This is a genomic window from Endozoicomonas sp. ALD040 (assembly GCF_049275945.1).
In the GTDB taxonomy this organism is placed as follows: Bacteria; Pseudomonadota; Gammaproteobacteria; order Pseudomonadales; family Endozoicomonadaceae; genus Endozoicomonas_A.
Genome location: NZ_CP184829.1, coordinates 6947265 through 7004935 on the forward strand (window position 1 = coordinate 6947265; position 57671 = coordinate 7004935).

Consider the following 57671-nt stretch of genomic DNA (forward strand, 5'->3'; position numbering starts at 1 on the left):
CAAAGTCATGCCTGTAATACTTGAGAAACTGTCAGACGTGGAAAAAGCCCTTGATATGGATGACCTCATTAGTCAGGAAGATGTGTATTACCGTCGTCACGCCATTTCTGAGGCAATTCAGGCACGTCTGGCAAAGGTCAGGCAGCGAGAGGAGGAAGTGGCTCAGAAATTGCTGAAAGCAGTAGAAGAAATGCTCAACATCGAAGTCAATAATGAAGATGACAAAACAGCAAGGCTTGCCAGGGTTCGAACAAAACTTGACAGCGTTGATGTCTCAGAAGCCATGGTGGAAGAGATAGAGCATTCACTCCGCAAAGAAGACATCACATTCCGGAGCAGAACAGGGAACACAAAACTTCAGGATCTTCAAAGGAGCCTTGACTTTTATGTCGAAGCGATGAAGAGCGTGGCCAGAATACGACTGATAAGTACACTCAAAATTGTAGAGGGCAAGCTGCACATCTTCGACTTTGTACGCGAAGAGGCTGATGAAAGAGGCACGGCTTTCGTTACTAAACTGGCCAATGATTTGGGGGTATTACTTAGAAGGAAAGCCTACCTGCCTGAAAACAAGGATGTTCTTGAAAACAAAATTTTGGCATTAATGACGGAAGTAGACCAAGCCTGTGACAATGCGGATGTCAGAAGAAATGAGGATGCCAGAAGAAGCAGAAACAATGAAATCGCTCATCAACTCAGCATTGATTCCTATAAAGATGACGCCGCTATAGACGACCAGAACATTTTAATTAAAGAAAGACTCCAGGAGCTTTATGAAGAAGTTCTCAAGGCAGGTGTTATCACCGATGATGAGCATATCACAGCCATTAATGCTGAGCTTGACAGGCAAATGGCTCGCCTGGGACCTAAACCCCGATATGTTCTTGATCGCGAGTTAACCAGCGCCAGACAAACAATACAAAGAGCTGAAAGTGAACTGGCAGCCGCTCAACGCAGGCTGAATACTATACGTGGCAAACACATATTGTTTGCGGGGCGTCCCGCTGAGCTACAAGATCTCTCGAATGAAGAGAACATGGCCCTCAATCAGGCAATGAAACAAATTCAGATAGAGTTGGATCTGGCTGCTGTTGACGAACAAACCCCTGAGGAGCGACTGAGGGACTTCAGGCACTTCCTGCGGGGATACAATACAGAGAGACGGGGTGAAATCCTTAATGAACTGAAGGCCAAAACAGGTCTGAGCATCCAGATAAAGGGTGACTTCGATTCCGTGGCAGGCGCTGTAGACTTTTTCAGCCTGGCAGCCTTTCCAGATTCTGATGGTCAGGACGAAGACAATGAAGTATCGGGTGAAGTGTTTATAAACAGGAAAAAGTACTGTCAAATCGTGGAATTCCTGAATGAGCACTACAGAAAAAACATTAAACTGGGGGAAGCACGGCTTGAACAGAGGAATGCAAAAGAGAATCTGGATCGTAAAGTAAAGGAGATGATCGATTCTGGCGACATCGATCAGAAAGCTAAAACCCTGCATATGGACGAAATGGAGAGGCTGGGCTTAATATCGAAGCAGGCAAATGATGCCGTATCAAAAGCAGTAAAGGCTCTGTTGGATCATCATAAAGCGAGTCTTGACGCCACTGAAGAAACTGCGGGCCTCAAACCGGACTCTTCTGACACCCGTGAACACCGGATTAATGCTCTGAGAAACAAAAAGCTGCAACTGGGTGGGCGTGATGGTAAAGGTGGCAAGCATCATCAACTGGTTCAGGAATGGATTCACCTGCAAGATGAGATTGGAGCCAGGAAAGCAGACATTGAGAGAATGAAGGAAGTCCTGAGGGCTGCAGAGGAAGCCGTGGAAAATGATGGCGGTCCCTTCCAGTTCTCACCGAAACAGGTCAAGGTTCTGGCCGATATGAACACCTTCACAGAGCAGCACCCTCTCTGGCAACAGGCCCTGGACGCCGCACTGGGCCTGGCAGAATCAGCAGTCAAAAACGGTAAAACAATACCCAGCCTTGCGACGTTCGATTTTAACGATGAATTTGCACCCATTCGCTTGCAGGCACTGGTCGGAGACGATCTGACGTTTAATCAGGCCAGTCGGATTGTAGAAGTCTTCAAAAGCCTGAAGACGAGCTTCCCGCCCTTCCCTTTTGAGCCTGTTGAAGATCAGCCTCAGAATGTCATTGAACAAGTTCAGGCTCTGGCAGACAGGGCCAGGAATGAGATGAAAACCGGGGCTCAGGAATACGACGATGAAATACGCGACATGGGCAAAAGAGCTATTCACTTCGTCGAACATGAATCTGGGGATCTGAAAGGTTTCTCGGAATATTTGGCAACCTATTCTACCAGTGGCAACAAGATCATAGCTCTGCTGCGTGAGGGACTGATCAGCAAGATTGAACTTGAGAACTACATAAAGGCCGTCAGAGGAATTGATGGTTATCAGACAGTGGACGAATTTGAACATTTCCTTGGCTACAAACACGGCATCAATCTGCCTCACTTCAAAGCCGTTATCCAGATGCTTTCCGACAAGGGTGTTGATGAATTCGTGCAAAGTACCTTTACTCCTGTGACTTTGACTGCGACTGGCCCGGCAGCTATGAAAGAGTCGGTTGCCGACATGAAAGAGTACGCCGTTGCGGTCATCGCCAACTATGTTCTTGACGATATTGCCTTTGACAATGGCCGCAGGACAGCAGCGTTTCTGGCCAATGTTCAGGAGACCCTGACACCTTATGCCAATGCTGCCGGACTCTCTGAATCAGAACTGATCAAGGCTATCCATGGCACATTGAAACAGGCTCATGCCGCAGCAGTTGAGCAGCAGCTCAATGAGTACTGGGTCAAACCTTCAACCTCTCTGGTACAGGCTGTCACCTGGTACTTCTCCAGCTACAAACCGCTACTGGCAACCCGTACCGCCTGGCAGGCTGCCGCGCTGTCCCTGGCAAATATGTCGTTCCTCTATCTTCTGGATCTGACCAACCGGGGGGATTACCTGCATCGGGTGCTGACACCTTTCCAGCACTGGCTGGAAGGCTATGGTGTTGATCTTGGCCGAACCGGGCAATATGCCTACCACAGCGACCTTGAACAAGTCACTGAAGTGGGCGGGCTGGCCATGCCATTGGGTAAAGCCGCTTCCTCCGTCATTCTGCTGAGAACCGGCTCTATGCTGTTTGCCCGACAGTACAACGCCAACCCGCAGAGGTATCGCAGCATTTCTCGTCTGGTGCCCGAACTAGTGAAATCCATAGGTTCCGGACAAGGGGTTCAAGTACCCCTGCTGCACAGGGCGACACCACAAAAAGTAAAAACCCTGGCCTCGGCCACCGCCGGTCTGGTGCTGGGCCCGGTAGCCACGGTCGGAGCATACGCTCACGGTCTTATATCAGGGTTTACCTATGCCCAAACCTTCGGGTTCGCGCTGGCGTCGGGTCTCACTTTCGATTTCTTTATGAACGACAACAAGATGCTCACTCAATGGCTGGGTGGACCTCTGGGTCGCAGTCTTGACAAGATTAATCGCTGGCTGGGCGTGGGTGAAAGGCAAGATAACTATGTAAAACGTACGACAGTTTCTACACCTCAACGCTTCAATGAAAACGATGAAGCCTACGCAAACCGTATTAAAGCAAACAGCACCCTGTATGGCTGGACTCGACATGAAAATTACCTGCAGTTCCGTGAACGCCGTGATCGCACCATGAAACTGTTTGAGAATGGCTGGGAGAAATACTTCAGGGAGAATGTGCCTAAATGGTCGTTCTCCCATGCAGAAAGTATTCCTTACTTCTACACTCTTGGAGTCTTTTACGAATGGCAAAAGGGCGATGATCAGAAAGACGGTCATGATAAGAGAAATTACCATCAATCAAGCTTTCCATCTGAAACCTCAAGATCACCATGAGCGATTTTAAAAGTTGCTTCCTCGCCCGGTACGGCAATCACTTTCCAGGGTAATAAAAGTACTCAGCTCTGAGGTAGTGGAATGACAAATGCTCATCCCAAGGTACTAACTCTTACAGTGGCCATTGCAATCAGCTCTTCCATTGTTAGCACACAGGCGCTGGCCGATCGCAGGCTGCAGACAAAATCTGTCAAGATTCTGGTGGATGAACATACCGAATATACACAGAGTGACGTCATGGTTCGACCAACTCCGGGTCTTGACCAGCAGCCAATACCGAAATGCTTTACAACCACCTACCCTTATCAGGTTCGAGACAGAGTGGACCAGCACCTTCCCACTATAAGTTTTACAGAAGTTCTTCATAATATTGATGGTGGCGTTGCCACTGTTGATCTGTTTGAAACAGACGCAAATAACCTTGCTCAGAAATACACCAAAGTCCTGAAAGTGGGTGATGAGAGAGTCTTCAGATTTACCCATAACCTTCAAGAAAAGGAACTGTTCATTGAAGTCAGAGCCGGAATGACCGATCAGGATTCAGTTAAGGCTGTTCAAGCACAACATCCCGGGCTATTTGGCATGGAGCCGTTAACGAAAATCGCCACCCCTCATCAACTGGCTGACTTGCTGATAGCGGCGAATGACATGGCAGGAAACCTCGGCACCAGTGACCACTACGTCGCCCTTGCCACCATTGAAGTAGAAAAAGTTGCAGTAAACGGACGCACCTTCATGCGTCTTATCGCATCAGGCGACCAGCCCCCTGAACTGCATAGCCTGGGTCAATCACTGTTTGTCAATGACGAGGCTCTTCTGGCAGCGGCCACCTCTGCCTATTTCCAGGTTCATGTTTTCGGAAAGGATATACAACAGCAGGCTCTTAATGACCTGTTGGCACACAGCAAGCCCGTCGGCTACGTTGTACACGTCGGGGATGGCGCACAGGTTTCTCCTGTACCTGCGGGTTATCCAAAGCTCGAAGTCGCAGAAGCTTCGGGAGAGGTTATTGTTTTTCGTGGTCAGAAGCTCAATCCCCGTGATAGCGCTTTTGTAGAAAAGCTCCACAACCTCTGGCAAGAAGCTGAGGGCAATAACCTGGCCCCTGCATTGGTAGCAAAGATTAATAGATTTAAGGTCAACAGCTATCAGCACATTATTCGAAGCAGGCAAATGGCCGTGTTAGAGGAGCTTGCCGCACGGCACGCTGCTGAAGTGAGCGAAAGTCAACCGCCGACGCTGACAAACGAAGATAAACGGTCGGCATCTGCGCTTGCATTCTACGAATATCTCCAGCAGGCATTGGCCAGTGCCAGCCAAGATCGGGCAACTACGACAGTAGATTTTGAATTCACACTGGAAAACATCAGAGCCGCCTCGTCTGCCATCACGCCAACCTGGCTGCAGATTCAACTGACAAAACATTTCAGCTTCAAACCCGAACTGAGAGACCTTCTGAGTAATCAGAATGTTGTTGAGGGTATTATGGGTCTTGTACCCGTTGTCGACGAATCACAGCTCGATCTTTCTTACGACAACGACCGCTTTACTTTCAAAGTCCTGAGCGATATGGCCAGGCAGCTGATTGAGAGGGAAAAGAAACTGACAGTCCAGCTGAAAAGAGAATGGAAACTCACCCAGGTAAACAACCACTTAAAGATCATGTTGGGGAAAGCCAGTACCACTGAAAAGCAAAAGCTCATAGTACTTCAGCTTAAGCATCAGGCTGAGCATGATCTTCGAGAGCTTCGTGGCGCAACGGAAAGAGGGCAAAGCCTGTTACGGGAATATCGGCAGAAAGTCGAACGAATCCCGGAGCTGGAAAAACAACTTCGAAATGCCAGAGCGGTAGCCACAAAAGCCCGCAATGCCCGACTGGCAGAAGAGCTTGGCATTGAAAACTGGGATGATAGCCAGCCGCCGGAAAAACAAACCAGGCTCATCAGTATAAAAATTCATGAAATCAACCAGGCATTGGCGGCAAGGGGACCGGCAACAGGACGGCCCGAGGAAGATTCTATAGAAACAACACCGGCGGCTCTTCAGCACCAGAGCACCAGAACAGAGGCTGAAATCAAAGCCAGCTATGCAACCCTTGCCGCACATTTAAACCTTCAGAATTTTGATAGCAATGCAGATATTGATGTTCAACTCGATCACCTGCTTCGGAGAATTGAGGTACTGAACGCTCAATTACAAGGTGAACATATACTGAACCTTCAACAAAAAAGCCTGTTTGACAGATCACTGAATACCCAGGGCAATACCCGCAACGAAGATCAACAACATTTGCTTCAGAAAATCCGGGCACTGAATGCTCAATGCTGTGCGGAAGAACCTGACGTCAAAGTTGAGCAAGATGGTCTGGCACTGATTTTACGTATCAGGCTGGATGACGGCGCGATGGAAGAACACCCGGCCCTGAAAACAGCAATGTATAAGAGGTTCCGCAGTCTTGAATATTTGGATGAAGAACTGAAAGACATCAGAACACCAGGCCACCTCAAAGCCATGCCTGAAGTACTGGAGAAACTGTCTGACGTGGAAAAAGCCCTTGATATGGATGACCTCATTAGTCAGGAAGATGTGTATTACCGTCGTCGCGCCATTTCTGAGGCAATTCAGGCAAGTATGAAAAAAGCCAGGCAGCAGCAGGAGGAAGTGGCTCTGAAGGTGCTGAAAACAGTAGAAGACATGCTCAAAATCGAAGTCAATAATGAAGATGACAAAACAGCAAGGCTTGCCAGGGTTCGAAGAAAACTTGACGGCGGTGATGTCTCAGAAGCCATGGTGGATGAGATAGAGCATTCACTCCGCAAAGAAGACATCACATTCTGGAGCAGAATGGGGAATACAAAACTCCAGGACCTTCAGAGGAGTCTTGACTTTTATGTCGAAAAAGTAGAAAGAGTAACCATAATAGAACAGAAAAAGATACTCAAAATTGTAGAGGACAGACTGCACATCTACGGGTTCGTAGGCGATGAGGCCAATGAAAGAGGCACGGCTTTCGTTGCTAAACTGGCCAATGATCTGGGGGTAATACTTAGAAGAAAAGCCCAGCTGTCTGAAAACAAGTATGTTCTTGAAAACAAAATTTTGGCAATACTGGCAGAAGTAGACGAAGCCTTTGATAATGAGGATGTCAGAAGAAGCAGAAACAATGAAATCGCTCATCAACTCAACATTGAGTCCTATAAAGATGATGCCAGCATAGACGACCAGAATATTTTAATTGAACAAAAACTCCTACAGCTTTGTGAAGAAGTTCTCAAATCAGGTTTTGCCACCATTGATGAGCATATCACAGCCATTAATGCTGAGCTTGACTGGCAAATGGCCCGGCTGGGACCTAAACCCCGATATGTTCTTGATCGCGAGCTGGCCAGTGCCAGACAAACAATACAAAAAGCTGAAAGTGAACTGGCAGCCGCTCAACGCAGGCTGAATACTATACGTGGCAAACACATATTGTTTGCGGGGCGTCCCGCTGAGCTACAAGATCTCTCGAATGAAGAGAACATGGCCCTCAATCAGGCAATGAAACAAATTCAGATAGTGTTGGATCTGGCTGCTGTTGACGAACAAACCCCTGAGGAGCGACTGAGGGACTTCAGGCACTTCCTGCGGGGATACAATACAGAGAGACGGGGTGAAATCCTTAATGAACTGAAGGCCAAAACAGGTCTGAGCATCCAGATAAAGGGTGACTTCGATTCCGTGGCAGGCGCTGTAGACTTTTTCAGCCTGGCAGCCTTTCCAGATTCTGATGGTCAGGACGAAGACAATGAAGTATCGGGTGAAGTGTTTATAAACAGGAAAAAGTACTGTCAAATCGTGGAATTCCTGAATGAGCACTACAGAAAAAACATTAAACTGGGGGAAGCACGGCTTGAACAGAGGAATGCAAAAGAGAATCTGGATCGTAAAGTAAAGGAGATGATCGATTCTGGCGACATCGATCAGAAAGCTAAAACCCTGCATATGGACGAAATGGAGAGGCTGGGCTTAATATCGAAGCAGGCAAATGATGCCGTATCAAAAGCAGTAAAGGCTCTGTTGGATCATCATAAAGCGAGTCTTGACGCCACTGTAGAAACTGCGGGCCTCAAACCGGACTCTTCTGACACCCGTGAACACCGGATTAATGCTCTGAGAAACAAAAAGCTGCAACTGGGTGGGCGTGATGGTAAAGGTGGCAAGCATCATCAACTGGTTCAGGAATGGATTCACCTGCAAGATGAGATTGGAGCCAGGAAAGCAGACATTGAGAGAATGAAGGAAGTCCTGAGGGCTGCAGAGGAAGTGGTCGAAAATGACGACGGCCCCTTCCAGTTCACGCCGAGACAGGTAAAAGTTCTGGCCGATATGAACACCTTCACAGAGCAGCACCCTCTCAGGCAACAGGCTCTGGATGCTGCACTGGGCCTGGCAGAATCAGCAGTCAAAAGCGGTAAAACAGTACCATGCCTTGCGACGTTCGATTTTAACGATGAATTTGCAGCAATTCGCTTGCAGGCTCTGATCGGAGACGATCTGACGTTTAACCAGGCCAGTCGGATTGTAGAAGTCTTCAAAAGCCTGAAAACGAGCATCCCACCCTTCCCTTTTGAGCCTGGAGAAGATCAGCCTCAGAATGTCATTGAACAAGTCCAGGCTCTGGCAGACAGGGTCAGAAATGAGATGAAAACCGGGGCTCAACAATACGACGATGAAATACGCGGCATGGGCAAAAGAGCCATTCACTTCGTCGAATATGAACCCGGGGATCTGAAAGGCTTCTCGAAATACTTCGCAACCCATTCTGCCAGTGGCAACAAGATCATAGCTCTGCTGCGTGAAGGACTGATCAGCAAGATTGAACTTGGGAATTACATAAACGCCGTCAGAGGAATTGATGGTTATCAGACAGTGGACGAATTTGAGCATTTCCTTGGCGACAAACACGGCGTCAATCTGCCTCACTTCAAAGCCGTTATCCAGCTGCTGTCCGACAAAGGTGTTGATGAATTCGTGCAAAGTGCCTTTATTCCTGTGACTTTGACTGCAACTGGCCCGGCAGCTATGAAAGAGTCGGTTGTCGGCATGAAAGAGTATGCAGCAGCGGTCATCGCCAACTATGTTCTTGACGATATTGCCTTTGACAATGGCCGCAGGACAGCAGCGTTTCTGGTCAATGTTCAGGATACCCTGACACCTTATGCCAATGCTGCCGGGCTCTCTGAATCAGAACTGATCAAGGCTATCCATGGCACCTTGATGCAGGCTCATGCCGCAGCGGTTGAGCAGCAGCTGAATGAGTACTGGGTCAAACCTTCAGCCTCTCTGGTACAGGCTGTCACCTGGTACTACTCCAGCTACAAACCGCTACTGGCAACCCATACCGTCCGGCAGGCTAAGGCGCTGTCCCTCGCAAATATGTCGTTCCTCTATCTTCTGGATCTGACCAACCGGGGGGATTACCTGCACCGGGTGCTCATACCTTTTCAGCACTGGCTGGAAGGCTATGGTGTTGATCCGGACCGAACCGGGCAATATGCCTACCATAGCGGAATTGAAAGAGTTTCTGAAGTGGGCGGGCTGGCCATGCCATTGGGCAAGGCCGCTTCTTCAGTCATTCTGCTGAGAACCGGCGCCATGCTCTTTGCCAGACAACACAACGCCAACCCGCAGATGTATCGCAGCATTTCCCGTCTGGTGCCAGAAATAGTGAAATCCATGGGTTCCGGACAAGGGGTTCAGGTACCGCTGCTACACAGAGTGACACCACAAAAAGTAAAAACTCTGGCCTCGGCCACAGCAGGTCTGGTGCTGGGTCCGGTAACCACGGTCGGAGCATACGCCCACGGTCTTATATCAGGATTCACTTATGCCCAAACCTTCGGATTCGCGCTGGCGTCGAGTCTCGCTTTCGACTTTTTTATGAACGACAACAAGATACTCACTCAATGGCTGGGTGGCCCTCTGGGTCGCAGTCTTGACAAGATGAATCGCTGGTTGGGCGTGGGTGAAACGCAAGATAACTATGTAAAACGTACGACAGTTGCTACACCTCAACGCTTCAATGAAAACGATGAAGCCTACGCAAACCGTGTTAAAGCAAACAGCACCCTGTATGGCTGGACGCGACACGAAAATTACCTGCAGTTTCGCGAACGACGGGATCGCACCATGAAACTGTTTGAGAATAGCTGGGAGAAATACTTCAGGGAAAATGTGCCTAAATGGTCGTTCTCCCATGCAGAAAGTATTCCTTACTTCTACACTTTTGGAGCCTTTAACAAATGGCCAAAGGACAATGATCAGAAAGTTCACGGTAATGATCGGAGCAATGCCCCTCAATCGGGGTCTCTGTCTGCAACCACGACTCGCTGACAGCTATGAGCCATTAAAAGCCGCTTCCTCATTTGGCTTGGTTATCAATTCGGGGTAATAGAAGTACTCAGCTCTAAGGTAGTAGAATGATAAATGCTCGCCCCAATGCATTAAGCCTTGTTGTAGTCGTTGCAATCAGCTCCGCCATCACTACTCAGGCTCTGGCGGATCGCAGGCTACAGACAAAGTCTTTCGATATTCATGGCAATAAACCCGTGGAGTTTACCCGGGGTGAGGTCATGGTTCAGCCAACTTTAGGTGATGACCAGCAGCCAATACCGAAATCTTTTACAACCACTTACCCTGATCGTACTCAAGTCAGGGCGGACTATGACATTCCTTCTGAAGGCTTTACAGACATTCTTTCTGGCATCGATGGTGGCGTTTCCAGTGTTGATCTGTTTGAAACCAACGACAATGACATTGCCCGGAAGTACACCAAAATCCTGAAAGTCGGTAATGAAGGAATCTTCAGGTTCACCCATAACCTTGCAGAAAAAAAACTGGTCATTGAAGTCAGAGACGGAATGACCGATCAGGATTCGGTTGAAGCTATTCGAAATCAATCTGATGACATCCCGCTATTAGATACGTTAACAAAAATCGCCAGTCCCGAACAACTGGCAAGATTGCTGAAGGGTGCCAATGAAAGGGCAGGAAACCTTGGTGAAGTTGATAACTATGTCGCCCTGGCCACCGTTGCAGTAGACGAAGTTGAAGTCAATGGGCGCACCTTCATGCGTCTTGTCGCTGCTGGCGATGAGCCTCCCGAGTTGCAGCGTCTTGAGCAATCGCTCTTTATCAACGATGAAGCGCTTCTGGCAGCAGCCACCTCTGCCTACACTCAGGTTCATGTTCTGAAAGACGATTTACAACAGGAAGCTCTGAACGAGCTGTTGTCCTATCAAAAACCCGTCGGCTATGTTGTTCACGTCGAGGATGAGACACAGGTTTATCCTCTGCCTGCGGGTTATCCAAAGCTGGAAGTGGATCAGGTTTCGGGGGAAATTATTGTTTTCCGTGGTCAGAAACAGAATCCCAGCGATATTGCCTTTGTGGAAAGCCACTATGATCTCTGGAATAAATTTAAAGACCAGAGTACACAGGTTAAAAAAGACAAGGTTAAAAGCTATCAGTACGTTATTAGAAACAGGCAAATGGAGCTGCTGGAGGAGTTTGCTGCTGATTTGGCTGCACAAAATGATGCTGAGCTGAACGAAGATAAACTGTCGAAGCTTACCTACTATGAATCTCTTCAGCAGGCACTAGCCAGTGCCACTCCAGATGAAACCGATGAATTTGAGTTCACGACAAGGCATATCAGAGACGCCTCCTCAGTCATCAAACCTATCTGGGTGCAGTTTCAACTCATAAAAAACTTTAGCTTCAAACCTGTACTTAAAAATCTTCTGACCCACCATAATTTTGTTCAAAATTTTTTACTCTATCAGCACGAGGACTCCAGAACAGATGCTGAAATAAAAGCTCGTTATGCAACCATTGCCATGCATTTAAACATTCAGGATTTTGATAGCAATACCAATGTTGACGCTCAACAGGAACACCTGCTGCAAACATTTAAGACAATGAAAGCCTGGGAAGAAGGTCTGCGTCAACAACTTAAGGCAATGAGTTATCAGCTCGATATAGAGGATGTTTACACCCAACTCAGAAAAGACACTCTGGCAGTGGTTCTTGGTATTGATCCAGCCAAAGATACCCGTCTTGAAGACCGCGCCAGTATGGAATCAAAGGTAATTGACAAGCTCTCCGAGCTTTCAAAACTGAAAATTGAACTGGAAGACATCAAAACACCCGGCCATCCCAAACTGATGCCCGAGGTACTGGAGACAATTCGTAGGGTATTAATAGCTCTGGAAGGGGGTAGATACTTCAAACAAAAGCAGAGTGTGTATGTCCTTCGTCAGTTCATTTCTATAGGCATAAATCATGACATCAGAGAGGCCAGAAAGCAGTCAGAAGAAAAGGCCCATTCCATGCTGGACCGTGTGGAAAGATTACTCAACATCGAGATCAATGAAGGTGATTATAAAACAGCAAGACTCGAAAGGATTCTTACAAAGCTTGATGCCGGTGATATCTCAAAAGACGAGCTGGATGGGATGCACGAGACGATCTGCCGGGAAGACTGTCCAGACTGGGAGGATCTGGAAGGGAACTCTTCGGAAATGGATATCAAACGCATGACAGTTCGTGATCGTCTCAACTATATAATCGAAGAATCGGATCAGCGAGCCAGAGAACAACAAGCAAGTCGTCTTATCGTTCTGGAGAACGAGCTGGATATCGACCCTCATGAAAACCCTCATACTATAGAGAGAGGCAAAAGTTTCACAGCTAAACTGGCCAGTGATCTGGAGGTAGAGTTTGAAGACGATGCCAGCCTGTCTGTCCGGCAATATGTTCTAAGCAACAGAATTGAGGAATTATGGAATAGAGTAGAGGAACTCTATGAAGATGAGAGTGCCAGGAGAATCTGTAACAATAAAATTGCTCATCAACTCAACATTAAAGATTATGAAGATGATGCCAGGATCGACGACCAGGACTGTCTTATTGCAGCAAAACTCCGACAGCTGGATGATGAAGTTCTCAAAGCGGGTCAGCCTGACGTTAATGAGCGTATTGCAGCCATTGATGATGAGCTTGAGAGGCAGATCGCTCGCCTGGGACCAAAACCACGACACGTACTTGACCGTGAAGCAGCCACAGCCAGGTTCTTAATAGCAAGAGCTGAAAGTGAGCTGGCAGGTTTTCATCGTCGGCTGAACAGGCTTCGTAGCAGTGAAGATTACACAAATGCCCATGGTCGGGACGAATCCCATGAAGTCGAGGGTGAACTGCTCTTAACCAGGAAAAAATACACTCAAGTCACGGGTGGGGGTGATGGTACTGACGGCAAGATCCGGCATCTGGTTCAGGAACAAGCCTATCTGGAAGATGAAATTGAAATCAAGAAAGCAGACATTGAGAGACTGAAGGAAGTCCTGAAGGCGGCTGAGCGGGCCGTCAAACATGACGGGGGTCCCTTCCAGTATTCGCCGCAACAGGCAAAAGTTCGGACCGATATGGACGCCTTCGTAAAGCAAAACTCTCTCAGAAAACAAGCTCTGGAAACGGCGATGGGTCTGGCAGAATTAGCAGCAGAAAACGGTAAGACAATATCCTACCTTCCGATTTTCGATTTTGACGATGAATTTGCACCGAATCACTTGCAGGCAATGGTCGGAGACAAACTGACGCTTAAACAGGCCAGTCGGATTGTGGAAGTTTTCAAGAGCCTGAAGACGACCTTCCCGGAATCCTCTGTAGAGCCTGTTGAAGCTCTGTTCGGAAATGATCTGAAAGAAATCTTCAGGCTTGTGCGCAAGGCCAGGCATGGGATGAAAAAAGGGGCTCGACAATACGACGACGAAATTCGCAGCATGAGCAAAACAGCCGTTCACTTCATTCAGCATCAATCAGAGGACCTGAAAAGCTTCCCGGAATACTTCGCTACCCATTCTGCCATTGGTAACAAGATCATAAGTCTGCTGCGTGAAGGCCTGATCAGCAAGGTTGAACTTGAGAACTACATAAAGGCTGTCAGAGGTGCTGAAGGTTATCAGACAGTGGATGAATTTGAGCACTTTCTTGGCTACGAACACGGCGTCAGGTTGCCCGAGTTCAGGAAGGTTGTCCAGACGCTGTCCGATAAGGGGGCTGATGAATTCATGCAGAGTGTCTTTACTCCTGTGCCCGTGGCCGCTTCTGGCCCGGCAGCTATGAAAGAGTCGGTTGCCGGCATGAAAGAATACGCAGCAGCGGTCATCGCCAACTATTTTCTTGACGATATTGCCTTTGACAGTGGCCGCAGGACGGCAGCCTTTCTGACCAATATTCAGGATACCCTGACACCTTATGCCAATGCTGCCGGACTCTCTGAATCAGAACTGATCAAGGCTATCCATGGCACCTTGATGCAGGCTCATGCCGCAGCGGTTGAGCAGCAGCTCAATGACTACTGGGGCAAACCTTCAGCCTTTCTGGTACAGGCTGTCACCTGGTACTTCTCCAGCTACAAACCTCTGCTGGTAACCCACACCACACTGCAGGCTGCCGAGCAGTCTCTCTTGAACATGTCCTACCTTTATCTTCTGGATCTGACCAACCGGGGTGATTACCTGCACCGGATGCTCATACCTTTCCAGCACTGGCTGGAAGGCTTCGGTGTTGATCCTGACCGAACCGGGCAATATGCCTACCACAGCGGAATTGAAAAAGTGTCTGAAGTGGGCGGACTGGCCATGCCATTGGGCAAGGCCGCTTCTTCAGTCATTCTGCTGAGAACCGGCGCCATGCTCTTTGCAAGACAACACAACGCCAACCCTCAAATGTATCGCAGCATTTCCCGTCTGTTGCCCGAACTAGTGAAATCCATGGTTTCCGGACAAGGGGTTCAGGTACCGCTGCTGCACCGGGCGACGCCACAAAAATTGAAAACGCTGACCTCGGCCACAGCCAGTCTGATGCTAGGTCCGGTAGCCACGGTCGGAGCATACGCCTACGGTCTTATATCCGGATTCACTTATGCCCAAACCTTCGGATTCGCGCTAGCGTCGAGTCTCGCTTTCGACTTCTTTATGAACGACAACAAGATGCTCACTCAATGGCTGGGTGGCCCCCTGGGTCGCAGTCTTGACAAGATTAATCGCTGGACAGGCATGGGGGAAATAACAGATGAATATGTGAAACGTACAACGATTGCCAGACCCCAACGCTTCGATGAAACCGATGCAGCCTATGCAAGCCATGTTAAAGCAAACAACACCCTGTATGGCTGGACGCGACACGAAAATTACCTGCAGTTCCGCGAACGCCGGGATCGCACCATGAAACTGTTTGAGAATGGCTGGGAGAAATACTTCAGGGAAAATTTGTCTGGATGGTCGTTCTCCCATGCAGAAAGTATTCCTTACTTCTACACTCTTGGAGCCTTTTACAGATGGCAAAAGGGCGATGATCAGAAAGTTCACGGTCATGACAAGAGCAATGCCCCTCAATCGGGATCTCTATCTGCAACCATGACCCACTGACAGCTATGAACCATTAAAAGCTGCTTCCTCGTCTGGCGTGGCCATCACTTTTCAGGGTATTAAAAGTACTCAGCTCCGAGGTAGAAGAATGACAAATGCTCGTCCCAATACATTAAGCCTTGCTGTAGTTGTTGCAATCAGCTCCTCCATCATTGCTACACAGACTCTGGCGGATCGCAGGCTGCAGACAAAGTCTTTCGATATTCAGGGCAATGAGCATGTGGAGTTTACCCATGGTGAGGTCATGGTTCAGCCAACTTTAGGTGATGACCTGCAGCCAGTACCGAAATCTTTTACCACCACCTACCCTGACCGGACTGAAATCAGGGCCGAGCATGAGGTTCCTTCGAAAGGCTTTACAGACATTCTTTCTGGCATCGAGGGTGGCGTCTCCAGTGTTGATCTGTTTGAAACCGACGACAGTGACATTGCCCGGAAGTACACCAAAATCCTGAAAGTCGGTAATGAAGGGATCTTCAGGTTCACCCATAACCTTGCAGAAAAAAAACTGGTCATTGAAGTCAGAGACGGAATGACCGATCTGGACTCCATTGAGGCTATTCGAAATCAATCTGGTGACATCCAGCCATTAGATCCGTTAACAAAGATCGCCAGTCCCGAACAACTGGCAGGATTGCTAAAGGGTGCCAATGAAAGAGCAGGAAACCTTGGTGAAGTTGATAACTATGTTGCTCTGGCCACCGTTGCAGTAGACGAAGTTGAAGTGAATGGGCGCACCTTCATGCGTCTTGTCGCTGCCGGTGTTGAGCCTCCTGAGTTGCAGCGCCTTGGTCAATCGCTCTTTATCAATGATGAAGCGCTTCTGGCAGCAGCCACCTCTGCCTATACCCAGGTTCATATTCTCAAAGACGATTTACAGCAGGAAGCTCTGAATCATCTGTTGTCTTACCATAAACCCGTCGGCTATGTTGTTCACGTCGAAGATGAGACACAGGTTTATCCTGTGCCTGCGGGTTATCCAAAGCTGGAAGTGGATCAGGTTTCGGGGGAGATTATTGTTTTCCGTGGTCAGAAACAGAATCCCACCGATATCGCCTTTGTGGAAAGCCACTATGATCTCTGGAATAAATTTGAAGACCAGAGTACACAGATTAAAAAAGACAAGGTTAAAAGCTATCAGTACGTTATCAGAAGCAGGCAAATGATGCTGCTGGAGGAGTTGACTGCACAAAATGATGCTGAGCTGAACCAAGATACACTGTCGAAGCTTAGATACTATGAATCTCTTCAGCAGGCATTAACCAGTGCCACTCCAGATGAAACCGATGAATTTGAGTTCACAACGGGTTATATCAGAGACGCTTCGTCAGTCATCACGCCAACCTGGATGCAGTTTCAACTGATAAAAAACTTCAACTTCAAACCTGTACTTAAAAATCTTCTGATCCACCATAATTTTGTTCAGAATATTGAGAATTTTTTACTCCACAATGCGATGAAGGCTTTTGCTGTTGGCAAAGACACAGAGTTTGCCTCCAAAGTCATGGCCGACATTGCCGAACAGATGCTTGAGATGGTATGCACGCTGGAAAAGCTGAAAGCAAGAGAGGCCGAACTCGTCGAGACAGTGAAAACATCAGATCCCGGTGCCGATACCACAAAAGCACGCTACGCTCACGCGCCAGCAATACTTGGTATTGCTAAATGGGATGATACCCGGTCACTGGAAGAACAAGCCATAATCCTCAGAGAAAAAACTCATGAATTGCAACAATCCGTGACCGCAACAGGACTGTCTCGGGAAAAGGCTATAAAAGAAACACTGGCAACAATTGAAGGCCGGCTCGGGATTACTTCATACAATGAAATCAGTCTGGGTGGCCGCTATGAGTTGATTATGCAGCATCTCGGTCAACAGGCAGACCAGACCGATGAGGTCTTATGGGAAAAACTGGCTATCGTTGAAGGTCAGCTCGGTCTGGTTGCAAATAAAGAAGATACTCCGGAACACCGTCAAAAGACCATCCGGAAACACCTTTGGACGATGTTTGCCGGGGTCATTCTGCAAGAAAGATTTCAGCGTCAACATCAACAAAACCTCGAAGCACAGAAAAACTCCATTCTGAACTTTCAGCACCTCATCAATCAAATGCCAATGATTGACAAACAGGTTCGTGATGCCGTCGCAAAAGAAAGAGCCGCTTTCAATACCAGGCTCGCAGCAGAGCTGGTTATTGATGGCTGGGACGATACCCGGCCACTGGAAAAACAAGCCAGAATTATCAGAGAGAAGATTCTTGAAATGGACAAACCGGTTGCTGCAGAAGATGACTCAACAGTTGCCACAACAGGACAGTCACGGGAAAAAGCTATAAAAGCAAAACTGGCCGCCCTTGAAAGCATATTCGGTATTACTCTGAACAATGGCAAGGATCTGGATGCTTTCTATCAGCACACTCAACGACACCTGCAAAAAAAAGCAGAACCGAACAATGTAGTCATCCAGAATTTTCTGACTGACATTGAAAGTAAGCTCGGTCTGGTCTCAGATAACGCAAAGGACCCGGAAGTCCGTCGTCAGGCCATACAGCAACACCTGATTCAACAGCAAACCGAGATTGATAAACAACTTCTTCAGCAACAGAGCACCAGAACAGATGCTGACCTTCAACAAGAACACCTGCTCCAAAAACTGAAGACAATGAGTGAACAGAATGAACGCCTGCAACAACAACTTAGAACAATCACTGCTCAACATGAACTCCTGCTTCAGAGAGTTCAGACAACGATTAATCAACAGGATACAGAGGACTCTTACAACAGGGCCAAAAAAGAGCTTCTGGCAACAATGCTCGATATTGAGCTGAGTGATGACACCTCACCAGAAATCCTCAGCGACCTGGAATTTGAATTACATATCAAGCTCCTCAAGCTTGCAGAGCTGGAAAAAGAAATCCATCACATCAAAACATCAGGCCACTCCGGCGCCGAGCCTGAAGTCATTGAGAAACTGACTGCCGTAGAAAAAGCCCTGAAGATGGATGAACTCAGTAGCGAGGAAGATCTGTATTACCGTCGTAACGCCATTTCTGAGGAGATTCAGGCATACATCACAAACGCGAGACAGGAGGCAGAGAGAGAAGCCCTGAAAATACTGGAAACGGTAGAAAAAATATTCAAAATCGAGGTCAACAAAGATCTTCACAAAGCAACAAGGTATGGGAATGTTTATGCAAAACTGAAGGACGGAGATTTCTCAGAATCCATGCTGGATGAGATGGAAAATACCCTCTGGAAAGAAAACGTCTCGCCTGCAGGCAAAAAAAGTGCAACCAGAATCTTGAAACTTATGGAGCGTCTTGCCATTCATATCCACACCCCGGATTTGGATGCCCGTATCTCAGGCCAACAGAGGAAGATGCTTGAAGCTGTAGAGCAGGAGCTGAACATCTACACGAGTGAAAACCCTTCTGCCAGAGAAAGACTCAAGAATTATATTGCCGCAAGAGCCAGGGATCTAAAAGTTGAATTTGAAAAAGGTGTCAGCCTCAATGACCAGAAGAATGCACTAAGAGACAAAATTCAGGCATTAAGAGTAAATGTAGGCGACTTCCTTGACAGTGAAGATTTCACAGTGGCTACAAACAATGAAATGGCTCATCAACTTAATATTGGTGAATATAAGGTTACTGTTTCTTTGGATGAGCAGAAAAACCTGATTAAAGAAAAACTCCGGGAGATAGATGAAGGATTCTGCATAGCAGGTCGGCCTACCATTTATGAGCGTATCACAGTCATTGAGAGTGAGCTTGACAGGCAAATGGCCCGGCTGGGGCCTAAACCCCGATATGTTCTTGATCGCGAGCTAGCCAGGGCCAGGCAAACAATACAAAAAACTGAAAGTGAACTGGCAGCCGCTCGTTGCAGGCTGATGACTCTTCGTGGTAAACGGATATTTTTTGCGGGACACACTGCTGACATCCAGGATCTCTCGGATGAAGAGAACATGGCTCTCAATCAGGCAATGAAACAAGTTCAGATCGAGTTGGATCTGGCTGCTGGTGACGAACAGACCACCGAGGAGCAATTAAAGGACTTCAGGCATTTCCTGAGGGGATGCAGTAGAGAACGACGGGATGAAATCTTTAATGAGCTGAAGGCCAAAACAGGTCTGGTCATCCAGATAAAGGATGACTTCGGTTCAGTGGCAGATGCTGATGACTTTATTGGCATTGCAGCCTCTGTAGATTCTCTTGGTCAGGACGAAGACAATGAAGTATTGGGTGAACTGCTTTTAACCAGGAAAAAGTACCTTCAAATCGACAAATACGTGAATCAGGAACTCATAAAAAGCACTGAATTGGGGAATGCACTGATTAGAGAGTGGAGTGCAAAAGAGAAGCTGGATCGTAAAGAAAAGGAGATGATTGATGCTGGCGACATCGATCAGACAGCTAAAACCCTGTATATGAACGAGATGGACAGGCTGGGCTTAATATTGAAGCAGGCAAATGATGCTGTATCAAAAGCACAAAAAGCTCTGGTGGATCATCAAGCGGCGCTTGACGCCGCTGAAGAGGCTGCGGGTCTCAAACCAGACGCCACTGACACCTTTGAACAGCGGATTTGCGCCCTGAGAATAAAAAAGATAGAACTGGGCGGGCATGATGGTAGTGGCGGCAAGATCAATCAACTGATCCAGGAATGGGCTGACCTGAGAAGTGAGATTGAAGCCAGGAAAACAGACATTGGGAGAATGAAGAAAGTCCTGAGGGCAGCAGAAGAAGCCGTCGAAAATAATGGCGGTCCCTTCCAGCTAACGCCGAGACAGGCAAAAGTTCTGACCGATATGGACACCTTCATACGGCAGCACCCTCTGAGGCAACAGGCTCTGGATGCCGCAGTGGGCCTGGCAGAATCGGCAGTCAAAAACGGTAAACCAATACCCTGCCTTGCGACTTTCGATTTTAACGATGAATTTGCAACGATTCGCCTGCAGGCGGTCGGAGACGATCTGACGTTTTATCAGGCCAGTCAGATGGTGGAAGTCTTCAAAAGCCTGAAGACGAACATCCCGCCCTCCCCTGTCGAGTCCGCAGAAGATCAGCCTCAGAATGTCATTGAACAAGTCCAGGCTCTGGCAGGCAGGGCCCGGAATGAGATGGCAACCGGGGCTCAACAATACGACGATGGAATACACGGCATGGGCAAAAAAGCCATTTACTTCGTCGAACATGAATCAGAGGATCTGAAAGGCTTCTCGGAATACTTTGCCAGCCATTCTGCCAGTGGCAACAAGATCATGGCCCTGCTGCGGGAAGGACTGATCAGCAAAATCGAGCTTGAGAACTACATGAAGGCCGTCAGAGGTGTCGACGGTTATCAGACAGTGGATGAATTTGGACACTTCCTTGGCTACAAACACGGCGTCCATATGCTCAACTTCAAGGAGGTTGTCCGGATGTTGTCCGACAAGGCTGTTGAGGAATTCATGCAAAGTGCCTTTGACCCTGTAGCTGTCACAGCCACTGGCCCGACGGGTATGAAAGAATCTGTTGTCGGCATGAAAGAGTATGCAGCTGCGGTCATCGCCAACTACGTTCTTGATGATATTGCCTTTGACAATGGCCGCAGGACGGCAGCCTTCCTGAGCAATGTTCGGGATACCCTGACACCTTATGCCCAGGCTGCCGGAATATCTGAATCAGACCTGATCGAAACTGTTCATGGCACATTAATGCAGGCCCATGCCTCAGCGGTTGAACGACAGCTACCGGATTACTGGGTCAAGCCTTCGGCCTTTCTGGTACAGGCTGTCAACTGGTACTTCTCCAGCTACAAACCCCTGCTGGCTGCTCACACCACCTGGCAGGCTGCTGAGCTATCCCTCTCGAACATGTCATTCCTCTATCTTCTGGATCTGACCAACAGAGGTGATTACCTGCATCGGATGCTGACACCTTTCCAGCATTGGCTGGAATCTTATGGTGTTGATCCTGATCGAACCGGGCAATATGCCTATCACCATGAAATTGAACAAATCTCTGAGGTGGGCGGGCTGGTCATGCCATTGGGTAAAGCCGCTTCCTCCGTCATTATGCTGAAAACCGGCTCTATGCTGTTTGCCCGACAGTACAACGCCAACCCGCAGATGTATCGCAGCATTTCCCGTCTGGTGCCGGAGATACTGAAATCCATGGGTTCCGGACAGGGAGTTCAGATACCGCTGCTGCACAGGGTGACACCACAAAAAGTGAAAACCCTGGCCTCGGCCACAGCCGGTCTCGTATTGGGTCCGATAGCCACTGTCGGAACATACGCCCATGGCCTTTTATCAGGATTCACCTATGCCCAAACCTTCGGGTTCGCGCTGGCGTCGAGCCTCACTTTCGACTTCTTTATGAACGACAACAAGATGCTCACTCAATGGCTGGCTGGACCGCTGGGCCGCAGTCTTGACAGGATTAATCGCTGGACAGGCGTGGGGGAAACGTCAGCTGAATATGTAAAGCGTACGGCTATTGCCAAGCCTCAAAGCTTCAGTGAAACCGATACAGACTATGCAAAACGTGTTAAAGCAAACAACACTATGTATGGCTGGACACGACACGAAAATTACCTGCAGTTCCGCGAACGCCGGGATCGCACTATGAAACTGTATGAGAATGGCTGGGAGAAATACTTCAGGGAGAATGTGCCCAAATGGTCGTTCTCCCATGCAGAAAGTATTCCTTACTTCTACACTCTTGGAGCCTTCTACGAGTAGCAACGGGGCAATAAGAAAGTGCCGGTGAATTAATCACGCAACAAGCAACTACCATAAGAACCACACCGGTGACAAAACATCGGTGATGGTACCGTCTGTGAGTTCTCCTTCTCAGCCCACAGACATTTCTCCGTTAAAGTAAAAAAGCCTTGAAGCCACTCGAATAAGTGATTACAGCCATAAGCGATTGGAAGTTGCCATCCCGTTTGGCGTAACAATCACTTTTTACAGTAATAAAAATACTCAGCTTCGAGGTAGTTGAATGAGAAATATCCGCCCCAATGCATTAAGCCTTGCCGTGGCCGTTGCCATCAGCTCTTCCATCATTGCTACAGACGCACTGGCTAATCGCAGGCTGCAGACAAAATCTGTTGATATTTCGGGCAATGAACAAGTGGAGTTTACCCAGAGCGAGGTCATCGTTAAGCCAACGTTGGATGATGACTCGCAGCCAATAACCAAATCCTTCACCACCACCTACCCTGATCAGACTGAAGTCAGATCGGGCTATGACATTCCTTCTGAAGGCTTCACAGACGTTCTTTCTGGCATCGAGGGTGGCGTTTCCAGTGTTGATCAGTTTGAGACAGACGAGAATAACGTTGCTCAGAAGTACACCAAAGTGCTGAAGGTGGGTAATGAGGGGATCTTCAGGTTCACCCATAACCTTGCAGAAGAGAAACTGCTTATCGAAGTCAGAGACAGTATGACCCGTCAGGATTCAATTCGTGCTGTTCGCGCTCAATCAGGGGTCGCCTGGACATTGGAACCCTCTACTGAAATGGCCAGCCCCGATCATCTGGTGGGGGTACTTGAAGGTGCGCACGAAAGAGCAGGAAACCTTGGCGAAGCCGATAACTATGTTGCCCTTGCCACCCTTGAAGTAGACGAGGTTGAGGTGGACGGGCGCACCTTCATGCGCCTTGTCGCTGCGGGTGATCAGCCTCCTGAGCTGCAACGTCTGGGTCAGTCACTTTTTGTCAATGATGAGGTGCTTTTGGCAGCAGCCACCTCTGCCTATACCCAGGTGCATGTTCTTGGGAAAGAGATACAACAGGATGCCCTGGAAAATCTGCTGTCATACCATAAACCCGTCGGCTATGTTGTGCATGTCGAGGATGAGACTCGGGCTTATCCTGTCCCTGCTGGTTATCCAAAACTGGAAGTGACTGAGACTCCGGGGGAGATTATTGTCTTCCATGGTCAGAAACTGAACCCCAGCGATATCGCCTTTGTGCAAAATCTCTATGGCGTCTCGTATTGGGTTACCAGTTATGATAACAAGGACACTGTACGGGTTAAAAAAGACAAGGTCAAAAGCTACCGGTACATCATTCGAAGCAGCCAGATGACAATGCTGGAGGATTTGGCTGCAAAGCACCATGCCGGACTCGACCTCCGTGTAGAAGAAGGTGATGAGGAGGACGAGCTTGCAGACTTTGAAGGGCTTCAACAGGCATTGGCCAGTGCTACTTCAGATGGAGCAGATGAAGTTGAATTCACTTCACAACACGTCAAATTCACTTCGCCGTTGATCACGCCAACCTGGGTGCATATTCAACTGTTAAGACACTTCAGCTTCAAACCTGTACTTAGAAATTTTCTAACTAACGGGCTATTTGTTCAGAATATTCATAAAGCTTTAATCTTTCTCGCCAGTTCGTATGATTATTCTGATGATTCTCCTCGCCTGGGCGAAGGCTTTACTGCCAGAGTCATTGGTGACTTTGTCGGGCAACTGCTTGAGATGGAAAGCGCGTTGAAGAAGCTCAGGACAATAGAGGCCTTGCTGGCAAAACAAAGTGAATTAACCGATCGCTTTTTGGCATCAGCCGCTCAAGGTATCGGGCAAAACTTGAGAATGGAGGAGTTAAATCAGCAACTTGTGGATGAGCTTGCGAAGATTCATGGCAGGGTAGATGCTCTGACAAACCGGATAGTGACGCTGCAACGGGAAGCCAATCAAATTCCATTGCTAAAAAAACAAGTTCATGATGCCAGAACAGATGCCACAAAATCTCGCAACGCTCAAACAGCAGCAGAGCTTGGTATTGAGGACTGGGATGATACCCAACCACTGGAAGAGCAAGCCAGGCTGATCAGCAGAAAAATTAATGAAATCTTCAGATTGGTAGCCGCAACAGCACAGTCACAAAAACAGGCTCTGGAGGAACATCTGGCGGCAATTGGCGCCAAGCTGATTATTGTTCCACTTAATGAAGACGACCTGGAGCCTCATCAGCAAGCCTTCCGGCAACAAATCACCAGCTCAGAGGCTAAAAAAGTAGCAGAAATAAAAAAACGCTTTACGACTATTGCCGCATATTTAAACATCAGGGATTTTGATAGCCATACAGATATTGACGATCAGCAAGAACATCTGATTCAAACACTTATGAAAATGGGTGAGCAGCTCAATATGGAGGATTATTACACCGGGCTCAGACAAATTTCTCTGGCAGCAGTTCTGGGTATTGATCTGAATGAAGACAGAAGTCTGGAAGACCGCACCAACCTGGAGTTAATGGTACATGACAAGCTCTTCGAGCTTTCAAAGCTGGAAGACGAACTGGAAGACATCAGAACACCGGGCCACCCCAAAGTCATGCCTGAAGTATCCAGGACCCTTCTTGCCGTGGAAAGCGTTTTTGAGAAAGAAAACCTCCGTGAAGAGAACGATGTGTATTACCATCGTCAGGTCATTTCTGAAGCTATCCGGATATACATCAGAGAAGCCCGACAGCGGTCAGAGGAAGAGGCCCTGACCGTACTGAAATCTATGGAAGGGTTACTCAGCATCCACATCAATGAAGGTGATGACAAAGCAGCACGACTGGCAAGGGTTCTCTCGAGGCTTGATGGCGGTGATATCTCAAATCACGAGCTGGGTCAGATGGACAAGATCCTCGGGTGGGAAGATAAAGGGCCAGATCTGATGGGAGATCTGGAGAAAGATCTGGAGCGGGGTCTGGTGCGGATGGATGTGGTACTCCACAGTATTCGTGATGGCCTTACCTTCAAAGTCGAAGAATCGGATCTGCAGGCCAGGGAACGACAGGCAGATTACCTTATCGCTCTGGAGGACAAGCTGGATATTGACCCTCATGAAAACCCTGCTGCTCAGGAAAGAGAAAAAACTTTCATAGCTAAACTGGCCAATGAACTGCGTATAGGGTTTGAAGACGATGCCGACCTGTCTGACCAGAAGGATACCCTGAGAGAAAGACTTCAGGAATTAATGAAAGAAGTAGAGAAAACTTATAACAATAAAGGTGTTAAAAGGGTCAGTAACAATAAAATTGCTGATCAACTCAACATTAATGGCTACAGAAATGATGCCAGCATAAACGAACAAAAGAGCCTGATTAGAGAAAAGCTTCAACAGCTGAATGAAGAAGTTTTCAAAGTGGGTCAGCCTGACATCAATGAGCGTATTGCAGCCATTGAGAATGCTCTTGACAGGCAAATGGCTCGCCTGGGACCCAAACCCCGATACGTTCTTGATCGTGAGTTAGCGACAGCCAGGCGGGCAGTCGAAGAAGCTGGAAGTGAGCTGGAGGCTGCTAATCACAATCTGGATGCTATTCGTCGCAAACAGTTGGTACCTTTGGGTAGCCATACTGACTTCAAAGATACTTCAGAAAAAGACGATACGACGTTCAATCGGGCAATGAAACATTATCAGACCGAACTGGGTCTGTCTGCAGGTGAGGAGCAAACTAATAGAGAGCGAGCAGAAGACATTATAAATTTCCTGCTGGAATTCAGTGTCGAAATACGAGATCAAATCGTTGCGGAACTGAGAACCAAAACAAATCTGGACGTCCGGATATCTGGCGACCCCGCTTCGCTGGAAGCAGCTCATTACACTATTGCTATTAAAGACCATTCAGATACTTATGCCCGGGACGCAACTGATGAAGTCGATGCAGGATTGGGCAACAAGATCCAACAACTGATTCAGGAACAGGCCCGCCCGAAAGCTGGAATTGAAGCCTCCGGAGCAGATATTGAGAGACTGAAAAAAGTCCTGAAGGCTGCCGAAGAAGCTGTCAAAAATGATGCTGGTCCCTTCCAGTACACACCGAAACAGGCAAAGGTTCTGGACGCTATACACACATTCACTCAGCAGCACCTTCTGAAAAAACAAGCTCTGGGAGTCGCGATGAGTCTGGCAGAATCTGCAGTAGAAAGCGGTAAGACAATACCCTGCCTCAAGACTTTCGATTTTAATGATGAATTTGCACCAATTCGCTTACAGGCAATGGCCGGAGACGAACTGACGTTTACACAGGCCAGTCGGATTGTGGAAGTTTTCAAGAGTCTGAAGACGATCTTCCGGGATTATCCCTTCAAGCCTGCGGAGTATCATTTTCGGAATGCCATTGAAGAAGCTCAGATTCTGGTGCGAAGAGCCAGGAATGAAATAAAAACCGCGTCTCAACAATACGACAACGAAATTCGTGACATAGGCTCAACGGGCATTCACTTTATCGAGCATGTTCCCGGGGACCTGAAAAGCTTCCCGGAATACTTCGCTGCCCGTTCTGCCAGTGCTAACAAGATCATGGCTTTGCTGAGTGAAGGGCTGATCAGCAAGGTTGAACTTGAAAACTACATGAAGGCCGTCAGAGGTGTCGACGGTTATCAGACAGTGGCTGAATTTGAACACGTCCTTGGTTATAAACACGGCGTCAGGGTGCCTGAGTTCAGGAAGGTTGTCCAGATGCTGTCCGATGAGAGTACCGAGGCTTTCATGCAGAGTGTCTTTGCTCCAGTGACTCTAACGGCAACGGGTCCGGCGGCTATGAAAGAGTCGGTTGTCGGCATGAAGGAGTATGCAGCCGCAGTCATCGCCAATTACGTGCTTGATGATATTGCCTTTGATAATGGCCACAGGACAGCGGCTTTCCTGGACAATGTTCAGGATACCCTGACACCTTATGCCAATGCTGTCGGCCTGTCTGAATCAGACCTGATCAAGGCTATCCATGACACCTTGATGCAGGCTCATGCCACAGCGGTTGAGTGGCAGCTGAAGGAATACTGGGTCAAACCTTCAGCCTTCCTGGTACAGGCTGTCACCTGGTACTTCTCCAGCTACAAACCGCTACTGGCGACTCATACCGTCTCACAGGCTAAGGCACTGTCCCTCTCAAACATGGCGTTCCTCTATCTGCTGGACCTGACCAACAGAGGGGATTATCCGCACAGAATGCTCACACCTTTCCAGCACTGGCTGGAACGCTACCGTATTGATCTTGACCGAACCGGACAATATGCCTACCACAGTGGCATTGAACAAATCTCTGAACTGGGCGGACTGGCCATGCCATTGGGTAAAGCCGCGTCCTCAGTCATTCTGTTGAAAACCGGCTCTGCGCTCTTTGCCAGACAGCACAACGCCAACCCCCACAAGTATCGCAGCATTGTCCGTCTGGTGCCCGAAATGATGAAGTCCATGGGTTCCGGACAAGGGGTTCAGGTACCGCTGCTGCACAGAATGACACCACAAAAAGTAAAAACTCTGGCTTCTGCCACTGTCGGACTTGTGCTGGGTCCGGTAGCCACTTTCGGAGCATACGCTAATAGCCTTATATCCGGATTCACCTATGCACAAACCTTCGGATTCGCACTGGCGTCAAGTCTCACTTTCGACTTTTTTATGAACGACAACAAGATGCTCACTCAATGGCTGGGTGGACCTCTGGGCCGAAGTCTTGACAAGATTAATCGCTGGACAGGCGCGGGGGAAACGGACGATGAGTATTTGCAACCTGACGCTATTGCTTCACCTCAGGGCTTCAGTGAGACCGATGAAGAATATGCAAGCCGTGTTAAAGCAAACAACACCCTGTATGGCTGGACTCGACACGAAAATTATCTGCAGTTCCGTGAACGCCGTGATCGCACCATGATGCTATTCGAGAATGGCTGGGAGAAATACTTCAGGGAAAATGTACCTAAATGGTCGTTCTCCCACGCAGAAAGTATTCCTTACTCTTACACCCTGGGTGCCTTCATGAGCAACTGACAGCCATGAGCGATTAGAAACCGTTTCTCCACTTGAGGTAAAAATCACTTTTCACGGTAAACAGTACTCAGCTCTGAGGTAGTAGAATGACAAAAGCTCGCTCCAATTCGTTAAGCCTCGCTCTGACTTTTGCAATCAGTTCTTCCATCATTGCTCCACAGGCACTGGCCGATCGCAAGCTGCAGACAAAGTCCGTCGATATTATAAATAATGGACATGTGAAGTTTACCCACAGTGAGGTCATGGTTCGGCCAACCCTGGATCAGGACCAGCAGCCAATACCCAAATCCTATACAACCACCTATCGTGACAAGACTGATTACAGGGCAATCTATGCCTTTCCTTCTAAAGGCTTCACAGAAGTTCTTGCTGATGTTGATGGCTGCGTTTCCAGTGTTGATCTGTTTGAAACAGGCGAAAATGGCGTTGCTCAAAAATACACCAAAGTCCTGAAAGTGGGTAATGAGGCAGCCTTCAGGTTCACCCATAATCTTAAAGAAAAGAATCTGGTCATTGAAGTCAGAAGTGGAATGACCGATCAGTATTCAGTTGAGGCTGTTCGTTACCAATTAGTTAACAGCGAATTAGAACCGTTAACGAAAATCGCCAGCCCCGGACAACTGGCTAATTTGCTTAAAGCTGTCAATTATGTGGCAGGAAACCTCGGCGCAAATCATCACTATGTTCCCCTTGCCACCCTTCAAGTAGAAGAAGTTGAAGTGAATGGGCGTACTTTCATGCGTCTTCTCGCTGCTGGCGATCAGCCTCCTGACCGACAACGTCTGGGACAATCACTCTTTGTCAATGATGATGTTCTCCTGGCAGCAGCCGCATCTGCCTATATCCAGGTTCACGTGCTGGAAGAGGACTTACAACAAAAGGCCCTTAATGAACTTCTGGCACACAGCAAACCCGTCGGCTACGTTGTCAACGTCGAGGATGACACACAGGTTTATCCTGTGCCTGCGGGTTACCCAAAGCTGGAAGTGACAGAAGCTACGGGGGAGGTGATTGTTTTTCATGGTCAGAGGCTGAACCCCCATGATATCGCTTTTGTAGAAAACCTCTATGACCTCTGGAAAAAAGCTGAAGTTAATCCCCCCTCCCCCGGAGTGGTAACAAAGGTTAAAAAATATAAGGTCAAAAGCTACCAGTACGTCATTCGAAGCATGCAGATGACAGTGCTGGAGAGGTTTGTTGCGAGACATGGTGCTACCGCTAACAAAGAGCAACCGAAGACACTTGCAGACGAAGATCAACGGATGATACATGCACTTACATACTATGAATCTCTCCAGCAGGCATTAGCCAGTGCTACTCCCTATGGCATTTATGGAAACGATGAATTTGAGCTTACACTGGAACACATCAGAGTGGTTTTGACAGCCATCACACCGACCTGGCTGCAGATTCAACTCACAAAACATTTCAGCTTCAGACCCCAGCTGAGAGATCTCCTGACTAAACAGCGTTTTGTTCAGAGCATGCTGAACCTTATAACCGGTGTCTCCGAACCATTGACCGATATTTTTCGCGACGACCCGTTTGTTTCCAAAGTCCTGAGCGATATGGCCAGACAACTGATTGAGAGGGAACTCATGCTGGAAGATCATCTGGCAACAGAAGCCGAACTCGCCCGGGTTGTAAGCCTGCTAAGGCTGGTATCAGAAGAAGTCACTATCAGTGAAAGGGAGAAACAGAGAGCAATCTATCTCCATCGGCAACTTGAGAATAAGCTTTTACATTTTCATGCCGAGCAGGAAGAACTGGAAAACCTGCTTCGGAAACTTCAACACGAAGTCAGACGAATCCCGCACCTGGAACGACATGCCCGTGATGTCAGAGCAGAAGCCAACAAGGCTTACAAAGCTCAACTGGCAGAAAAACTTGGTATTGATAACTGGGATGATACCCGACCAGCAAAAGAACAAGCCAGACTCATCTCAATAAAACTGGATGAAATCAACCAGGTGATGGCCGCAACAGAACAGTTTGACGAAGAAGCAGCAAAAGTAAAACTGGCAGCGATGGAAGGCCCGCTCGATATCATTCCGATCAATGAAAACGATCTGAGTGCACGCTTTCAGTCCATTCAACATTGTATGCAACAAAATGCAGCAGCCACCAATGTCGAGGCCCGCCACAAGCTGGCTATCGTTGAAAGTCAGCTCGGTCTGGTGCGCTTCAGTGAAGCTAGACCGGAAGCTCGTCACCAGGCCATTCTGAAGCACCTTAATCAGCAGGGAACTCTATTCCGACAGCATCTTCAGAAGACCAGTACAGAGGCTGGAAAAAGAGCTGCAATGAAAGCCCATTATGCCGCCATTGCCGTACATTTAAATATTAAGGATTTTGATAGCAATGCAGATATTGCCGTTCAACAAAAACGCCTGGTTCGGAGAATTCAGTCACTGAACACTGAACTAGGGAAGATTAACAGACTGAATCTTCGGCAGGCAGACCTGCCTGACAGACTTGATAATCAGGACAATTCACCAGACGAACACCAGGAATATATCTTTCAGAGTATCCGGGCACTGCCTGCTCAAAGGGGCATAGAAGACATTGACGCCAAACTCATTGGAGATTATGTGACAGACTTTTATGACCCTATGGAAGAAGGCAGCACAATAGAACAACGCAACACACAGATAGAAGCAACACGTAACAGGTTATTCAGTCTCGCAGATTTGGAAACAGAACTGGAAGACATCAGAACACCAGGGCACCCCATAGCCATGCCTGAAGTGCTCAGGAAACTCACTGATCTGGAAAACGCCCTGGCGATGAATATTCAGGGTAGTGAGGACGATGTGTATTATCGTCGTGACGCCATTGCCAGGGAAATTCGGTCATACATTGAACAAGTCAGACAGCAGGTAGAAGAAGAGGCGCTGGACGTACTGGAAACCCTGGAAGAAATACTCAAGATCGATGCCATTGACGATGATGACAACCAGGAAAGACTCGGCAGGATTCTTACCAGACTTGAGGACGAAGATATCACCGAAAAAATGCTGGATGACATAGACTCCCCTTACTGGAAAGGAGACATTTCACCTGCTTACGAACAAAGAGAAACAAGACCCGGGAGGCTTCAGAGATGTCTTAACTTTTTTTTCGAAGATGCGTATGAACGAGCCATAAGACAACAGACTTCTATGCTAAAAACTATAGAGGACAAGCTAAACATCGACATTAGCGAAAACTCTGCCGCTCAAAAAAGAGGTCAGGTTTTCACTGTCAAACTGGCCAAAGATCTGGATATAGCATTTGACATGGATGTCAACCTGTCTGACCGAAAGGATACCCTGAGAACCAAAATTCAGGAATTAATCGCAAAATCAAACGCACTTTACGACGATGAAGCCGCCAGAAGAGTCTGGAACAATGAAATAGCTTTTCGACTCAACATTGAGGACTATAAAGATGATGCCACCCTCGAAGACCAGAACAGTCTGATTGAAACAAAACTCCAGCGGCTGGACGAAGAAGTTGTCAATGTCGGCCTGCCTGACGTCAATGAGCGTATCGCCGCCATTGATCATGAACTTGACAGGCAAATGGCTCGTCTGGGAGCTAAGCCACGATTCGTTCTTGATCGTGATGCAGCCAGGGCCAGACGGGCACTGAAAGAGGCTGAAAGTGAGCTGACAAATGTTCATCGCAAACTGAACAGGCTGCGTGGCAAACGCGTGGTATTTGCAGGGAGCCGTGCTGAGCTGCAACCTATCCCTGATGAAGACAACACGATTGTCAATCAGGCAATGAAAAAACTTCAGACCGACCTGGGTCTGACTGCAAATGACGCACAAGTTCCCGAAGAGCGGATGGAGGACGTCAAACATTACCTGCGGGAATACAGCGAAGAAAAACGAGATGAAATCCTTGAGCAACTGAAAACCCTGACCAATGCGAATATCCTGACAGATGGAGATGACCTCAGTTTACTGGCAGAAGCTGATTACTCTGCTGTCGTTGCAGACAATAAACATACTGGTAGCCTGGACAATAACGATGAACTGTATGAAGCATTGGGTGAACTGCCTTTAACCCGGGACAAGTACGCTCAGATTTTGCAATTTCTTCGTATTCACGACAGAGAAAGCATGAAGGTGAGCAATGCACGGCTTGACGAGAGGAATACACAACAGAGGCTGGACCTTAAAAAGGAGGAGCTTAACACCGATGAGTCCGCTGAAACCCTCCATAAGAACGAAATAGCCCTGCTGAATTTAGCCCTGGAGCAGAAAAGTAAAGCGTTATCAAAAGCAGAAGAAGACCTGATAGATTTTCATAAAGCGTTTCTTGACCCTTTAGAAAAAGCAGTGGGTCTTAAACCAGACCCCACTGACACCAGTGAACACCGGGTTAATGCCCTGAGAAGCAAACTGGTACAGCTGGGCGGACATGACGGTAACGGCGGCAAGATCCGGCAACTGACTCAGGAACAGGTCCGTCTGGAAGATGAGATTGAAGCCAGGAAAGCAGACATTGAGAGAATAAAGGAAGTCCTGAAGGCGGCAGAGAAAACCGTCGAAAATGATGGTAGCCCCTTCCAGTACTCGCCAAAGCAGGCAAAAGTTCTGAATTCTATCCACAGATTTTCGCAGCAGCATCCTCTCAAAAAACAAGCTCTGGAAGCCGCCATTGGCCTGACAAAAGCAGCAAAAGAAAACGGTAAGGCAACACCATCTCTTGCGACTTTCGATTTTGACAATGAATTTGCACCAGTTCGCTTGCAGGCGCTGGCCGGAGACAAACTGACGTTTATACAGGCCAGCCGGATTGTGGAAGTTTTCAGGAGCCTGAAGACGACCTTTCCGGAATCCTCTCCCGAGCCTGAAGAAGGTCAACCCCTGAATGCCTTCGAAGAAGTCCGGATTCTGACGCACCAGGCATTGTCTGAGATAGAAAATGGGGCACAAGAATACGACGACGAAATTCGCGGCTTGGGCTTGGCAGGTATTCACTATGTCGAGCGGGACCTGAAAGACTTTTCGGAATACTTATCTGTCCATTCTGCCAGTGGTAACAAAATCATAGCTTTGCTGCGTGAGGGTCTGATCAGCAAGATTGAACTTGAGAACCACATTAAGGCTGTCAGAGGTGTTGAAGGTTATCAGACAGTGAATGAATTTGAACACTTCCTTGGCTACAAACACGGCGTCAACCTGCCTCGCTTCAGAGCCATTGTCCAGGTGCTCTCCGGTGTAGGGGTTGATGAATTCATGCAGAGTGCCTTTACTCCTGTGACCGTGACTGCTTCTGATCCGGCGGGTATAAAAGAGTCTGTTGCTGGCATGAAAGACTACGCTGCTGCGGTCATCGCCAACTATGTTCTCGACGATATTGCCTTTGAAAACGGCCACAAAATGGCAGCCTTCCTGAGCAAAGTTCAGGATACCCTGACACCTTATGCTCATGCTGTCGGCCTGGCTGAATCAGACCTGGTCAAAGCTATCGATAGCACCTTGATGCAGGCCCATGCCGCAGCAGTTGAGCACCAACTGAATGATTACTGGGTCAAACCTTCAGCTTTTCTGGTACAGGCTGTCACCTGGTACTTCTCCAGCTACACCCCCCTGCTGGCGACCCACACCACCTGGCAGGCTGTCGAGCTATCCCTCTCGAACGTTTCATTTCTCTATCTTCTGGATCTGACCAACAGGGGTGATTACCTGCACCGGATGCTCACACCTTTCCAGCACTGGCTGGAAGGCTATGGTATTGATCTTAACCGAACCAGCCAATACGCAAACCACATTGGCATTGAACGAGTCTCTGAAGTGGGCGGGCTGGCCATGCCATTGGGTAAAGCCGCTTCCTCAGTCATTCTGCTGAGAACCGGCTCCATGTTGTTTGCCAGACAGTACAACGCTAACCCGCATATGTACCACAGTATTCTCCGTCTGGTGCCCGAAATAGTGAAGTCCATGGCTTCCGGTCAAGGGGTTCAGGTAACACTGTTGCACCGGGTAACACCACAAAAAGTGAAAACGCTGACTTCTGCCACAGCTGCTCTCGCTCTGGGCCCGATTGCCACTGTTGGAGCATACGCCCAGGGTCTGGTATCCGGATTTAGCTATGCTCAAAGCTTCGGCTTCGCTCTGGCGTCGAGTCTTACTTACGACTTCTTTATGAACGACAACAAGATGCTCACTCAATGGCTGGGTGGGCCTCTGGGCCGAACTCTTGACAAGATCAGTCGCTGGGCAGGCCTGGGTGAAACGGACGATGAATATGTGAAACGTGCGTCTGTTGCTACACCTCAACGCTTCAATGAAACCGACGCAGAGTATGCAGGCCGCGTTGAAGCAAGTGACATGATGCATGGCTGGACCCGGCACGAAAATTATCTGCAGTTCCGTGAACGCCGGGATCGCACCACGAAACTGTTTGAGAATGGCTGGGAAAAATACTTCAGGGAAAATGTGCCTAAATGGTCATTTTCCCACGCAGAAAGTATTCCATACTCCTACACTCTGAGTGCCTTCTGCGACTGGCGATGAGAAAGTTCATTTCCACCTGCAACCTCAGCAGACTACCTTAATTAAGTACTTAAAAGCTGATTCCTCTGTGTGTGTGACAATCACTTTTCACGTTAATAAAAGTACTCAGCTCTATGGTTGTAGAATGACAAATGCTCACCTCAATGCGTTAGGCCTTGCTGTAGCCGTTGTAATCAGCTCTTCGATCATTGCTGCAGACGCAGTGGCTGGTCGCAGACTGCAGACAAAATCTGTCGATATTTCGGACAATGGACATGTGGAGTTTACCCAGAGTGAGGTCATGGTTGGACCCACTTTAGGTCATAACCGGCAGCCAATACCCAAATCCTTCACAACCACCTACCCTGATCAGACTCAGGCCAGAGCGGGCTATGTCGTTCCCTCTGAAGGTTTCACGGACGTTTTTCCCGGTATTGATGGTGGCGTTTCCAGCGTTGATCTGTTTGCAACAGGTGAGAATAACGTTGCTCAGAAGTACACCAAAGTCCTGAAGGTCTCTGATGAGGAAGTCTTCAGGATCACCCATAGTCTTGCAGAAAAGAAACTGGTCATTGCAGTCAGAAAAGGAATGACCGATCAGGATTCAATTGCGGCGGTTCGTGCTCAACTGGGTGACAACCTGCAATTAGAACCCCTGACAAAAATCGCCAGTCCCGAACAACTGGCCGGAGTGCTCAGAGGTGCACATGAAAGAGCGGGAAACCTTGGCGAAGCTGATAACTATATTGACCTCGTCACTATTGAAGTAGGCGAAGTTGATGTGAGCGGGCGTTCCTTCATGCGCCTTATCGCCGGAGGCAATCAGCCTCCCAAACTGCAGCGTCTGGGCCAATCGCTCTTTGTCAATGATGAAGCGCTTTTAGCAGCTACCACCTCTGCTTATATCCAGGTCCATGTTCTGGGGAATGATTTACAACAGGATACTCTGGACGCTCTGTTGTCATACCAGAAACCCGTAGGCTATGTCGTACATGTCGAGGATGAGACACAGGTTTATCCTGTGCCTGCTGGTTATCCAAAACTGGAAGTGACTGAGACTCCGGGAAAGATTATTGTTTTCCGAGGTCAGAAACAAAACCCGACCGATGTCGCTTTTGTGGAAGGTCTCTATGACATCTGGGATAAATATGACTGCAATGCCCCCACTCCTCAAACAACAGTACGGGTTAAAAAAGACAAGGCCAAAAGCTACCAGTACGTTATTCGAAGCAGGCAGATGGCAATGCTGGAGGAGTTCGCTGAACGGTACAATGCCGGACTTGACTCGGGTGAAGGATACGATGAGAAACTGGGGACGCTTGCATTCTTCGAATATCTTCAGCAGGCACTGACCAGTGCTACTTCAATTGGAGCAGATGAATTTGAATTAACAATGCCACACGTCGGATTCACCTCGCTGTACATCATGCCAACCTGGATGCATATTCAGTTCGCTAAACACTTCGGCTTCAAACCTGCGCTTAGAAATTTTCTGACCAGTCAGCATTTTGTTCAGGATACTCACGAAGTAATACCCGTTTTCAACAAAGCCAATAGCGATTATTTTTATAATGAGCCGTCCAGCGATTCTTTTGACAAAGGCGATAGATTTGCCTCCAGGCTCATTGGCGATTTTGCCGGGGAGCTGCTTGAGATGGAAAGCAAGCTGGAAAAGCTGAAGACAATAGAGGCCAGGATCGCAACAGAGGATTCTTTCATCGGAGCCACAAAATCTGTTCTGACAGCGGCTCTGGGTATTGAACTGAATGAAGATAACACACCAGAAGAACGCGTCGCCCTGGAGTCAACCTTACATTCCAGGCTCTTCAGACTTGCAGAGCTGGAGAAAGAGCTGGATGACATCAGAACACCAGGCCACCCCAAAGCCATGCCGGAGGTACTTGAGACACTGAGTGACGTGGAAAAAGCCCTTGAGATGAGTGATCTTGATGAAAACAACGATGTTTATATCCGTCGCCATGGGATTTCTGAAGACATGCATAGATTCATCAGTAACGCCAGACAGCGGTTAGAGGAATTTGCTCTGGACCTTCTGAAAGCCACAGCAGAAGTACTCAACATCAAAATCAGTGAAGAGGATGACAAAATAACAAGATTGACCAAGGTTCGTAGAATACTTGACGGCGATGACCTCTCCGATGACATCCTGGATGAGATAGATAATACCCTCTGGACCTATCAAAGCGAAGCTATGGACGAGAAGGACCTCAAATTCATAAAGCTTGTCGCACATCTTCGCTACAAATTTGGAAAATCGGGCCCGGGTGAGCGAGCCATAGAACAACCGGAACTGCTGGAAGCAATAGAAGAAATACTCAACATCAGGTTCAATGAAGAGAATGACCAGGCAGCAAGACTTACCTGGATTCTTGCAGCAATTGATGACGATAATATACCGGAATCCATTCTGGATCAGATACATCAAACCCTCTGGAAAGAAGCCAGGACAACTCTGGACGACAGGGGTCTCAAACTAAAGATGCTTCATGCGAGTCTTGCCTATAATGTTGAAGATTTGTACCTGGATGAACAAGCCAAAGAAAATCAGATAAATCTGCTCGACGCTATAGAGTTCGAGCTGGGTATCTGTCCTCATGAAAACGTTGCCGCCAAAAAAAGAGGCCGGGCTTCCATTGCCAAACTGGCCAAAGATCTGAATATAGTATTTGAAGAGAATGATAACCTGTCAGATCAGAAGGAGGTTCTAAGAACCGAAATTCAGACATCCATGGATAAGCTACACAATGTTTTTGATGAAGGTATCAAAAGAGCCATAAACAATGAAATGGCTCATCAACTCGATATTAAGGATTATGAAGAAGACGCCACTATAGACGACCAGAACAATCTGATTGGAACAAAACTCCAACAGCTGGATAACGAAGTTTTCAATGCAGGCTGGCCTGACGTTGATGAGCGTATTGAAGCCATTGAAATTGAGCTTGACAAGCTAATGGCTCGTCTGGGCCCTGAACCCCGATACGTCCTTGATCGTAATGTTGCCTATGCCAGAAAGATATTAAAAGAAGCTGAAAGAATGCTGGCAGGTGTTCGCAGCAAACTGAGCGTTCTTTGCCGAAAAAAAATGGTAATTCTGGCTCATCCTGACGTCGGTACTGCTAGCGTGGATGAAGACGCAAAGCTTCTCATTCAGGCAATAAAAGAAATTCAGCTTGAATTAGGCCTGCCTGCAGATAGCGAGCAAACCATTCGAGAGCAAATAGACGACATTAAACGCATTCTGCGACGAGACAGTGCAAATAGACGAAAAGAAATCTTTGATAAACTGCATGCTGTCGTAAAAGCTCATAACATTCGGATTAAAAGTGACCTCGGTTTACTGGAAGAAGATGATTACTATATTGCCATTTCAGCCTATGCGGATACCCATGCCCTGGACAAAACCAATGAAGTTGAGGATGAACTGTCTGTAACCAGAAAAAAATACACTCAGATCACGGAATTCCTGCATGAGCACGACAGGAGAAGTATGGAATTCACCAATGCCCGGCTTGAACAGACGAATGCACAAGAGGATCTGGACCGAAAAAGACAAGAGATGATCAATGTTGGAGGCAGCGATCTGCCGGATTTAGTCCTTGAGCAGAAAAGTCAGGCTGTCTCAAAAGCAGAAAACGCTCTGAGGGATTATCATAGAGCGGCTCTTGACGCCGCTGAAGAAGCCGCAGGTCTCAAACCAGAGGCATCTGACAGCTATAAAGACCGGGTTAATGCCCTGAGAAAAAAACAGCTAAAACTGGGTGGTGATGATGGTAATGGCGGCAAGATCTGGCAACTGATTCAACAGGCCCGTCTGGAAGCTGAGATGGATGTCAGGGAAGCAGACATTAAGAAAATAAAGCAAGTCCTGAAGGCTGCAAGGGAAGCTGTCGAAAATGACGGTGGTCCATTCCAGTACACGCCGGAACAGGCAAAAGTTCGGGCCACTATGGATGCTTTCACAGAACAGCACTCTCTCAAACAACAGGCACTGGATGCTGCCCTGGGTCTGGCACAATTAGCATCAGAAAGCGGTAAGACAGTGCACTGGATTACGACTTTCGATTTTGACGATGAATTGGCCCCCATTTATTTGCGGGCGATGGTTGGAGACAACCTGACTTTTAATCAGGCCAGTCGGATTGTGGAAATCTTCACAAGGCTGAAGACGAGCTTCCCGGAACCCGTTCTCAAGGCTTCAGAAGATCAGCCTCTGAATGTCCTGGAAGAAGTCTACAGACTTGTGTCCAGGGCCAGAAATGAGATGGGAAGTGGGGCTCAACAATACGACGACGAAATTCATGGCATGGGCAAAAGAGCCATTCACTTTATCGAACATGAACCGGGTAGCCTGAAAAGCTTCCCGGAATACTTCGCTGCCCGTTCTGCCAGTGGTAACAAAATCACGGCTTTGCTTCGTGAAGGTCTGATCAGCAAGGACGAACTCGAGAACTACATAAAGGCCGTCAGAGGGGTCGACGATTACCATACAGTGGATGAATTTGAGCACTTACTTGGCTACAAACAGGGTATCAAGGTGCCTGAGTTCAGGAAGGTTGTCCAGTTACTGTCCGACAAGGGTGCTGAGGAATTCATACAATGTGCCTTTAATTCTGTAACCGTGACTGCCACCGGCCCGGCAGGTATGAAAGAGTCTGTTGCCGGCATGAAAGAGTATGCAGTTGCTATCATCGCCAACTATGTTCTTGACGATATTGCCTTTGAAAATGGCCGCAGGACAGCAGCGTTTCTGGCCAATATTCAAGATACCCTGACGCCTTATGCCGCTGCTGCTGGCCTGCACGAATCAGACCTGATCAAGGCTATCCATAACACATTAATACAGGCCCATACCGCAGCGGTTGGGCATCAGTTAAGTGATTACTGGTTCAAACCTTCAGCCTTTCTGGTACAGGCTGTGACCTGGTACTACTCCAGCTACAAACCTCTCCTGGTGACTCACACCCTCTCGCAGGCTGCCAGACTGTCCCTCTCAAACATGTCATTCCTCTATCTGCTGGACCTGACCAACAGGGGTGATTATCTGCACAGAATGCTCACACCTTTCCAGCACTGGCTGGAACGCTATAGTGTTGATCTTGACCGAACCGGACAATATGCCTACCACAGTGGCATTGAACGAATCTCCGAAGTGGGCGGACTGACCATGCCACTGGGTAAAGCCGCTTCCTCAGGCATTCTGTTGAAAACCGGCTCTATGCTGTTTGCCAGACAGCACTATGCCAATCCCCACAGGTATCGCAGTATTTCCCGTCTGGCGCCCGAAATAATGAAATCCATGGGTTCCGGACAAGGGGTTCAGGTACCACTGCTGAACCGGGTGACACCACAAAAAGTGAAAACCCTGGCTTCTGTTACAGCCGGTTTCGTACTGGGCCCTATTGCCACTGCCGGTGTATACGCCCACAGCCTTATATCCGGGTTTACCTATGCTCAGACGTTCGGATTTGCCCTGGCGTCGAGCCTCACTTTTGACTTCTTTATGAACGACAACAAGATGCTCACTCAATGGCTGGGTGGACCTCTGGGCCGAAGCCTTGACAGGATTAATCGCTGGATAGCCGTGGGTGAAACCCGGGATGCATATGTGCAACGTACGGCTATTGCTTCGCCTCAAGGCTTCAGTGAAACCGATGCAGCCTATGCAAACCGCGTTAAAGCAAGTGACAGGATGCATGGCTGGACCCGACACGAAAATTACCTGCAGTTCCGTGAACGCCGCGATCGCACCATGAAACTGTTTGAGAATGGCTGGGAGAAATACTTCAGGGAAAATGTGCCTAAATGGTCCTTCTCCCATGCAGAAAGCATTCCTTACTTCTACACTCTTGGAGCCTTCTACGAATGGCAAAAGGGCGATGATCAGAAAGTTCACGGTCATGATAAGAGAAATGCCCCTCAAGCAAACTTTCTACCTGCGGCCCCAGCAAACTAACTTAACCAAAAGCTGCATCCTCGCCTGTCGTTGCAATCACCTTTCACGGTAATAACGGTAACAACGGTAATAAAAGTACTCGACTTTGAGGTAGCAGAATGACAAAGGCCCGCCCCGATGCATTAAGCCTTGCAATGGCCGTTACAATCAGCTCCTCCATCATTGCTACACAGACGCTGGCCGATCGCAGGCTGCAAATAAAGTCTGTCGATATTCAGGTCAATGAACAGGTGGAGTTTACCCAAAGTGAAGTCATGGTTCAGCCAACCTTAGGTCATGATCAGCAGCCTATCCCGAAATCCTTTACCACTAGCTACCCTGATCAAACTGAAGTCAGAGCAGGTTATGAGGTTCCTTCTGAAGGCTTCACAGACGTTCTCTCTGGCATCGGGGCTGGCGTTGCCAGTGTTGATCTGTTTGAAACCGACGACAATGACGTCGCTCAGAAGTACACTAAAGTTCTCAAGGTCGGCGATGAGGGTGTCTTCAGGTTCACTCATAACCTTGCAGAGGAGGAACTGGTCATTGAAGTCAGAAAAGGAATGACCGATCAGAATTCAATTGCGGCTGTTCGTGCTCAATCAGGTGACATTCAACCATTAGAACCCTTAACAAAAATCGCCAATCGCGAACAACTGACCGGAGTGCTCAAAGGTGCCAGCGAAAGAGCAGGAAGTCTTGGCGAAGCTGATCACTATGTTGCCCTTGCCACTATTAAAGTAGACAAAGTTGCAGTGAACGGGCGCAGCTTTATGCGTCATATCGTTTCGGGCGATCAGCCCCCTGAAATGCAGCGTCTGGGTCAATCGCTCTTTATTAACGATGAGGCGCTTCTGGCAGCCGCCACCTCTGCTTTCGCCCAGGTTCATGTTCTGGGGGAAGATATACAACAGGAAGCGCTCGACAAACTCTTGTCGTACCATAAACCCGTCGGCTATGTTGTACACGTCGAGGATCACACACAGGCTTATCCTGCGCCTGCTGGTTATCCAAAGCTGGAAGTGGATCAGGCTTCGGAAGAGGTAGTTGTTTTCCGTGGTCAGAAACAGAATCCAACCGATATCGCTTTTGTGGAAAGCCAGCATATCCCCTGGGAACAGCATCAGTTTCTGGAGCTCACTGCCGAGGTTAAAAAAGCCAGCATCAGAAGCTACAGGCACGTCATCAGAAGCAGTCAAATGGCCCTGTTGGAAGAGTTTGCTGCTGATTTGGCTGCACAGCACGATGTCAAACTTAACGAAGATAAACTGGCTAAGCTTGCCTACTATGAAGCCTTTCAGCAGGCTTTAACCGCTGCTACTCCGGATGGAACCGATGAATTTGAGTTCACAACAGGATACATCAGAATCACTACATCGCTCATCACGCCAATCTGGATGCAGTTGCAACTCATAAAAAACTTCAGCTTCAAACCCGTACTTAAAAATCTTCTGACTAACTATAATTTTTTTCAGAATTTGCACAACTTTATATCCTTCGCCAACAGAATGATGAATCTCTTTGCTGATGCCGAAGAAACAAGGTTTTCTTCCTTTTCCTCTAAAGTCCTGGCCGACATTAGCGAACAGATGCTTGAGATAGTAAGTACGCAGGAAGAGCTGAAGGCAAGTAAGACCGAACTCATCCTGAGGGCCAAAAAATTAGAAGACAGGCTGACGGCAATGATCATTGCCAGCGATGAGGAAAAACAGAAACTGAAGCGAACCGAACAGACACTTGAGCATGAGTCTGAACGGCTTCGTCAAGATTTCCTGACGACGAAAAACATGATAGATCAGCTTCGGCAGGAGCTCAAACGAATCCCTGAACTGCAAAAACAGGTCAGAGATGCCCTGGCAGAAGTCGCAAAAGTTCGCAGCGCCCATGCGGCAGCAAAGCTTGGTATTGATGGCTGGGATGATACTCTGGCACCAGAAGAACAAGCCGGACTTCTGGAAAACAAAATTCATGAAACCGGCCAATCAACCTATTATGTTGCATCAGGACAGCCCTGGGAACAGGATATGAAAGCAACACTGGCAGTGATTGAAGGCCAGCTCGGCATTGTTCCGGACAATGAAAACAATCTGGGTGGCCGCTCTCAGTCCATTCTGGATCATCTGCAGCAACAGGCAGATCAGTCCAGTGAGGTATTCCTGAATCAACTGGCTTTCGTTGAAGGTCAACTCGGTTTGGTTACGAATAGCAATGATGACCCCGAAGCCCGTCAAAAGATCATTCTGGAGCAACTTTTTCTGCAATTGCATCAGGACAGTCAACAACAACCTCGGCGTCAATATCAACAAAACCTGAAAGCACAGAAAAACCACTTACAGAAACTGCAGCAGATGATCAATCTGATTACAACGATGAACAAAAGCGTTCGTGATGCCGAAGCAGAAAAAAGAGCAGATATCAACACTCAAGTGGCAGCAGAGCTTGGTATTGATAACTGGGACGATACCCAGCCCCTGGATAAACAAGCCAGCGCCATCAGAGAGAAAATTCTTGAAATCAAGAGATCGGTTGCTGCAACAGATGGCGCAACAGATGCCGCAGCAGTGCAGCCATGGGAAGAAGCGGTAAAAGCCAGACTGGCGCCCATGGAAAGCAAGCTCGGTATTACACTGAACAATGAAAACGATTTGTATGCTTACTATCAGTCCATGCAACAGCAGCTGCAACAAAAGGCAGAACTGAACAATGTGGTAATCCAGAGTGTACTGACCAGCATTGAAAGTCAGCTCGGTCTGCCCCAGGAAAATGGCAAGGATCTGGAAGACCGTCACCAGACCATTCAGCAACAGCTTAATCAACGCCAGGCCCTGATCGCTCAACAACTTATTCAACAACAGAACACCAGAACAGATGCTGAAAGAGACGCTGAAAAGCAAATCCGCTATTCAAACATTGCCGCATATTTAAACATTCAGGATTTTGATAGCAATGCAGATCCTGACGTTCTCCAAGAACAACTGATTCAAAATCTTGAGGCAATCAACGCTCAACAAGACAGTCTGCGTCAGCAACTTAAGGCAATGAGTCATAAGCTCAATAGGGAGGATTCTTACACCAAAGCCAGAAAAGACACTCTGCCAGTGGTTCTCGGTATTGATCCGTCCGAAGACACCCGTCTGCAAGACCGCACCAGTCTGGAATCAAAGGTAAATGACAGGCTCTTTGAGCTTTCAAAGCTGAAAATTGAACTGGAAGACATCAAAACACCAGGCCATCCCAAACTCATGCCTGAGGTATTGGCGACATTTCGTGACACATTAAGGGCCCTCCAGGGGCACATTTACTTCAACCAAATGGACAGTGTGTATGTCCTTCGTCAGTATATTTCTGAACATATTCGGTTTTACATCAGAGAGGCCAGACGGCAGTCGGAGGAAGAGGTCCGGGTCAGACTGGACCATGTGGAAAGATTACTCAACATCAAAATTAATGAAGCTGATTACAAAACAGTAAGACTGGAAAGGATTCTAACAAGGCTTGATGCCGATGATATCTCCAATTACGAGCTGGACGAGATGCGCAAGGTGCTCTGGTGGGATAACAGGCCAGACTGGGAAGATCTGGAGGGAAACCCTTTGGAGGTAGATATCAAACGCACGACGATTCGTGATCGTCTTAATCATATCGTCGAAGCATCGGATCAGCGAGCCAGAAAACAACAGGAAGGTCACCTTATCGTTCTGGAGAACAAGCTAAATATCCACCCCCATGAAAACCCTGCTGCTAAAGAGAGAGACAAAAGTTTCACAGCAAAACTCCAACAGCTGGATGAAGAAGTTTTCAAAGCGGTTCAGCCTGACGTTAATGCGCGTATCGCAGCCATTGATAATGAGCTTGACAGGCAACTCGCTCGCCTGGGACCCAAACCACGATACCTGCTTGACCGTGATGCGGCCAGAGCCAGGTGGTTATTAGCAGAAGCTGAAAGTGAGCTGGATGTTTTTCATCGCAGACTGAATAGGCTTCGTAGCAATCAAGACTGCGCAAATGCCCATGGTCGGAGCGAATCCCATGAAGTCGAGGGTGAACTCATTTTAACCGGGGAAAAGTCCTCTCAAGTCACGGGCAGGAATGAGGGTACTGTCGGCAAGGTCCGGCATCCGGTTCAGGAACAGGCCTATCTGGAAGATGAAATTGAAATCAGAAAAGCAGACATTGAGCGATTGAAGGAGGTCCTTGAGACTGCAGAACAGGCCATCGAAAATGACGGAGGTCCCTTCCAGTATTCGCCGGGACAGGTAAAAGTTCGGACCGCTATAAACGCTTTCGCAGAGCAGCACTCTCTCAAAAAGCAAGCTCTGGAAACGACAATGGGTCTGGCACAGTTAGCACTGGAAAGCGATAAGAAAATACCACACCTTTCGACTTTCGATTTTGACGATGAATTTGCACCGATTCACTTGCAGGCACTGGTCGGAGACAAACTGACGTTTAAACAGGCCGGTGGGATTGTGGAAGTTTTCAAGAGCCTGAAGAAGGCCTTCCCGGAATCCTCTTTCCAGTCTGCTGGAGATCTGCCCGGGAATGACCTGAAAGAAGTCTACAGGCTTGTTCGCCGGGCCAGGCACGAAATGAAAAAAGGGGCTCTGGAATACGACGACGAAATTCGCAGCATGGGCAAAGCAGCCGTTCACTTCATTAAGCATCAATCAGGGTACCTGAAAAGCTTCCCGGAATACTTCGCTACCCATTCTGCCAGCGGTAACAAGATCATAAGTCTGCTGCGTGAAGGTTTGATCAGCAAGGTTGAACTTGAGAACTATATAAAAGCCGTCAGAAATGTCGACGGTTATCAGACAGTGGCTGAGTTTGAACACTTCCTTGGCTACCAACACGGCGTCAGGGTGCCTGAGTTCAGGAAGGTTGTCCAGATGCTGTCCGATCGGGGTGCTGATGAATTCATGCAAAGTGCCTTTACTCCTGTGCCCTCTACCGCCTCAGGCCCGGCAGGTATGAAAGAGTCTGTTTCCGGCATGAAAGAGTATGCAGCTGCAGTCATCGCCAACTACGTTCTTGACGATATTGCCTTTGACAATGGCCGCAGGATGGCAGCCCTCCTGGCCAATGTTCAGGATACCCTGACACCTTATGCCCATGCTGCCGGAATATCTGAGTCAGTCCTGATCGAAACTGTACATGGCACATTAATTCAGGCCCATGCCGCAGCGGTTGAACGACAGCTACTGGATTACTGGATCAAGCCTTCAGCCTTTCTGGTACAGGCTGTCACCTGGTACTTCTGCAGCTACAAACCCCTGCTGGCGGCCCATACCGCCGGGCAGGCCACCGCGCTGTCCCTCTCGAACATGTCGTTCCTCTATCTTCTCGATCTGACCAACAGGGGTGATTACCTGCACCGGATGCTGACACCTTTCCAGCACTGGCTGGAAGGCTACGGTGTTGATCCTGATCGAACTGGCCAATATGCCTATCACAGCGGCATTGAACAAATCTCTGAACTGGGTGGGCTCGCCATGCCATTGGGCAAGGCCGCGTCTTCAGTCATTCTGCTGAGAACCGGCTCTATGCTGTTTGCCAGACAGTACAACGCCAACCCGCAGATGTATCGCAGTATTTCCCGTCTGGTGCCGGAAATAGTGCAATCCATGAGTTCCGGAGAGGGAGTTCAGATACCGCTGCTGCACAAGCTGACACCACAAAAAGTGAAAACCATGGCCTCTGCCACAGCCGGTCTCGTATTGGGTCCGGTAGCCACTGCCGGAACATACGCCTATGGTCTTTTATCAGGATTCACCTATGCCCAAACCTTCGGATTCGCGCTGGCATCGAGCCTGACTTTCGACTTCTTTATGAACGACAACAAGATGCTCACTCAATGGCTGGGTGGACCCCTGGGCCGCAGTCTTGACAAGATTAATCGCTGGACAGGCGTGGGGGAAACGACAGATGAATATGTAAAACGTACAACTATTGCCTGGCCCCAACGCTTCGATGAAACCGATGAAGCCTACGCAAACCTTGTTACAACAAATAACACCCTGTATGGCTGGACGCGGCACGAAAATTACCTGCATTTTCGCGAACGCCGCGATCGCACCATGAAACTGTTTGAGAATGGCTGGGAGAAATACTTTAGGGAAAATGTGCCTAAATGGTCCTTCTCCCATGCACAAAGCATTCCTTACTTCTACACTTTTGGAGCCTTCTACAAGTGGCAACAGGACAATAATAAAAAAGTGCCTGTTCCTGAGAAGTGAAATGCCCATCAATCAAGCTTTCGAACTGCCGCCTCAGGCGATCAGCTTGAAACTGATGAGAAGTGGGACAAGTAGGAAAATCGATGAGCAATACCCGTCACAATGTATTAAGCCTTGCAGTGGCCGTTGCGATCAGCTCTTGCATCATTAATACAGAGGCACTGGCCGCTCGCAAACTGCAGACAAAATATGCCTGGCTTCTGGACAATGGAGGTTCTGAGGATACCCGCAGTGAGGTCATGGTTCAGCCAACTTTAGGTGATGACCAGCAACCAGTACTCAAATCTTTTACCACCACCTATCCCTATGCGCCTTCAGAAAATGACGACTATTCTCGTCCCACTATAGGTATAAGTTTTACAGAAGCTCTTTATGGTATCGGTAATGAGGGCGTTGCCAGTGTTGATCAGTTTGAAACAGGCGAGAATGACGTTGCTCAGAAATATACCAAAGTCCTTAAGGTAGATGGTGAGGGAATCTTCAGGTTCACCCATAACCTTGCAGAAGAGGAACTGGTCATTGAAGTCAGAGGCGGAATGACCGAGCAGGATTCAGTTGCGTTTGTTCGTGAACATTTAGATATCAGGCCACCATTTGAACCCTTAACGAAAATCGCCACCCCCATGCAACTGGCTGATCTGTTGGAAGCTGCCAGTACCAGGACAGGAATCCTCGGCTCAAGTGATCACTATCTTGCCCTTGCTACCATCGAAGTCGAAAAAGTTGCAGTGGATGGACGCACCTTCATGCGCCTTATCGCTTCGGGCGACCAGCCCCCTGAGCTGCATCGTCTGGGTCAATCACTCTTTGTCAATGATGAGGCTCTTCTGGCAGCTGCCGCCTCTGCCTACATCCAGGTTCATATCCTGGGAGAGGATATACAACAGCAGGCTCTGAACGAACTATTGGCAAACAACAAACCCGTCGGCTACGTTGAGCACTTCGGGGATAACACACAGGTTTATCCTGTGCCTGCGGGCTATCCAAAGTTGGAGATAACAGAAGCTCTGGGGGAGGGTATTGTTTTTCATGGTCAGATGTTGAATCCCCATGATGTCGCTTTTGTAGAAAACCTCTATAAACTCTGGGTACAGTCCGGAGGTAATAACCCCACCCCTGCAGTAATCACAATGCTTAGAAGATATAAGATCAGAAGTTACGAGTTCGTCATTCGAAACAGGCAGATGGCACTGCTGGAGAAGTTTGTTGCGCGGCGCAATGCTGGCGTTAACAAAGTTCAACCGACGATCCTTTCCCGCGAAGATAAACTGGCGGCGCGTTCACTTGCATTCTATGAATCTCTCCAGCAGGCATTGGCACTGGCTACTCCAGATAAAACATATGGAACAGAAGAATTTGAGTTCACACTGGAGCACATCAGAATCGCTTCATTAGTCATCACGCCAACCCAGATGTGTAATCAACTCGCAAAACAGTTTGACTTCAAACCCGTACTTAGAAATCTTCTTAAGAACCCGCACTTTTTTCAGATTATTCGCAAGGCGATACCCATCATCGGCGATATCAATGAAGCGCAGATCGATTCCGGAAAAGACCAGGAGTTTACTTCCAAAGTCATGATTGACATGGCCAGACAGCTGCTTGAGTTACACAACAACCTGGAGCAGCAACGGGCAAAAAAGACAAAACTCAAGAATCTGAACAGAAAATTACTTCGCGTAACGGCAGAAGAGCTTGGTATTGAGAACTGGGCTAACCTTCTGCCCAGAGAACAAGTCAGAATCATCAGCAAGAAAATTCAGGAAATCAAGCGGGCAACGGCCACAACCCTTGCTGAAACAGAACAGCCTGACTATGGAATTATCACTACAAAACTGGAAGGCCTTGAGGACCTGTTCGGTATTGCTCCAGACAATGAAAATAATCTTGTTGCCCGCCTTCAGTCTGTTCAACAGCATATAAGGTATAAGACAGAACTGGACGACGGGGAGACTCCGCAGAGACTGGACAACATGGAAACTGAGCTCGGCCTGATCTCTGACGAAGAAGATGCCCCGGAGGCTCGTCAACAGGCCATTCTGAAACACCTCGAACAGCAGGAAGCTCTGGTCAAGCGACACCTTCAGACAACCGTTACAGACGCTGAAAAAGCAGCGACTGAAGAGTCTGTGGGACTAAAATCAGACGCTTCTGAAACCAATAAACAACGGATTAATGCCCCGAGAAACAGGCAGGCAGAGCCGGGCGGGGGTGATACTGCCCCGCGCCCGGCAGGTATGAAAGAGTCTGTTACCGGCATGAAAGAGTCTGTTACCGGCATGAAAGAGTTCGCAGCTGCAGTGATCGCCAACTACGTTCTTGATGATATTGCTTTTGACAATGGCCACAGGACGGCAACATTCCTGACCAATATTCAGGATACCCTGACACCTTATGCCAATGTTGCCGGACTATCTGAATCAGACTTCATCAAGATTATCCATGGCACATTAATGCAGGCCCGTGCCGCAACGGTTGCACGACAGCTACTGGATTACTGGATCAAACCCTCAGCCTTCCTGTTGCAGGCTGTGACCTGGTACTACTCCAGCTACAAACCCCTGCTGGCGACCCACACCTCCCGGCAGGCCGCCGGGCTATCTCTCTCAAACATAGCATTCCTCTATCTTCTGGATCTGACCAACAGAGGTGATTACCTGCACCGGATGCTGACACCTTTCCAGCACTGGCTGGAAGGCTACGGTGTTGATCTTGACCGAACCGGTCAATATGCCTATCACCGTGGCATTGAACAAATCTCTGAGCTGGGCGGGCTGGCCATGCCATTGGGCAAAGCCGCGTCTTCAGTCATTCTGCTGAAAACCGGCACCACGCTGTTTGCCCGACAGTACAACGCCAACCTGCAAATGTATCGAAGCATTTCCCGTCTGGTGCCGGAAATAGTCAAATCCATGGGTTCCGGTCAGGGAGTTCAGATACCGCTGCTGCAAAGGGTGACACCACAAAAAGTGAAAACCCTGGCTTCGGCCACAGCCGGTCTCGTATTGGGTCCGGTAGCCACGGTCGGAACATACGCCCATGGCCTTTTATCAGGATTCACCTATGCCCAAACCTTCGGATTCGCGCTGGCGTCGAGCCTCACTTTCGACTTCTTTATGAACGACAACAAGATGCTCACTCAATGGCTGGGTGGGCCACTGGGCCGCAGTCTTGACAGGATTAATCGCTGGACAGGCGTGGGGGAAACGACAGATGAATATGTGAAACGTACGACTATTGCCAGGCCTCAAAGCTTCGATGAAACCGATACAGACTATGCAAACGGTGTTAAAGCAAACAACACTCTGTATGGCTGGACTCGACACGAAAATTACCTGCAGTTCCGCGAACGCCGGGATCGCACCATGAAACTGTATGAGGATGGCTGGGAGAAATACTTCAGGGAAAATTTGCCCAAATGGTCATTCTCCCATGCAGAAAGCATTCCTTACTTCTACACTCTTGGAGCCTTCTACGAGTAGCAACAGGGCAATAATAAGAAAGCGCCGGTGAATAAATCAGACAACAAACAACCACCAGCATTGTCACAGCAGTGACAAAACACCGGTTATGGAGACATGTGTAAGCTTACCTTCTGAGCCCACAGACATTTCTCCGTTAACGTAAAAGAGCCTTGAAGCCACTCGAATAAGTGATTGACAGCCATAAGCGATTGGGAGTTGTCATTTCGTTTGCCGTAGCAATCACTTTTTACAGTAATAAAAATACTCAGCTTCGAGGTAACAGAATGAGAAATATCCGCCCCAATGCATTAAGCCTAGCCGTGGCCCTTGCCATCAGCTCTTCCATCATTGCTACAGAGGCACTGGCCAATCGCAGGCTGCAGACAAAATCTGTTGATATTTCGGGCAGTGAACAGGTGGAGTTTATCCGTAGCGAGGTCATTGTTAAGCCAACGTTGGATGATGACTCGCAGCCAATAGCCAAATCCTTTACCACCACCTTCCCTGATCAGACTGAAATCAGAGCGGGCTATGACATTCCTTCTGAAGGCTTCACAGACGTTCTTTCCGGCATCGAGGGTGGCGTTGCCATTGTTGATCAGTTTGAGACAGACGAGAATGACGTTGCCCGGAAGTACACCAAAATCCTCAAGGTGGGTAATAAGGGGGTCTTCAGGTTTACCCATAACCTTGCAGAAGAGAAACTGCTCATCGAAGTCAGAGACAGTATGACCCGTCAGGATTCAATTCAGGCTGTTCGCAGTCAATCAGGGGTCGCCTGGGCATTGGAACCCTTTACCGGAATGGCCAGCCCCGGTCATCTGGTGGGAGTGCTGAGAGGTGCGCATGAAAGAGCAGGAAACCCAGGCGAAGCCGATAACTATGTTGCCCTTGCCACCCTTGAAGTAGACAAGATTGAGGTGGACGGGCGCACCTTCATGCGCCTTATCGCCGCAGGCGACCGGCCTCCTGAGCTGCAGCGTCTGGGTCAGTCACTTTTTGTTGATGAAGAGCCGCTTTTGGTAGCGGCCACCACTGCCTATACCCGGGTGCATGTTCTCGGGAAAGATATACAACAGAGAAACCTGGAAGATCTGCTGTCAGACCATAAACCCATCGGCTATGTTGTACACGTCGAGGATGAGACACAGGTTTATCCTGTCCCTGATGGTTATCCAAAACTGGAAGTGACTGAGACTCCGGGGGATGTTGTTGTTTTCCGTGGTCAGAAACAGAACCCCAGCGATATGGCTCTTGTGGAACGCCTCTATATGGTCTTTTGGGGAGGAGGCGGTGATGATCATAAGACAACTGCACGGGTTAAAAAAGACAAGGTCAAAAGCTACCGACACATCATTCGAAACATTCAGATGACAATACTGGAGGATTTAGCTGCAAAGCACGATACCGGACTCAACTTCGGTGAAGAGTACGATGATAGTGTGGTCGAGCTTGAATACTATGAAAATCTTCTGCATGCACTGGCCAGTGCTACTTCATATGGATCAGAGGAAGTTGAATTCAAATTCAAACACGTTGAATTCACTTCGGCGTACATCTCGCCAACCTGGGTGCATATTCAACTGTTAAGACACTTCGGCTTCAGACCTGTACTTAGAAATCTTCTGACTAACCAGCACTTTGTTCAGGATATTCATGAAACTTCACTCTTTCCCAACAGTCATTATGGTGCTCCCAACAATGAACCTTTTAGTGACTCTTCTGGCCATGACGAAGGCTTTGAACCCAAAGTCATTGGCGACTTTATCGGGCAGCTGCTGGAGATGGAAAGCGAGCTGGAGAAGCTCAGGACAATAGAGGCCGTGCTGGTAAAACAAAGTGAATTGAGAATGGAGGAACTAAATCAGTATGTTGAGGATCAGCTTGCGGAGGTTCATGGCAAGATAAATGCTCTGGTAACCCAGATAGAGACGCTGCAACGGGATGTCGATCAAATTCCATTGCTAAAAAAACAAGTTCATGATGCCAGAACAGATGCCACAAAAGCTCGCAACACGCAAACGGCAACAGAGCTTGGTATTGATAACTGGGATGATACCCAGCCTCTGGAAGAGCAAGCCAGACTCATCAGCAAAAGAATTAATGAAATTTACGGATTGGTCGCCGCAACAACAGAGTTTCAAAAACAAGCTCTGGAAGAATCGCAACAAAGCACCAGCTCAGAGGCCAAAAAAACAGCACACATCAAAGCCCGTTATGCAAACATGGCCTTACATTTGAACATTCCGGATTTTGATATCAATGCAGCTGTCGACGATCAGGAAAAATGCCTGCTTGAAAAACTTATGGCAATGCACGCTCAACAGGCAGTTCAACGTCAACAAATTAAGACAATGGGTGATCAACTCGATATACAGCAGGCTTTCATCAAGGCGACAAAAGCCGTTCTGGCTGAGACTCTTGGTATAGATCTGGAAGACCCAACCAACCTGGAATCAATGCTGCATAACAAACTCTTCGATCTTTCAAAGCTGGAAAATGAACTGAAAGACATCAGAACACCAGGCCACCCCAAAGTCTTGCCTGAAGTATTCGAGACACTTCTTGCCGTGGAAAGCGCTCTGGAGGAAGACCCCCTCCCCGAAGAGGAAGATGTGTATTTCCATCGTCAGGCCATTTCTGAAAAAATGCGGGCACACATCGGAGCAATCGGAGAGCAGTCAGAGGAAGAAGCCCTGGCCATACTGCAATCCCTGGAACGATTACTCAACATCGAAATCAATCAAGGTGATAACAAAGCAGCAAGACTGAATAGGGTTCGTGCCAGATTTGATGGCGGTGATATCTCGAATCACGTGCTGGATCAGATGGACAAGATCCTGTTATGGGAAGGTGAAAGACCAGACGTGGTGCGAGATCTGAAAGAAGATCTGGAGAGAGGTCTGCTGGAGACGGATCAGGTGCTCTCAGGTATTCGTCACGGTATTACCTTTAAAATCGAACAATCGGATCAGCGCGCCAGAATACGACAGGAAGAGTATCTTATTGCTCTGGAGCAGAAGCTAAATATCGACCTTTATAAAAACCCTGCTGCTAAAGAAAGAGGCAAAACTTTCATAACTAAACTGGCCAGTGATCTGCAGGTAGGGTTTGAAGACGATGCCGACCTGTCTCACCAGAAGAAGGTTCTGAGAAACAAAATTCAGGAATTACGGATAAAAGTAGTCGCAAAATATAGCGATGAAGCCGTCAAAAGAACCTTAAACCATCAGATTGCAGGTCAACTCAATATGAAGGACTATGAGGATCATGTCGGCACAGACGAACAGAACAGTCTGATTAAGGCAAAACTTGAACAGCTGGATGATGAACTTTTCAGAGCAGGTCTGCCTGACCTTAATGAGCGTATTGCAGCCATTGAGAATGAGCTTGACAGGCAAATGGCTCGCCTGGAACCTAAACCCCGATACGTTCTTGATCGTGAGGTAGCCACAGCCAGGCGAGCATTAGAAGAAGCTGAAACTGAGCACGAAGCTATTTTTCAAAAAAAAGTGGGTAGCCTTTCTGATCTCCGGTATATCCCGGATGAAGAAACGCCCCTCAATCTGGCATTGAAACAATTTCAGATCGGCCTGGGTCTGTCTGCAGGTGACAAGCAAACCGATCAGGAGCGAAAAAGGGACATCGTAAATAACCTGCTGGAATACAGTGTAGAAGCACGAGCTGAAATCATTAAGGAACTGGAAGCCAAAACAAATCTGAATGTCTGGATACAATGCTACCCCGATTCGGTGGAAGCAACTTTTTCTATTCAAACCTATCCAGTGCCTGGTCGGGACGCAACGGTTGAAGACGATAGAGCGTGGGGTGGGCTGCCTTTTACCCGTGAAAAGTACAGTCAGGTCACGGAATTCCTGCTTGAGCACGACAAGAAAGCTACGGATTTAGCCAATGCGATGACTGCAGAGGTTATTGCACGAGAGACTCTGGCTCGTAAAGAACAGGAGCTGTTCGAATCAGGAGACGTCAATGAGAAGTCTGCAACCTCAAACAAGATCGACATGGATCCGCTGAATTCAGACCTGAATGATAAAAGTGAAACGGTATCAAATGCAAAACAAGACCTGGAGGATCATGACGCGCTTCTTGAACCCACTGAAATATCCCTCGGTCTTAAACCAGGCACTTCTGACAGCAGAGAGCAACGGATTAATGCCCTGAGAGACAAACAGTTACAACTGGGCGGTAATGATGGCACTGGCGGAAAAATCGGGCAACTGCTTCAGCAAGAAGCCCGAGAGGCAGCTGAAAATGCAGACTGGATAGCAAAAATTGCAGCCTCCAGAGCAGAGGTTGAGAGAATGGAAAAAGTCCTGAAGGCTGCCGAAGAAGCCGTCAAAAATTCTGGCGAACCCTTCCAGTACACACCGAAACAGGCAAAAGTTCTGAAAGCTATACACACATTCACTGATCAGCACTTCCTTAAAAAACAAGCCCTGGAAGCAGCGATGGGTCTGGCAGAATCAGCAGTAGAAAGCGGTAACACAATACCCTGCCTCAAGACTTTCGATTTTAACGATGAATTTGCACCGATTCGCTTGCAGGCATTGGCCGGAGACCAACTGACGTTTAAGCAGGCCAGTCATATTGTGGAAGTTTTCAAGAGCCTGGAGACGATCTTCCGGAAACGTCCCTTCAAGCTTGCGGAGTATCAATTTCGGAAAGCCATTGAAAAAGTTCAGATTCTGGTGCAAAGGGCCAGGAATGAGATAAAAACCGCATCTCAGCAATACGACGACGAAATTCATGGCATAAGCTCAGCGGGCGTTCTCTTTGTCGAGCATGTATCCGAGAACCAGAAAAGCTTCTCGAAATTCTGCGCTACCGGTTTTGCCGGTGCTAAAAAGATCAGAGCTATGCTGCGTGAAGGCCTGATCAAAAATGTTGAACTTGAAAACTACATAAAGGCCGTCAGAGGTGTCAAAGGTTATCAGATATCGGATAAATTTGAGTACTTCCTTGGTTATAAACTGGGCGTAGGGCTGTTTGAATTCAGGCATGTTGTCCGGATGCTGACCAATGAGGATGCTGAGGCGTTCATCAAGAATATCTTTGCTTCAGTGACCGGGACGGCAGGCATTTCCGAGCATCAGCCGTGGCACCTGAAAAGCTTACCGGAATACTTCGCCAGCCATTCTGCCAGTGCTAACAAAATCATGGCTTTGCTCCGTGATGGCCTGATCAGCAAAGTTGAACTTGAAAACTACATGAAGGCTGTCAGAGGTGTCGACGGTTATGAGACAGTGGCTGAATTTGAGCACTTCCTTGGTTATAAACACGGGGTCAGGGTGCCTGAGTTCAGGGAGGTTGTCCAGATGCTGTCCGATGAGAGTGCCGAGGCATTCATGTACAGTGTCTTTGCTCCTGTGACAGTAACGGCAACAGGCCCGGCGGGTATGAAAGAGTCGGTCGTCGGCATGAAGGAGTACGCAGCCGCAGTCATCGCCAACTATGTGCTTGACGATATTGCCTTTGAAAACGGCCGCAGGACGGCAGCCTTCCTGACTAATATTCAGGACACCCTGACACCCTATGCCAGTGCTGTCGGTCTGTCTGAATCAGAACTGATCAAGGCTGTCCATGACACCCTGATGCAGGCTCATGCTGCAGCAGTTGAGTGGCAGCTGAAGGAATACTGGGTCAAACCTTCAGCCTTCCTGGTACAGGCGGTCACCTGGTACTTCTCCAGCTACAAACCGCTACTGGCGACTCACACCGTCTCGCAGGCCACCGCTCAGTCCCTCTCGAATATGTCGTACCTCTATCTGCTGGACCTGACCAACAGGGGGGATTATCTGCACAGAATGCTCACACCTTTTCAGCACTGGCTGGAACGCTACCGTGTTGATCTTGAGCGAACCGGGCAATATGCCTACCACAGTGGCATTGAACAAATCTCTGAAGTGGGCGGACTGGCCATGCCATTGGGTAAAGCTGCGTCCTCTGTCATTCTGTTGAAAACCGGCTCTGCGCTGTTTGCCAGACAGCACAATGCCAACCCACATAAGTATCGCAGCATTGTTCGTCTGGTGCCCGAATTGGTGAAGTCCATGGGGTCCGGACAAGGGATTCAAGTACCACTGCTGCACAGAGCGACGCCACAAAAAGTGAAAACTCTGGCTTCTGCCACCGCCGGGCTTGTGCTGGGGCCGGTAGCTACTGTTGGAGCATACGCCCACGGCCTTATATCCGGGTTCACCTATGCTCAAACCTTCGGATTCGCACTGGCGTCAAGTCTCACTTTCGACTTTTTTATGAACGACAACAAGATGCTCACTCAGTGGCTGGGTGGACCTCTGGGCCGGAGTCTTGACAAGATTAATCGCTGGACAGGCGTGGGGGAAACGGACGATGAGTATTTGCAACGTACCGCCATTGCTTCGCCTCAGGGCTTCAGTGAAACCGATGAAGAATACGCTAGTCGTGTTAAAGCAAACAACACCCTGTATGGCTGGACTCGACACGAAAATTATCTGCAGTTCCGTGAACGCCGTGATCGCACCATAAAGCTGTTTGAGAATGGCTGGGAGAAATACTTCAGGGAAAAACTGCCCAAATGGTCATTCTCCCACGCAGAAAGTATTCCTTACTTCTACACTCTTGGAGCCCTTTACGAATCGCAAAAGAGCGATGATCAAAACGTTCACGGTCATGATACGAGAAATGCCTCTCAATAAAGCTTTCCACTGCAACCTCAGCAGACCACTGTGGCTGGTGAACCTTTCAGCTTGCCGGAATAGCCATGAGCGATTTTAAAAGTTGCTTCCCCGCACGGTGAAGCAACCTCTTTTCACGGCAATAAAAACACTCAGCTCTGAGGTAGTAGAATGACAACTGCTCCCCTCAATGCATTTAGCCTGGCAGTGGCCGTAGCAATCAGCTCTTCCATCCTTGCTACACAGGCGCTGGCCGATCGCAGGCTGCAGACAAAATCTGTCGATGTTTCGAGCATCAGTCATGAGGAGTTTACTCATAGTGAGGTTATGGTTCGGCCAACTTTAGGTCATGACCAGCAGCCAATACCTAAATCCTTTACAACCACTTACCCCGATCAGACTCAGGCAAGAGCGGGCTATGAGGTTCCTTCTGAAGGCTTTACGGATGTTCTTTCCGGCATTGAGGGTGGTGTTTCCAGTGTTGATCTGTTTGAAACCGACGAAAATGACGTTGCTCAGAAATACACCAAAATCCTGAAGGTGGGTGATGAAGGGATCTTCAGGTTCACCCATAACCTTGAAGAATATGAACTGGTCATTGAAGTCAGAGGCGGTATGACCGACCAGGATTCAATTGCGGCAGTTCGTTCTCAATCAGGCAATATCCAGCCATTAGAACCCTTAACGAAAGTCGCCAGTCCCGAGCAATTGGCCGCAGTGCTGAGA

Annotated in this window: 11 protein-coding genes (2 of these 11 cut by a window edge); all 11 read left to right on the forward strand. The window is 48.3% G+C overall.

All coding sequences use genetic code 11. The annotated features are described in order from the left end of the window. Positions 1-3889, forward strand: partial view of a hypothetical protein gene (locus ACOJUN_RS25400; RefSeq protein WP_422134619.1) — the 3' portion only. The gene continues 2438 nt to the left of window position 1, outside the view; the window shows 3889 of its 6327 coding nt (coding positions 2439-6327); its start codon lies beyond the left edge, outside the window; the stop codon is at positions 3887-3889. Positions 3890-3970: 81 nt separating this feature from the next. Next, positions 3971-10264 (forward strand): hypothetical protein, encoded by a 6294-nt coding sequence (locus tag ACOJUN_RS25405; protein ID WP_422134620.1) that lies wholly within the window; start codon positions 3971-3973, stop codon positions 10262-10264. A gap of 86 nt (positions 10265-10350) precedes the next feature. After that, entirely contained in the window at positions 10351-15360 is a 5010-nt protein-coding gene (locus ACOJUN_RS25410) for a hypothetical protein (RefSeq protein ID WP_422134621.1), read from the forward strand. Between the two features lie 88 nt (positions 15361-15448). Then, positions 15449-22087, forward strand: coding sequence for a hypothetical protein (locus tag ACOJUN_RS25415; protein ID WP_422134622.1), 6639 nt, complete (start codon positions 15449-15451; stop codon positions 22085-22087). A gap of 262 nt (positions 22088-22349) precedes the next feature. Then, on the forward strand, positions 22350-28121 hold the full coding sequence (locus ACOJUN_RS25420; protein WP_422134623.1) for a hypothetical protein: 5772 nt from the start codon (positions 22350-22352) through the stop codon (positions 28119-28121). 86 nt (positions 28122-28207) lie between these two features. Beyond that, the gene (locus tag ACOJUN_RS25425) at positions 28208-34633 is read left to right on the forward strand and encodes a hypothetical protein (RefSeq protein ID WP_422134624.1); all 6426 of its coding nucleotides are present in this window, start codon (positions 28208-28210) and stop codon (positions 34631-34633) included. 124 nt (positions 34634-34757) lie between these two features. Further along, positions 34758-40589: a hypothetical protein gene (locus ACOJUN_RS25430; RefSeq protein ID WP_422134625.1), complete on the forward strand. Its 5832-nt coding sequence runs from the start codon at positions 34758-34760 to the stop codon at positions 40587-40589. 98 nt (positions 40590-40687) lie between these two features. Next, positions 40688-46804 (forward strand): hypothetical protein, encoded by a 6117-nt coding sequence (locus tag ACOJUN_RS25435; protein WP_422134626.1) that lies wholly within the window; start codon positions 40688-40690, stop codon positions 46802-46804. An 83-nt stretch (positions 46805-46887) separates the two neighbouring features. Continuing rightward, positions 46888-50286: a hypothetical protein gene (locus ACOJUN_RS25440; protein ID WP_422134627.1), complete on the forward strand. Its 3399-nt coding sequence runs from the start codon at positions 46888-46890 to the stop codon at positions 50284-50286. Positions 50287-50552: 266 nt separating this feature from the next. Then, on the forward strand, positions 50553-56966 hold the full coding sequence (locus tag ACOJUN_RS25445) for a hypothetical protein (RefSeq protein WP_422134628.1): 6414 nt from the start codon (positions 50553-50555) through the stop codon (positions 56964-56966). Positions 56967-57116: 150 nt separating this feature from the next. Next, on the forward strand, positions 57117-57671 hold the beginning of the coding sequence (locus ACOJUN_RS25450; RefSeq protein ID WP_422134629.1) for a hypothetical protein. 4761 nt of this gene lie beyond the right edge of the window; the window shows 555 of its 5316 coding nt (coding positions 1-555); its start codon is at positions 57117-57119; the stop codon falls past the right edge of the window.

Excerpts from the sequence above, each read along its gene's own strand:
- ACOJUN_RS25405 (WP_422134620.1), top strand. The coding sequence starts at position 3,971 with ATGACAAATGCTCATCCCAAGGTACTAACTCTTACAGTGGCCATTGCA.
- ACOJUN_RS25410 (WP_422134621.1), top strand. The coding sequence starts at position 10,351 with ATGATAAATGCTCGCCCCAATGCATTAAGCCTTGTTGTAGTCGTTGCA.
- ACOJUN_RS25415 (WP_422134622.1), top strand. The coding sequence starts at position 15,449 with ATGACAAATGCTCGTCCCAATACATTAAGCCTTGCTGTAGTTGTTGCA.
- ACOJUN_RS25420 (WP_422134623.1), top strand. The coding sequence starts at position 22,350 with ATGAGAAATATCCGCCCCAATGCATTAAGCCTTGCCGTGGCCGTTGCC.
- ACOJUN_RS25425 (WP_422134624.1), top strand. The coding sequence starts at position 28,208 with ATGACAAAAGCTCGCTCCAATTCGTTAAGCCTCGCTCTGACTTTTGCA.
- ACOJUN_RS25430 (WP_422134625.1), top strand. The coding sequence starts at position 34,758 with ATGACAAATGCTCACCTCAATGCGTTAGGCCTTGCTGTAGCCGTTGTA.
- ACOJUN_RS25435 (WP_422134626.1), top strand. The coding sequence starts at position 40,688 with ATGACAAAGGCCCGCCCCGATGCATTAAGCCTTGCAATGGCCGTTACA.
- ACOJUN_RS25440 (WP_422134627.1), top strand. The coding sequence starts at position 46,888 with ATGAGCAATACCCGTCACAATGTATTAAGCCTTGCAGTGGCCGTTGCG.
- ACOJUN_RS25445 (WP_422134628.1), top strand. The coding sequence starts at position 50,553 with ATGAGAAATATCCGCCCCAATGCATTAAGCCTAGCCGTGGCCCTTGCC.